Origin of the sequence: Acidovorax sp. NB1 (assembly GCF_005405905.1) — a bacterium.
GTDB lineage: Bacteria > Pseudomonadota > Gammaproteobacteria > Burkholderiales > Burkholderiaceae_C > Acidovorax.
Window position 1 is genome coordinate 339,218 of record NZ_BJHU01000021.1, and the last position, 56,853, is coordinate 396,070.

At 66.0% G+C, this 56,853-nt stretch carries 50 protein-coding genes and 1 riboswitch (2 of these 51 only partly in view); of the genes, 20 read left to right on the forward strand and 30 right to left on the reverse strand.

What is annotated here, in order from left to right; genetic code table 11:
• Both AvAM_RS09895 and pgi read right to left on the reverse strand, forming a co-directional pair.
• Positions 1–1,085, reverse strand: partial view of an AGE family epimerase/isomerase gene (locus tag AvAM_RS09895; protein ID WP_137746889.1) — the 5' portion only. It extends 190 nt beyond the left edge of the window; the window shows 1,085 of its 1,275 coding nt (coding positions 1–1,085); the start codon lies at positions 1,083–1,085; its stop codon lies off the left edge, out of view.
• A 110-nt stretch (positions 1,086–1,195) separates the two neighbouring features.
• Positions 1,196–2,758 carry a glucose-6-phosphate isomerase gene (gene pgi, locus AvAM_RS09900; RefSeq protein ID WP_137746890.1) on the reverse strand — a complete coding sequence of 521 codons (1,563 nt, stop codon included), beginning with the start codon at positions 2,756–2,758 and terminating at the stop codon, positions 1,196–1,198.
• A gap of 180 nt (positions 2,759–2,938) precedes the next feature.
• Between pgi and zwf the strand changes: the two genes are divergently transcribed.
• Positions 2,939–4,393, forward strand: coding sequence for a glucose-6-phosphate dehydrogenase (gene zwf / locus AvAM_RS09905; protein WP_137746891.1), 1,455 nt, complete (start codon positions 2,939–2,941; stop codon positions 4,391–4,393).
• Positions 4,394–4,451: 58 nt separating this feature from the next.
• Positions 4,452–4,907, forward strand: coding sequence for a hypothetical protein (locus tag AvAM_RS09910; protein ID WP_137746892.1), 456 nt, complete (start codon positions 4,452–4,454; stop codon positions 4,905–4,907).
• A gap of 14 nt (positions 4,908–4,921) precedes the next feature.
• On the opposite strand, the gene AvAM_RS09915 is transcribed toward AvAM_RS09910, so the two are convergent.
• The 7 genes from AvAM_RS09915 to AvAM_RS09945 all read right to left on the reverse strand — a co-directional run bounded on the left by AvAM_RS09915 (position 4,922) and on the right by AvAM_RS09945 (position 12,014).
• Positions 4,922–5,374, reverse strand: a complete 453-nt coding sequence (locus tag AvAM_RS09915) for a VOC family protein (RefSeq protein WP_137746893.1) — start codon at positions 5,372–5,374, stop codon at positions 4,922–4,924.
• The gene (glk, locus tag AvAM_RS09920) at positions 5,371–6,348 is read right to left on the reverse strand and encodes a glucokinase (protein ID WP_137746894.1); all 978 of its coding nucleotides are present in this window, start codon (positions 6,346–6,348) and stop codon (positions 5,371–5,373) included. Before glk ends, AvAM_RS09915 begins: the two co-directional genes overlap by 4 nt.
• A 229-nt stretch (positions 6,349–6,577) precedes the next feature.
• Positions 6,578–7,645: an ABC transporter ATP-binding protein gene (locus AvAM_RS09925; protein WP_137746895.1), complete on the reverse strand. Its 1,068-nt coding sequence runs from the start codon at positions 7,643–7,645 to the stop codon at positions 6,578–6,580.
• A gap of 12 nt (positions 7,646–7,657) precedes the next feature.
• A complete protein-coding gene (locus AvAM_RS09930; protein WP_137746896.1) occupies positions 7,658–8,527 on the reverse strand; it encodes a carbohydrate ABC transporter permease in 870 nt (289 codons plus the stop codon).
• Complete coding sequence (locus AvAM_RS09935; RefSeq protein ID WP_137746897.1) at positions 8,517–9,398, reverse strand: carbohydrate ABC transporter permease; 882 nt, start codon at positions 9,396–9,398, stop codon at positions 8,517–8,519. Before AvAM_RS09935 ends, AvAM_RS09930 begins: the two co-directional genes overlap by 11 nt.
• Positions 9,399–9,521: 123 nt before the next feature.
• A complete protein-coding gene (locus AvAM_RS09940; protein ID WP_137747093.1) occupies positions 9,522–10,640 on the reverse strand; it encodes a carbohydrate porin in 1,119 nt (372 codons plus the stop codon).
• Positions 10,641–10,763: 123 nt separating this feature from the next.
• Complete coding sequence (locus AvAM_RS09945) at positions 10,764–12,014, reverse strand: ABC transporter substrate-binding protein (RefSeq protein WP_137746898.1); 1,251 nt, start codon at positions 12,012–12,014, stop codon at positions 10,764–10,766.
• Between the two features lie 168 nt (positions 12,015–12,182).
• On the opposite strand from AvAM_RS09945, the gene AvAM_RS09950 reads away from it, so the two are divergent.
• Both AvAM_RS09950 and AvAM_RS09960 read left to right on the forward strand, forming a co-directional pair.
• Positions 12,183–12,899 carry a response regulator transcription factor gene (locus AvAM_RS09950; protein WP_137746899.1) on the forward strand — a complete coding sequence of 239 codons (717 nt, stop codon included), beginning with the start codon at positions 12,183–12,185 and terminating at the stop codon, positions 12,897–12,899.
• A gap of 178 nt (positions 12,900–13,077) precedes the next feature.
• On the forward strand, positions 13,078–14,472 hold the full coding sequence (locus AvAM_RS09960) for a sensor histidine kinase (RefSeq protein ID WP_137746900.1): 1,395 nt from the start codon (positions 13,078–13,080) through the stop codon (positions 14,470–14,472).
• Between the two features lie 224 nt (positions 14,473–14,696).
• Here AvAM_RS09960 and tal read toward each other — a convergent pair whose 3' ends face one another.
• From tal to AvAM_RS09980, 4 genes are all read right to left on the reverse strand, one after another.
• Positions 14,697–15,647: a transaldolase gene (gene tal / locus AvAM_RS09965; RefSeq protein WP_137746901.1), complete on the reverse strand. Its 951-nt coding sequence runs from the start codon at positions 15,645–15,647 to the stop codon at positions 14,697–14,699.
• A 7-nt stretch (positions 15,648–15,654) separates the two neighbouring features.
• Positions 15,655–16,737 (reverse strand): ABC transporter ATP-binding protein, encoded by a 1,083-nt coding sequence (locus tag AvAM_RS09970; protein ID WP_137746902.1) that lies wholly within the window; start codon positions 16,735–16,737, stop codon positions 15,655–15,657.
• 28 nt (positions 16,738–16,765) lie between these two features.
• Positions 16,766–18,961, reverse strand: a complete 2,196-nt coding sequence (locus AvAM_RS09975) for an iron ABC transporter permease (RefSeq protein ID WP_137746903.1) — start codon at positions 18,959–18,961, stop codon at positions 16,766–16,768.
• A 159-nt stretch (positions 18,962–19,120) separates the two neighbouring features.
• A complete protein-coding gene (locus AvAM_RS09980; protein WP_137747094.1) occupies positions 19,121–20,134 on the reverse strand; it encodes an ABC transporter substrate-binding protein in 1,014 nt (337 codons plus the stop codon).
• A 250-nt stretch (positions 20,135–20,384) separates the two neighbouring features.
• Here AvAM_RS09980 and AvAM_RS09985 point away from each other — a divergent pair, with 250 nt between their 5' ends.
• The gene (locus AvAM_RS09985; RefSeq protein WP_137746904.1) at positions 20,385–21,230 is read left to right on the forward strand and encodes a MurR/RpiR family transcriptional regulator; all 846 of its coding nucleotides are present in this window, start codon (positions 20,385–20,387) and stop codon (positions 21,228–21,230) included.
• A 115-nt stretch (positions 21,231–21,345) separates the two neighbouring features.
• Here the strand turns inward: AvAM_RS09985 and AvAM_RS09990 are convergent, their stop codons facing one another.
• From AvAM_RS09990 to AvAM_RS10030, 10 genes are all read right to left on the reverse strand, one after another.
• A complete protein-coding gene (locus AvAM_RS09990) occupies positions 21,346–23,262 on the reverse strand; it encodes a bifunctional metallophosphatase/5'-nucleotidase (RefSeq protein WP_375708145.1) in 1,917 nt (638 codons plus the stop codon).
• Between the two features lie 334 nt (positions 23,263–23,596).
• Positions 23,597–24,637: an ABC transporter ATP-binding protein gene (locus AvAM_RS09995; protein WP_137746905.1), complete on the reverse strand. Its 1,041-nt coding sequence runs from the start codon at positions 24,635–24,637 to the stop codon at positions 23,597–23,599.
• Positions 24,634–25,638, reverse strand: coding sequence for an ABC transporter ATP-binding protein (locus AvAM_RS10000; RefSeq protein ID WP_137746906.1), 1,005 nt, complete (start codon positions 25,636–25,638; stop codon positions 24,634–24,636). Before AvAM_RS10000 ends, AvAM_RS09995 begins: the two co-directional genes overlap by 4 nt.
• A gap of 29 nt (positions 25,639–25,667) precedes the next feature.
• Positions 25,668–26,579, reverse strand: a complete 912-nt coding sequence (locus tag AvAM_RS10005; protein WP_137746907.1) for an ABC transporter permease — start codon at positions 26,577–26,579, stop codon at positions 25,668–25,670.
• A 139-nt stretch (positions 26,580–26,718) separates the two neighbouring features.
• Complete coding sequence (locus AvAM_RS10010; protein ID WP_137746908.1) at positions 26,719–28,302, reverse strand: ABC transporter substrate-binding protein; 1,584 nt, start codon at positions 28,300–28,302, stop codon at positions 26,719–26,721.
• A gap of 84 nt (positions 28,303–28,386) precedes the next feature.
• Positions 28,387–29,604: a M20 aminoacylase family protein gene (locus tag AvAM_RS10015; RefSeq protein ID WP_137746909.1), complete on the reverse strand. Its 1,218-nt coding sequence runs from the start codon at positions 29,602–29,604 to the stop codon at positions 28,387–28,389.
• 149 nt (positions 29,605–29,753) lie between these two features.
• Entirely contained in the window at positions 29,754–30,734 is a 981-nt protein-coding gene (locus AvAM_RS10020; RefSeq protein WP_137746910.1) for an ABC transporter permease, read from the reverse strand.
• Between the two features lie 138 nt (positions 30,735–30,872).
• Positions 30,873–32,453, reverse strand: a complete 1,581-nt coding sequence (locus AvAM_RS10025; protein WP_137746911.1) for an ABC transporter substrate-binding protein — start codon at positions 32,451–32,453, stop codon at positions 30,873–30,875.
• A gap of 370 nt (positions 32,454–32,823) precedes the next feature.
• Positions 32,824–32,952, reverse strand: coding sequence for a hypothetical protein (locus tag AvAM_RS26025; protein WP_283202039.1), 129 nt, complete (start codon positions 32,950–32,952; stop codon positions 32,824–32,826).
• A 15-nt stretch (positions 32,953–32,967) separates the two neighbouring features.
• On the reverse strand, positions 32,968–34,014 hold the full coding sequence (locus tag AvAM_RS10030) for a porin (RefSeq protein WP_137746912.1): 1,047 nt from the start codon (positions 34,012–34,014) through the stop codon (positions 32,968–32,970).
• A 315-nt stretch (positions 34,015–34,329) separates the two neighbouring features.
• On the opposite strand from AvAM_RS10030, the gene coq7 reads away from it, so the two are divergent.
• Complete coding sequence (gene coq7, locus AvAM_RS10035) at positions 34,330–34,947, forward strand: 2-polyprenyl-3-methyl-6-methoxy-1,4-benzoquinone monooxygenase (protein WP_137746913.1); 618 nt, start codon at positions 34,330–34,332, stop codon at positions 34,945–34,947.
• Between the two features lie 40 nt (positions 34,948–34,987).
• Here coq7 and AvAM_RS10040 read toward each other — a convergent pair whose 3' ends face one another.
• On the reverse strand, positions 34,988–35,437 hold the full coding sequence (locus AvAM_RS10040) for an OsmC family protein (RefSeq protein ID WP_137746914.1): 450 nt from the start codon (positions 35,435–35,437) through the stop codon (positions 34,988–34,990).
• A gap of 362 nt (positions 35,438–35,799) precedes the next feature.
• Between AvAM_RS10040 and ilvA the strand changes: the two genes are divergently transcribed.
• The 3 genes from ilvA (at position 35,800) to AvAM_RS10055 (ending at position 38,837) form a co-directional block, all read left to right on the forward strand.
• Complete coding sequence (gene ilvA / locus AvAM_RS10045) at positions 35,800–37,359, forward strand: threonine ammonia-lyase, biosynthetic (RefSeq protein ID WP_137746915.1); 1,560 nt, start codon at positions 35,800–35,802, stop codon at positions 37,357–37,359.
• Between the two features lie 87 nt (positions 37,360–37,446).
• Complete coding sequence (locus tag AvAM_RS10050; protein ID WP_137746916.1) at positions 37,447–38,253, forward strand: adenosylcobinamide-GDP ribazoletransferase; 807 nt, start codon at positions 37,447–37,449, stop codon at positions 38,251–38,253.
• A complete protein-coding gene (locus AvAM_RS10055) occupies positions 38,250–38,837 on the forward strand; it encodes a histidine phosphatase family protein (protein WP_137746917.1) in 588 nt (195 codons plus the stop codon). The genes AvAM_RS10050 and AvAM_RS10055 overlap by 4 nt, the downstream gene beginning before the upstream one ends.
• Before the next feature lie 67 nt (positions 38,838–38,904).
• Here the strand turns inward: AvAM_RS10055 and AvAM_RS10060 are convergent, their stop codons facing one another.
• Positions 38,905–39,360, reverse strand: a complete 456-nt coding sequence (locus AvAM_RS10060) for a type II secretion system protein N (protein WP_137746918.1) — start codon at positions 39,358–39,360, stop codon at positions 38,905–38,907.
• A gap of 72 nt (positions 39,361–39,432) precedes the next feature.
• Between AvAM_RS10060 and gspG the strand changes: the two genes are divergently transcribed.
• The 10 genes from gspG to AvAM_RS10110 all read left to right on the forward strand — a co-directional run bounded on the left by gspG (position 39,433) and on the right by AvAM_RS10110 (position 49,028).
• Positions 39,433–39,873 carry a type II secretion system major pseudopilin GspG gene (gene gspG / locus AvAM_RS10065; RefSeq protein WP_094286345.1) on the forward strand — a complete coding sequence of 147 codons (441 nt, stop codon included), beginning with the start codon at positions 39,433–39,435 and terminating at the stop codon, positions 39,871–39,873.
• 137 nt (positions 39,874–40,010) lie between these two features.
• Complete coding sequence (locus AvAM_RS10070) at positions 40,011–40,442, forward strand: prepilin-type N-terminal cleavage/methylation domain-containing protein (protein WP_137746919.1); 432 nt, start codon at positions 40,011–40,013, stop codon at positions 40,440–40,442.
• Entirely contained in the window at positions 40,439–40,813 is a 375-nt protein-coding gene (gene gspI / locus AvAM_RS10075) for a type II secretion system minor pseudopilin GspI (RefSeq protein ID WP_137746920.1), read from the forward strand. Before AvAM_RS10070 ends, gspI begins: the two co-directional genes overlap by 4 nt.
• 77 nt (positions 40,814–40,890) lie before the next feature.
• Positions 40,891–41,571, forward strand: coding sequence for a type II secretion system protein J (locus AvAM_RS10080; protein WP_375708150.1), 681 nt, complete (start codon positions 40,891–40,893; stop codon positions 41,569–41,571).
• Positions 41,568–42,581 carry a type II secretion system minor pseudopilin GspK gene (gspK, locus tag AvAM_RS10085; RefSeq protein WP_171012184.1) on the forward strand — a complete coding sequence of 338 codons (1,014 nt, stop codon included), beginning with the start codon at positions 41,568–41,570 and terminating at the stop codon, positions 42,579–42,581. Before AvAM_RS10080 ends, gspK begins: the two co-directional genes overlap by 4 nt.
• Before the next feature lie 83 nt (positions 42,582–42,664).
• Positions 42,665–43,951, forward strand: coding sequence for a type II secretion system protein GspL (gene gspL, locus AvAM_RS10090; RefSeq protein WP_137746922.1), 1,287 nt, complete (start codon positions 42,665–42,667; stop codon positions 43,949–43,951).
• Positions 43,948–44,505: a type II secretion system protein GspM gene (gene gspM, locus AvAM_RS10095; protein WP_137746923.1), complete on the forward strand. Its 558-nt coding sequence runs from the start codon at positions 43,948–43,950 to the stop codon at positions 44,503–44,505. Before gspL ends, gspM begins: the two co-directional genes overlap by 4 nt.
• Before the next feature lie 32 nt (positions 44,506–44,537).
• Positions 44,538–45,365 carry a type II secretion system protein N gene (gene gspN, locus AvAM_RS10100; RefSeq protein ID WP_137746924.1) on the forward strand — a complete coding sequence of 276 codons (828 nt, stop codon included), beginning with the start codon at positions 44,538–44,540 and terminating at the stop codon, positions 45,363–45,365.
• A gap of 4 nt (positions 45,366–45,369) precedes the next feature.
• Positions 45,370–47,619, forward strand: coding sequence for a type II secretion system secretin GspD (gene gspD, locus AvAM_RS10105; RefSeq protein WP_137746925.1), 2,250 nt, complete (start codon positions 45,370–45,372; stop codon positions 47,617–47,619).
• Between the two features lie 20 nt (positions 47,620–47,639).
• Complete coding sequence (locus tag AvAM_RS10110; RefSeq protein ID WP_137746926.1) at positions 47,640–49,028, forward strand: GspE/PulE family protein; 1,389 nt, start codon at positions 47,640–47,642, stop codon at positions 49,026–49,028.
• An 86-nt stretch (positions 49,029–49,114) separates the two neighbouring features.
• Here AvAM_RS10110 and AvAM_RS10115 read toward each other — a convergent pair whose 3' ends face one another.
• From AvAM_RS10115 to lpxC, 4 genes are all read right to left on the reverse strand, one after another.
• Positions 49,115–50,770 (reverse strand): methyl-accepting chemotaxis protein, encoded by a 1,656-nt coding sequence (locus tag AvAM_RS10115; RefSeq protein ID WP_137746927.1) that lies wholly within the window; start codon positions 50,768–50,770, stop codon positions 49,115–49,117.
• A 206-nt stretch (positions 50,771–50,976) separates the two neighbouring features.
• Positions 50,977–52,881: a phosphomethylpyrimidine synthase ThiC gene (thiC, locus tag AvAM_RS10120; protein ID WP_137746928.1), complete on the reverse strand. Its 1,905-nt coding sequence runs from the start codon at positions 52,879–52,881 to the stop codon at positions 50,977–50,979.
• A gap of 120 nt (positions 52,882–53,001) precedes the next feature.
• A riboswitch (TPP riboswitch) is annotated at positions 53,002–53,125 on the reverse strand.
• A 51-nt stretch (positions 53,126–53,176) separates the two neighbouring features.
• Positions 53,177–53,353 carry a hypothetical protein gene (locus AvAM_RS25630; protein ID WP_171012186.1) on the reverse strand — a complete coding sequence of 59 codons (177 nt, stop codon included), beginning with the start codon at positions 53,351–53,353 and terminating at the stop codon, positions 53,177–53,179.
• 17 nt (positions 53,354–53,370) lie between these two features.
• Positions 53,371–54,294 (reverse strand): UDP-3-O-acyl-N-acetylglucosamine deacetylase, encoded by a 924-nt coding sequence (gene lpxC / locus AvAM_RS10125; protein ID WP_137746929.1) that lies wholly within the window; start codon positions 54,292–54,294, stop codon positions 53,371–53,373.
• A 223-nt stretch (positions 54,295–54,517) separates the two neighbouring features.
• On the opposite strand from lpxC, the gene AvAM_RS10130 reads away from it, so the two are divergent.
• On the forward strand, positions 54,518–56,299 hold the full coding sequence (locus tag AvAM_RS10130; protein ID WP_137746930.1) for a methyl-accepting chemotaxis protein: 1,782 nt from the start codon (positions 54,518–54,520) through the stop codon (positions 56,297–56,299).
• A gap of 148 nt (positions 56,300–56,447) precedes the next feature.
• Here AvAM_RS10130 and ftsZ read toward each other — a convergent pair whose 3' ends face one another.
• A protein-coding gene (gene ftsZ, locus AvAM_RS10135; protein WP_137746931.1) for a cell division protein FtsZ crosses the window boundary here: on the reverse strand, positions 56,448–56,853 show its final stretch. The gene runs 836 nt beyond the window's last position; only the last 406 of its 1,242 coding nucleotides appear in the window; the start codon falls outside the window, past its right edge; the stop codon is at positions 56,448–56,450.

Sequence of the window (56,853 nt, forward strand, 5' to 3'; positions counted from 1 at the left end):
AAATGCGCCCAGCAATAGGCCCAGATGCGGTCGTACCACTGCCAGTAGCGTTCATCGCCCGTGCGCTGGGCCAGCACGGCAGCGGCGGCCATGCTTTCGGCCTGCACCCAGTGGTATTTGCCGTCGTCGCAGATGCTGCCGTCGGGCGCCATGCCGTAGTACAGGCCACCGTGTTCGGCGTCCCAGCCCCGCTCCACCGCAGCATCGAACAGGCGCTGCGCACAGGGCAGGTGCCAGTCGGCGGGCAGCAAGGCGTCGAGCTGCAGCAGCAGCTTGGCCCACTCGGTCTGGTGGCCGACTTGGTAGCCCCAGGGGCGGAAGATGTTGCTGCGATCGTGGCGGTTGTAGTCCCAGTCCACGGACCAGTCGGCATGGAAGTGCTCCCACACCCAACCTTCGGCAGCAGGGGCATGCGCTGGGTCCGACAGCGCGGCTTGCCGCTGGCAAATGCCTTGCGCGAGTTGTTCCGCACGCTCGATGTAGCGGCGGTCGCCCGTGGCGCGGAAGGCCGAGATCATGGCCTCGCAGGCGTGCATGTTGGCGTTCTGGCCCCGGTAGCCCGTCAGTTGCCAGGCGGGGCTGGCCTCGTCGGCATACAGGCCAGCGGCGGGTTGCCAAAAGTGCTGTTCAGCGGTGTCAAACGCTTCTGCCAGCCACGCGCGGGCTTCAGGCACACCGGCCTCAAAAGCGCGGGCATAGGCCAGCATCACAAAGGCCATGCCGTAGCAGTGGCGCGTGGCGTCTTGCACGGTGGCGCGGCCATCCTGCCAGTCGATCAGCCACGCATAGCCGCCCGTGGCAGGGTCGAGAAACGCGGTGCGCAGAAACGTGAGCGCATGCCGCATGCCCGCCTGGTAACGCGCCTCACCCGTGGTGCGGTAGAGCATGGCGTGTGTGACCACAAAACGCGTGGCGCTGACGAGGTGGCGGGTGTGCGTGTTGTAGACCGTGCCATCGTCAAGAAAGAAGTGGTACTGCCCGCCGCCCGGGTCGGTGGCCACGGGGTCATAGAACGCCATGGTGTCCCGCAGATGCTGGCGCAAAAAGGCAACGGAGCGGAAGTCCGGAAGGGGCGGGATCGGCATGGTAGGTGTCTCCTGATGCATTGGCTATCGGCCGGAAACCGTGCGGTTTCTGCCGATGGGGCGCGTGGTCTGCCGCCAGCGCTGCCCCAAGACGTGTGGTGTTCCGGCGATCAGGTCGCGTCGCGCAAGAGGCCCAGCAGGCCTGCAGTGGAGCCATCCAGCCCCGCCACATCACCGCTCTCCAGCCGCGCCTCGATGTCCTTGGCCAGCACCTTGCCCAGCTCCACGCCCCACTGGTCAAAGCTGTTGATGCCCCACAGGCTGCCGCTCACAAACACGCGGTGCTCCTGCAGCGCAATCAGCGCACCCAGCGACGTGGGGGTGAGCGAATCGAGCAGCATCAGCGTGCTGGGGCGGTTGCCGGGGAAGTGCCGGTGGCCGTCGTCGCTGGCCTTGCCCACCATCAGCGCCTGGGTTTGCGCCAGCGCGTTGGCCAGCAGTTTTTGCTGGTGGCCCGGCAGCGGGTGCGAGGCCTTGCGCACGGCCACGATCTCCAGCGGCAGCACGTCGGCACCCTGGTGCAGCATCTGGAAGAACGCGTGCTGGCCGTTGGTGCCGGGCTCGCCCCACAGCACGGGCGACGTCACGCACGCCAGTGCACTGCCGTCTTGCGCCACGCGCTTGCCGTTGCTCTCCATCTCCAGCTGCTGCAGATAGGCCGAGTAGCGGCCCAGCGCCGCGTGGTACGGCGCGATGCAGCGGCTGGTAAAGCCGTGGAAATTGCGGTACCAGACATCGAGCAGGCCCAGGCGCACGGGCAGGTTCTGCGCGAGCGGCGCGGTGCGGAAATGCTCGTCCATGGCATGGGCACCCGCGAGGAAGTCGCGGAAGCCCTGCGCACCAATCGCAATGGCAATCGGCAACCCAATGGCCGACCACAGCGAATAGCGGCCGCCCACCCAGTCCCAGAAGCCGAACGTGGTGGTGATGCCGAGGGCCGCGGCAGCCTCGATGTTGGTGGTGAGCGCCGCGAAGTGGCGCGCCACATCGCGCCCGCCCTGGGCAGCAAACCACGCGAGGGCCGAGCGCGCATTGGTCATGGTCTCGGCGGTGGTGAAGGTCTTGGACGCGACCAGAAACAGCGTGCTCTCGGGCCGCAGGCCCTTGAGCACATGGTGCAGCTCGTGCCCGTCCACGTTGGAGACAAAGTGAAAGCGCTTGCCAGGAATGCGGAACTCTTCCAGCGCGCGCACCGCCATGTGCGGCCCCAGGTCCGACCCGCCGATGCCGATGTTCACCACATCGGTGATGGCGGCATCACTGCGCACCTGCTCGGCGTAGTGCAGCATCGCATCGAGCGTGTGGTGCACGTCGGCCAGGCGCTGCGCGGTTTCGGGCACATCGCCGGGCAGGGCCACGCCCGCAGGGCGGCGCAGCAGCGTGTGCAGCACGGCGCGGTTTTCGGTGGCGTTGATGGCCTCGCCTGCCAACATCGCATCCCGGTGCTGCGCCACCCCGCAGGCGCGGGCCAGGTCCAGCAGCAGGGCTTCGGTCTCGCGGCTCCAGAGGTTCTTGGAGAGGTCGGCAAACACGTGGGGCGCCTGCTGGCTGAAATGCGCAAAACGCTGGGCGTCCTGCGCAAAGGCCTGGCGCATGTCCAGGCTGCGGCCCTGGGCGTCAAAGTGGGCCGCCAGCAGGGGCCAAGAAGCAGTCTGGTCGCAACGGGTGGGCATGAAGGTCAGTCGTCTGGGGTTGGAAATGCGCCGGAATGGTAACTTGATTACAGAAATTCAATGAATTTCAAAGATTCTTTTGGGTTACAAGCAGCAGGAACATAGCAAAGAAGACTACAAATTTATGTAACGTGATTACAATTCCACGCAGCAAAACGAAACACCCACCACGGAGACACCATGAGTTTTGACCTCGTCCTGTTCGGCGGCACCGGCGACCTTGCCTGGCGCAAGCTCATGCCTGCATTGTTTCAGGCATTCCGGCATGGCACGCTGCCCGAGGGCGGACGCATCATCGCCGTGGCGCGCGACGACCTGAGCGACGAACAATACCGCAGCCTGATCCAGTCGCGGTTCGACAGCGTGGAGCTGGCCAAGCGCCCGACGCCGGACGAGTTTGCGCGGTTTGCAGCCCTGCTGAACTACCTGCGCATGGACCTGTCCAAAACCCAGGACTACGAGCGCCTGGCCGAAACGCTGAAGGCGCGCGGTGCAGATTCGGTGGTGATGTATGTGGCCACCGCGCCCAGCCTGTTCACCAACGTGTGCGAGCAGATCGCCGCCGTGGGCCTGAACGGCCCCACCACCCGCGTGGTGCTGGAAAAGCCCCTGGGCCACGACCTGCAGTCCAACCGCGCCATCAACGACACGCTGCGCCGCGTGCTGAAGGAAGAGCAGGTCTTCCGCATCGACCACTACCTGGGCAAGCCCTCGGTGCAGAACCTGTTTGCGCTGCGCTTTGGCAACGCGCTGTTCGAGCCCCTGTGGCGCCGCGAGACCATTGCCAACATCCAGATCACGATTGCCGAAGAGCTGGGTGTGGAGTCGCGCGGCGCGTTCTACGACCAGACCGGCGCGATGCGCGACATGGTGCAGAACCATGCGCTGCAGCTCCTGTGCGCGATTGGCATGGAGCCCCCCATCAACTCCAGCGCCAACGCCATCCGCGACGAAAAGCTCAAGGTGCTGCAGTCGCTCAAGCCCTGGACGCTGGAGACCATCGGCCAGCATGTGATCCGTGGGCAGTATGCGGCGGGCAACCACCAGGGCCAGCCCGTGCCCGGCTACGCGCAAGAAAAAGGCGTGGCCCCCGGCAGCACCACCGAAACCTTTGTGGCGCTGCGCACCGAAATCAGCAACTGGCGCTGGGCGGGTGTGCCGTTCTACATCCGCACGGGTAAGCGGCTGGCGGGGCGCGATGCGCACATCGTCATCAACTTCCGGCCCGTGCCCCACCCCATCTTCAAAACGCCTGCAGGTGCCGCCAACCGCCTGGTGATCAACCTGCAACCCAAGGACGGGCTGGAGCTGCACCTGATGGCGCAAGGCGCCGCCCAGCACCAAACCGAGCCAGCGCTCTCGCAAGTGCACCTGAACCTGGACTTTGACCAGCGCTTTGGCACCGAACGCGTGGGCGCCTACGAACGCCTGCTGCTCGACGTGATTGCCGGCCGCCTGAACCTGTTCGTGCGCAGCGACGAGCAGGAAGAAGCCTGGCGCTGGGTAGAGCCCATCTTGCAATACTGGAAGAACGACCCGACAGGCCCCCGCCCCTACCCCGCCGGCAGCTGGGGCCCGCGTGCAGCCAGCGCGATGATTGCGCGCGACGGGTATTGCTGGAGCGAGGAGATGTGATCGACAGGTGGTAGCCTTGAAAGCTCCGCCTGCCCCAGAATCAAACAGCGCCAATGGCATGCTCACGAAACGAAAGCTAATACCCTTCATCCTGAGCATTCCTTTGATCGGGGCGGTCGCCTTCTTCGGGCCATTGAGTCCTGAAGGTTGGAAGTCTGCGTGTGGATGCATGCCTGCAGACTGGGAGTTCGTGCGCATCCTGTCGATTGAAGCGGAAGGGTCATCTTTCCCGGCTTCTGTGGACCTCGACAAGCTGGACGCAGAAAGAGTTGCCTCTGGCTTCAGGCGCAAGATTCCCGTTGGCTCCAGCATGCAAGAAATCAAGGAAACCAGCAGATTCATGGAATCTACCTGCGAAGAGGTGAATGCCCGCCTCTATCGCTGCGACTACTGGCTTCAATTCAAACGCACCTCAGCACGAGGTTACTCAGTGTCGTTTCACCTCTCCGAGCGCCAGCAGCTAGTGTCGGTAGAAGCCAAGTCAACAACGAGAGAGAAAAAACAGGCGTTGTGATTCGCGCGGGAGGCTCAGTCGGTTCCAGCGGTCTTTCTATCGCGCCCCTCAACCAGCTCGATCGGCAACCCATCCGGATCGGCAAAAAACGTGAACAGAGCGCCAGTGAACGGGTCCACCCGCACCGGCTCCACAGCCACACCGTGCGCCACCAGGGCGGCCACGCTCGCCTCCATGTCGGCCACGCGCAGGGCCAGGTGGCGCAGGCCGCAGGCCTCAGGGTAGGACGGGCGTGCGGGCGGGCGGGGGAAGGAAAACAGCTCCACCTGCGTGCCATCGGGCAGTTGCAGGTCGAGCTTGTGCGACTGCCGCTCGGCGCGGTAGTGCTCGTGTACCACCTGCAGGCCCAGCACCTCGGTGTAGAAGCGGCGCGAGCGGGCGTAGTCGCTGGCGATGATGGCCACGTGGTGCACGCCGCTGGGCCGCAGCGCGGGCAGCGGCGCAGTGGCCGGGGTGCTGCCGCTCATGCGCCGGAGCCCGCAATGTCCAGCGCGCGCGAGGCACCGTGCAGCGCGGGCGTGGCGCCGGGGTCGATCACCCAGCAGGGGATGGAGGCCAGGTAGGACTGGAAGCGCCCCTTGGATTCAAACCGCGCGCGGAACGGCGACTGGTCGAACCAGGTGCCCAGGCGCGGCACCATGCCACCGCCGATGAAGACACCGCCGCGCGCGCCGAGCGTGAGCGCGAGGTTGCCCGCCACGCTGCCCAGAAAGCCGCAGAACAGCTCCAGCGCCTCCAGCGCCAGCGGGTCGTTGGCCTGCAATGCCAGCTCGGTCACCTGCGCGGCCGAGCTGACTTCCTTGCCGCCGCGCTGGGCCAGCCGGCGCAGCGCGTGGTACAGGTCCACCAGCCCGGCGCCACACACAGCGCGTTCGGCCGACACATGGCCGTAGCGCTCTTGCAGGATGGCGAGCACATCGAATTCGCGCTGTGTCTGCGCGGCCAGCGTGACGTGGCCGCCCTCGCCCGACAGCGGCACGCCCAGGCTGGAGCCGGGTGGAAACACCAGGCCCGACACGCCCAGGCCCGTGCCTGGGCCCAGCAGCGCAATCGCGGCGCCCGGCACGGCCGCGCCGCCGCCCACGGGGCGCAGCTGCTCGGGCGTGAGCAGGGGCAGCGCCAGTGCGAGCGCGGTGAAGTCGTTGATGACCACCAGCCGCTCAAAACCAAACGCCTCGCGCACGGCGCGCTGCGAAAAGCTCCAGCTGTGGTTGGTCATGCGGATGGCGTCGCCCGTGACCGGGTTGGCAATGCCAAAAGCGGCCTCGCGCGGGGTGGGCACGCCCACCTCTTGCAGGTAAGCGGCCAGCGCGGCGTCCACCGTGGGGAACTGCGCACAGGGCAAGACCCGCGTGTCGTTGAGCGGGCCCGTGGGCGATGCCTGCCAGGCCAGGCGGATGTTGGTGCCGCCAATGTCGGCAAGAAGGCGCTGCGGGTGCATAGATCGACGAAAAGAATCCCAAAGGGTCCGAAGAAGGGCCGGGCAGGCAGCATGCGCCACCCGCCCGGCAGCGGGAGAGCCAGCGGCTGCGGCCCTCAAATGCTACATAATTTATAGCTTAAAAGGCATACCAGTCGCGCGCAGAAGCCTGTTTTTACTTCAAATCTTTGCCGCGACAAAGACCAAAGTCGGGTGGCGGCGCCAGCGCCGCAAGATCACACCGTTTCTCTCAGGCCACCAGCCGCTCTTCCGATTTCACATCGAACCAGTGGGCATGCGCAGGCGCCAGCGCCAGGCCCACATGCTCGCCGGGCTGCACGCGGGTCTGGGCGTCGGTGCGCAGCGTGACGCTGCCCGCAGCGGTGTCCACCATCACATAGGTGTCCGGGCCCGTGGGCTCGACCACGCTGACCCGGCCGCGCCAGGGGGCGGTCTCCTGCATCACCAGGTGCTCGGGGCGCACGCCCAGCAGCACCTCGTTGGCACTGGAGGGCGGCGGCGCCAGGTTCAACGCTGCGCCCTGGATGCCAAACTGCCCCCCGGTGACCGCGCCGCGCAGCAGGTTCATGGTGGGCGAGCCGATGAAGGTGGCCACGTAGGTGTTGGCCGGGCGGTTGTAGATCTCGTCGGGCGTGCCCAATTGCTGCACCACGCCGCCCTTCATCACGGCGATGCGCGAGCCCAGCGTCATGGCCTCGACCTGGTCGTGCGTAACGTACACGCTGGTGATGCCGCTGGCCTGGTGCAGGCGCTTGATCTCGGCGCGCATCTCCACGCGCAGCTTCGCGTCGAGGTTGGACAGAGGTTCGTCAAACAAAAACAGCTGCGGCTGGCGCGCGAGCGCCCGGCCCATGGCCACGCGCTGGCGCTGGCCGCCGGAGAGCTGGCTGGGGCGGCGGTCCAGCAGGTGGCTGATCTGCAGCATGGCTGCGACTTCGTCGATGCGCTTTTGGCGCTCGGCCTTGGGCATCTTGCGCATCTCCAGCGCAAAGCCGATGTTGTCGGCCACGCTCAACGTGGGATACAGCGCATAGCTCTGGAACACCATGGCGATGTCGCGGTCGCGCGGAGGCATGCCCACCACGTTCTTGCCGCCGATGCAGATCTCGCCCTCGGTGGGCTCGTCCAGCCCCGCAATGATGTTGAGCAGCGTGGACTTGCCGCAACCGGAGGGGCCGACCAGGATCAAAAATTCGCCCGGTGCCACGTGGATGTCCACCTTGCGCAGCACCTCCACGCTTTTGTCGCCTTTGCCAAAGCGCTTGTTGATGCCTGCGATGTCGAGTGATGACGCCATGATTTCTAACCTTTAACCCTTGACCGCGCCCGCCGTGAGGCCGCGCACAAAAAACTTGCCTGCGAGAACGTAGATCACCATGGTCGGCAGGCCCGCGATGATGGCGGCCGCCATGTCCACGTTGTAGGCCTTCACGCTGGAGCTGGTGTTGGCCAGGTTGTTCAGCCCCACCGTCACCGGCTTCGAATCCGTGCCCGAGAACACCACGCCAAACAGGAAGTCGTTCCAGATGTTGGTGAACTGCCAGATCAGTGTGACCATGACGATGGGCGTGGATAGCGGCAGCACGATGCGCCAGAAAATCTGCCAGAAGCTCGCGCCATCCATGCGCGCCGCGTTCACCAGCTCCTTGGGGATGGCCGCGTAGTAGTTGCGGAAGAACAGCGTGGTGCCCGCCAGCCCCGCCAGGCAGTGCACCAGCACCAGGCCCGTGATCGAGCTCGACAGGCCGAGCCAGCCCAGCACCTGGCTCATGGGCAGCAGCACCACCTGGAAAGGCATGAACACGCCGAACAGCAGCAGGCCAAACAGAACATCGCTACCGCGAAACTTCCACAGGCTGAGCACATAGCCGTTGACGGCGCCCCACACGGTGGAGATCAGCACCGCAGGCACGGCCATGAACACGGAGTTCATGAAGAACGGGCGCAGGCCATTGCAGTCCACGCCCGTGCAGGCGCTCTGCCACGCCGTGCCCCAGGCCGACCAGTTCAGCGAGCCTGGCAGCGCCAGCAGCGAGGTGCTGCGGATCTCTTCGGCGTCCTTGAACGACGTGACCAGCATCGCGTACAGCGGCAGCAGGAAGAAGGCGGTGGCCAGGGCCAGCACCGCGTAGACCACAAAGCGGCCCACGGAAGGGAACAAAGAAGGCTTAGCGGTCATGGGGCTTGGTCCGCAGTTCGCTGTAAAGGTAAGGAATCACCAGGGCCGCCACGGTGGCCAGCATCATGGTGGCGCTGGCCGCGCCCAGGCCGATCTGGCCGCGCGAGAACGACATGGTGTACATGAAGGTGGCGGGCACGTCGGTGGCAAAACCGGGGCCACCTGCCGTGAGTGCCATCACCAGGTCAAAGCTCTTGATCGCCAGGTGCGACAGCACCATGAGCGTGGAGAAGAACACGGGCCTGAGCGCGGGCAGCACGATGCGCCAGTAGATGCGCGGCAGCGAGGCGCCATCGACCTGCGCGGCCTTGATGATGCTGTCGTCGATGCCACGCAGGCCCGCCAGGAACAGCGCCATCGCAAACCCGGCGCTTTGCCAGATGCCTGCGATGACCACGCAGTAGATGGCCATCTCGGTGTCCACCAGCCAGCCAAATTCGAAGTTGGGGAAGCCCCAGTCGCGCACCATTTTTTCCAGCCCCAGGCCGGGGTTGAGCAGCCACTTCCAGGCCGTGCCCGTGACCACAAACGACAGCGCCATGGGGTAGAGGTAGATGGTGCGCAATGCGCCTTCGGCGCGGATCTTCTGGTCCAGCAGTACGGCCAGCACCACGCCGATGGCGAGCGACCCGCCCACGTAGCCCACGCCGAAGATGCCCAGGTTCTTGAGGGCGACCCACCAGCGGTCCATCTCCCACAGGCGCTCGTACTGCGCCAGGCCCGCCCATTCGTAGTTGGGCAGCATGCGCGAGACGGTGAGGCTGAGCACGCCATTCCACACCATCAGGCCGTAAATGAAGGCGAAGCCCAGCACAAAGGCAGGCGCTACCACCAGCTTGGGCAGCCATGTTTCAAACGTGTTTTTGCTCATGGCCGCGGTATGTGTTTGTCATTGTCCTGCAGGGAAAAAAAGCGGGGGACACGCAGGAGTGCCCCCCAAAACTGAACAAAGTCACCTCGGAATAACTCGCTAACTCACGATCTCCTCAACGGATCACCACCACACCTCGTACTGCACGCCCACCAGCGTGCGCGAGGTCTTGCCATTGGCACCAAAGCTGCCCGCATTGGCTGCGGCGGCGGCCTGGTTCCAGTTGGCCTTGGTCACATACAGGCGCAGCTCGGGGCGCGACCAGAAGTCTTCCGACAGGGCCAGAGCGCCCGCCAGCGTGGCCTTGGACAGGCGCTGGTCCGGGCCGCTGCCCTTGCGGGTGGTAGTGGACAGTTCCACCAGGCCCTTGAAGTTCTTGGTGAACGCGTACGAGCCCCGGCCGCCCAGCGAGAAGTCCTTGGTTTCCACACCGGTCAGGTCGGCCTTGTTGGTCTGGTAGCCGATGAGTGCCTGGCCGCCAAACGGGCCGCTTTGCCAGTTGATCGAGTCGGCAATGCGCGTGGAGCGCCGGCCCGCCCGCGTGCCGTCGATGGCTTCGAACTCGCCGTCGATGCGGGCATGGCCGCGCGAGGTCTGCAGGTAGAAAGTGTTGCTGATGCTGGGCAGCAGGAATTCCTTCTGCGTGTGCATGAAGGAGATGCCCGAGCCCGAGCCCCCGTTGACCTGGCCCTTGCCGCCCACGGCCGTGAGCAACACCCGCAGCTTGCCGCCGGGGTTGGTGTTGATTTCAGACAGGTCGGCGTTGATGCGGTGCGCCTTCACGTTGTTGGGCAGGCCGCCGTCGAACTTGTCGCCGGTGAACAGGCCCACGCCCAGCTTCATGCCGCCCACAGGCACATCGGTCACACCGGCGCCGATGTTGTCGCCGTAGTTCAGCAGGAAGTAATCGACGATGTGCACGTCCTGGATGCGCAGGCGGCGCTGGCCAGCCCAGAACTTGGCTTCGGGGGCGAACGAGAAGCCGCTCATTTCCACAAATGCCTGTTCGGTGCTGATGTCGCCGCTGCCCCACTTGGCGGGCATGTAGTTCACCTTCCACTTCACGCCACCGGCTTCGAAGGTGCGCGCAAAGTTGACTTCGATGCCGTTGTCGCCTTCGTTGCCCAGGCGGAACTTCTGCAGTTCGCCACCGAGCGCCAGGTTGCCCTTGACGCCGTCCGAGTGGTTGAACACCGGGCCACCGCGTGAGTAGCCGTTGAACTCAAAGCCTGCTACGTCCATAGCAAAGGCGCCATTCGCGCATGCGGCGGCCAAAGCCACCGCCGTGAGGCGGTTTCTTGTCTTCATGATGGGATCCCTCTGGGGTTGGTTTTAGTGCGTGTGTGCGCGTGTATCTGGCACGGCTTACTTGGTTTTCGCGGCGGCCGCGATCTTCTTCATGGCATCGGCGACGCTGACCTTGTCGTCGTTCCAGAACTGGCTGACCACGTCCTTGATGGCGCCTTCGGTGGCCGGGGCAATCGCCATGCCGTGGGCCGCGCTGGGCACCAGGCCGCCGCTCTTGGCGGTGTCCACAAAGTCCTTGGCCGAGGCCTTGGCGCAGTCGTCGAACTTGTCCATGGGCTGGCCCGCACGCACGGGGATGGAGCCCTTGTTCAGGTTGAACACTTCCTGGAAGGCCGGGCTCATGATGGAGCTGGCCAGGTCGCTCTGGGCCTTCTGCGCGGCAGCGTCCTTGAGCTTGAACAGGATGAACGAATCCACGTTGAAGGTGAACGCGTTGGCCGAGCCCGGTGCAGCGGCGCACAGGAAGTCCTTGCCCGGTGCCTTGCCTGCGGCCAGGAACTCGCCCTTGGCCCAATCACCCATCAGCTGGAAGCCCGCCTTGCCCTGGATGAGCATGGCCGTGGCCAGGTTCCAGTCGCGGCCGGGTGCGCCGGGGTCGGTGTAGCCCTTGATGCGGCGGAAGGTCTCCAGCGACTTCTTCATGGTGTCGCTGGTGAGTGCGGTGTTGTCGAGCTTGACCAAGGCGTCCTGATAGAACTTGGCGCCGCCCACACCCAGCACGACGGATTCAAACGTGGTGAAGTCCTGCCAGTTCTGCCCGCCGTGGGCCACAGGCACCAGACCTGCAGCCTTGAGCTTGTCGGCGGCGGCAAAAAACTCGTCCCAGGTCTTGGGCATGGCGGCCACACCGGCCTTCTTCAGGGCTTCGGAGCTGCCCCACATCCAGTTCACGCGGTGCACATTGACCGGGGCGGCCACGTAGGCGCCCTTGTACTTCATCACGTCGGCGACGACCTTGGGCAGCAGCTCGTCCCACTTCTCGGCCTTGGCCAGGGTGTCCATGTTGGCCAGCACGCCTTCGGCAGCCCATTCCTGGATGGCCGGGCCCTTGGTCTGCGCGGCCGAGGGTGGGTTGCCCGAGATCACACGGCTTTTCAGCACCGTCATGGCACTGTCGCCACCGCCGCCCGCCACGGCAAAGTCGCGCCAGGTGTGGCCCTTGCCCTGCATGATCTTCTTGAGTTCGGCCACCGACTTGGCCTCGCCGCCCGATGTCCAGTAGTGCAGGACTTCGACCTCCCCCGCGCTGGCCGACATCGCTGCCGCCAGGCCCACCGCCACTGCGGCGATTTTTGTCATCTTCCACATACCCGTGTCTCCTCGATGTTTGAATCCGTTTGGTGCGCCGGAATCCGGTGCTGTTCAGCGCAGTCGGTACTTTAATTACAATAATTAATTTAATTCTCAGGGCTTTCCCTGAGAGTCGCGGAAGGCCCACAACAGGCCCGCCACGGGGCGCTTTGATATGCTCAATCCATGGCCACGCTACTCATTGTCGAAGACGACGCCCTCCTGCTCGACGCACTCACCGGCCAACTCAAGCAACTCGATTACAGCGTCTGCACCGCCAGCAGCGTGCCACAGGCCATGGCGCTTTTGCAGATGCAGGCCGTGGACGGAATCATCCTGGACCTGGGCCTGCCGGGCGCCGATGGCACCGAGCTGCTGACCTGGGCCCGCGCCCACATTGCGGGCCTGCCTGTGTTGATCCTCACCGCCCGCGACGGCGTGGAAGACCGCGTGCAGGGCCTCAACGCCGGGGCCGACGACTACCTCACCAAACCCTTCAACATGCAGGAGCTGCAGGCCCGCCTGCAGGCCATGCTGCGCCGTGCACGCCAGCCCGCATTTACCCAGGCCAGCAGCACCCAGGGCCCGCAGCTCACCACCCTGGGCCCGCTGGTGCTGGACCACGCGGGCCAGGCCGCCGCGCTGAACGGCGACCCGCTGGACCTGACCCAGCGCGAGTGGGAACTGCTGGTGCTGCTGGCCCACCGCGCAGGCGAGGTGGTCACGCGCGACGACGTGCTGGCCGCCTGGCGCGCCAGCCCCACCGACCCCGGCCAGGCCGCAGCCCCCTTGGCCTCGAACGCGCTGGAGGTGTATGTGCACCGCCTGCGCAAGAAGCTGGACGCCTCGCCCCTGAATATTCGCAATATCCGGGGGCTGGGGTACATGCTGAACAGGCCGTAGATGGAACACCCCCCTGAGTCGCTGCGCGCCTTCCCCCCGCTCTCGCTTCGCTGCGCTACGCGGGCAGGGGGACGATGCCCTCGCTGCGGGGCGGCCCTTGCTCGGCATCCCTCGCGGGGGCCGCGCCAGTGGCTGGCGTCGGGGGCCTCACTGATCGCTGTCGGCCCGGACCACTGACATGCGCCACGTACCCGGGGTTTCTCTTCAACGCAAGCTGCTGCTGTGGCTGCTGCTGCCGCAGCTGGTGCTGTGGCTGTCGGGCGGGTTTCTGGCCTGGCGCATTGCGCTGCAGAACGGCGAGAAGGGCATTGACCAGACGCTGACCCAGTCGGTGCGGGCGCTGGCGCGGCAGATCAAGCCGATTGGCGATGGGTTGCTGGTGGATTTTCCGAAGGCCGCGCAGGACATCCTGGAGCAGGACCCGGCCGACCGCATCACCTACATGGTGTCGTCCCCGCCCGGCCGTTTTTTGCTGGGCAACGCGCAGCTGCCGCCACCACCGCCCGTGGAGGTGCGTGTGGGCGACCCTTATCTGTACCACGCGCGCGTGGACGACCGCGCCGTGCGCGTGGCGCTGCTGGATGTGGACTACGGCACGCCCCAGACGCGCCAGACCCTGCGCGTGCAGGTGGCCCAGAGCCTCACGGTGCGCGAGCGCATCGCGCAGGAGCTGCTGGAGCAGATGGTGTTCCCCATGGGGCTGATGGGCCTGGCGCTGAGCGCTGTGGTGTATGCGGGCGTGCTGCGCGGCCTGCAGCCATTGAAGCGGCTGGAGGCCCAGATCGAACGCGCTGGCGCACTGCCCAAGGCGGGCTCCGCCCCCCTTCCCCCCATCGAGCTGACTGAGGCCCCGCAGGAGGTGCACTCACTGGCCAGCACCATCAACCGCTTGCTGGAGACCGTGGCGCGCGGTCAGCAAAAGGAAAAGCGTTTTCTCAACGATGCTGCACACCAACTGCGCACCCCGCTGGCGGGCTTGATCGGCCAGACCGAGCTGGCCCTGCACGAAAGCCACGAGCCCGCCGTGCAGGAGCGGCTGCAAAAAGTGCTCTCGGCCGCCCAGCGCAGCGCCCACCTGGTGCACCAGCTGCTGCAGCTGGCGCGCTCCGAATCGAACGTGGAAATGCAGCCCACCGACCTCGCCGCCTTGGCGCGCGAGGTGGCCCGCGAATGGGCGGCCCGCGCCCTGGCCCAGGGCATGGACCTGGGCTATGAGGGCGACGACAGCCTGCCCGTACAGGGCCATCCGCTGCTGCTGCGCGAGGCGCTCAACAACCTCATCGACAACGCACTGCACTACGCAGGCCCCGGCGCCACCGTGACGGTGCGCGTGGGCCACGAGGAGCCCGGCCGCTGGGCCTTGCTGGTGGTGGAGGACGACGGGCCGGGCGTACCGGCCGAGCACCTGGGCGATCTGTTTGCGCGCTTCTGGCGCGGGTCGGACAAGGCGGGGGGGTGTGGGCTCGGGCTGTCGATCGTGGAGGAGATCGCGTTGCGGCATGGCGGCCGGACGGTGGCGGAGGGGGTGGTGCCGAGGGGGTTGCGGGTGGGGATGCGGGTGCCCGCGGGGTGATTTTTAAGCCCCTTTTCGGGCTTCTCCGCGCATTGGCTATGCCCTTATAGCTCTTTTTTTGATAGCAAAATGCAACAAGGAGCTGAACTTTCGCAGCCTGGGCGCACGCCCAAGCGCCAAAAAACCCAGCCCACCGGGACATCAAAACGACAGAGCCACAAAAACAAAAAACGGCTGGCGCTCCCCCAACAAGCACCAGCCGCCCAACAAAACCAGAAACAGACTCAAGCAGCCAGGATCAACTTCTCCAGCTTCACCGCATCCACGGCAAACGCACGGATGCCCTCGGCCAGCTTCTCGGTGGCCATGGCGTCTTCGTTCAGGGCGTAGCGGAAACCGGCTTCATCGTAGTTCACGGCGGGCAGGTCCATGGCTTTGGCGGCATCGGCGTTCAGGGCACGCTGCAGCGGGGCCTCGCTGGCGGCCAGTTGGGCCAGCAGCTCGGGGGCAATGGTCAGCAGGTCGCAGCCTGCCAGAGCCGTGATTTGCCCCACATTGCGGAAGCTCGCGCCCATCACCTCAGTGGCGATGCCAAAGCGCTTGTAGTGGTTGTAGATCTGCGTGACGGACTGCACGCCGGGGTCGTTGGCGCCGGCACGCGCGGCCTCGTCCCAGCTGGCACCCGCCTGCTTCTTGTACCAGTCGTAGATGCGGCCCACAAAGGGCGAGATCAGCTGGACCTTGGCATCGCCGCAGGCCACGGCCTGGGCGAACGAGAACAGCAGCGTGAGGTTGGTGTGGATGCCCTTGCGCTCCAGCTGCTCGGCGGCCTTGATGCCTTCCCAGGTGGCAGCGATCTTGATGAGCACGCGGTCGATGTGGATGCCCTCGGCCTGGTACAGCTCGATGATGCGCTCGGCGCGCGTGACGGTGGCGCTGGTGTCAAAGCTCAGGCGGGCGTCCACTTCGGTGGAGACACGGCCCGGAATGGTGGCGAGGATTTCGCGGCCAAAACGCACCAGCAGGCGGTCGATGATCTCGTCCATGGGGCGGCCCCGAAACTGGGCCACGGTGTCCTGCAGCAGCGGTGCGTACTCGGGCTTTTGCACAGCCTTGAGGATCAGCGACGGATTGGTGGTGGCATCCTGGGGCTGGAACTGCGCCAGTTGCTTGAAGTCGCCAGTGTCGGCAACCACGGTGGTGAACTGTTTGAGGGCGTCGAGTTGGTTGGTCATGGCGCCATTATTCCGCATCACGCTCGCGGCCTTCGGTACTACCAACCACCGATACGCCGTGCACACCCAGGCCAAGCAGCACCTCGTCGCCCACGGCCAGCACATCGTCCAGATCGGACGACACCACAAAGATGGAGCCCAGCGAGGTGTCGAACGTGTACTCGTACACCGCGCCCAGGTAGGCCGACTTGGCCAGCCGCGCGGGCAGCAGTCCGTCGCCCTGCCGGGTGATGCGCCAGGCCTCCGGCCGCACCGCCACCTTCACCGGGCCGCTCTGCACCGCCATGCGAGGGCGCAGCACCAACGGGCCCAGCGCCACCGTGCCGTCGGGGCCCGCCACAGCCGGGAACAGCATGGCCTCGCCCATGAAGCCTGCGACAAATTCGCTGTGTGGGGTTTCGTACAGCGCGCGGGGCGAGCCCTTCTGCGCAATCAGGCCCTGGTTCATCACGATGATCTGGTCGCTCACGGCCATGGCCTCGGCCTGGTCGTGCGTCACATAGGCTACCGTGAGCGACAGGCGCTGCTGCAGCGCACGAATCTCCTCGCGCATCTCGCGGCGCAGGCGGGCGTCGAGGTTGGACAAGGGCTCGTCGAACAGCAGCACCTCGGGCTCCAGCACCAGCGCGCGGGCCAGGGCCACACGCTGCTGCTGCCCCCCCGAGAGTTCGCTGGGCAAGCGGTCGTCATAGCCCACCAGACCCACGCCGCGCAGCGCCTCCACGGCCTTGGCGCGCGCCTGCTCCTTGGGCTGGCCCGACATGCGCAGGCCGTACATCACGTTCTCCACCACGTTCATGTGCGGGAACAGCGCGTAGCTCTGGAACATCATGCTCACGTTGCGCTGCGCGGGGCCGAGCGTGGTCACGTCCTTGCCGCCGATGAAGATCTCGCCCGAGGTGGGCGACTCCAGCCCCGCGATCATGCGCAAGGTGGTGGTCTTGCCGCAGCCCGAGGGGCCGAGGATGGTGGTGAGCGTGCCGCGCGGCACCTCAAAGCTGATGCCCTTGACGGCTAGGGCTGCGCTGCTGTCGCTGCCGTAGCGTTTGGTGATGTTGCGGAACACAATGCCCGCGTCGTTGTGGTTCATGGCGTTTCTTCGTTTCCTGCGAGGGTGTTCAGTGCGCGGCGGGAGCGGCTGCGCGCCGCCCGAGCTTGCGGTCGCCGACAAGCAGCTGGATCAGGCCGATGGAGGCCGACATGAGAATGATGAGCACCGTGCAGTACGCCAGCGCCACGCCATAGTCGCCATTGCCCACGCGGCCAATGATGTAGGTGGTGGCCAGCTCGTTCTCGGCCGTGACCAGAAAGATCACTGCGCTCACCGTGGTGATGGCGCGCACAAAGCTATAGACCAGCGCAGCCACCAGCGCGGGCTTGAGCAGCGGGAGCACGACATGGCGCAACGTCTGCACGCTGCCTGCGCGCAGCATGACGGAGGCTTCGTCCAGCGATCGGTCCAGCTGCTTGAACGCCGCCGTGCCCGCGCGTACACCCACGGGCAAATTGCGGAACATGAAGCACAACACGATGATGAGCGCGGTGCCCGTCAGCTCGAACGGCGGCACGTTGAAGGCCAGGATGTAGCTCACGCCCAGCACCGTGCCGGGGATGGCAAAGGCCAGCAGCGCCGCAAACTCGAACGCGCCCTGCCCCCGGAACTCGGTGCGCGCCAGCAGCCACGCAATGCCAATGCCCAACGTGGCCGTGAGCGGCGCCGAAATGGCGGCGAGCTTGAGCGTGGTGAAGAACGAGTTCCACGCCGTGCCTGCCCACACCACACCAAAGTCACCCCACTCCACGCTGAACGCGGTGCGGAAATGCGCCAGGGTGATGGTGTAGTCACGCCCCCAGGTCTGCACAAAGCCACCGGCCAGTGCGAACAGGTACACGATGAGCGTGAACGCCATCCAGGGCAGCGCAATCGAATGCACCACGCGGCGCACGCCGGTGGGCAGCGGCATGGCAATGCCCGCATCGCCCTTGCCCGACACGGTGGTGAAGTTCTGCCTGCCCAGCAGCCCACGCTGGATGGCAAACACCGTGAGCGCGAAGAACGTGAGGATCCAGGCCAGGGATGCCGCACGGCCCTGGTCGTACTGCGCGCCCACGATGGCGAAGAAAATTTCGGTGGACAGCACTGAGAACTGCCCGCCCACCACGATGGGGTTGCCGAAGTCCGCCATGCTCTCAATGAAGCCCACCAGGAACGCATTGGCCAGGCCGGGCTTGAGCAGCGGCAGGGTCACGGTCATGAAGGTGCGATGCGGGCTGGCGCGCAGGGTTTGCGCGGCCTCTTCCAGGCTGGGGGCCACGCCCTGCACCACGCCGCGCATGATCATGAAGGCAATCGGCGTGAAGGCGAAGGTCTGCGCCACCCACACGCCAAACCAGCCGTAGAACCAGCGGCTGGGCGTGATGCCGAACGCGTACTCGAGAAACTGGTTGAACACCCCCGCGCGGCCGAACAGCAGGATGAGCCCCAGGCCCACCACAAACGGCGGCGTGATGATGGGCAACAGCGCCACGATGTTCAGCGGCCGCGCATAGCGGCGCGAGGCGCGCTCGGCCATCAGCGCCATGAAGGTGCCCAGGAGCGTGGTGCTGGTGGCGGTCATGAGGCCGAGGAACAGCGTGTTCCAGGCCACACCGCAGCGCTGCCCACCACTGAGGCATGCCAGGCCAAAGTTGCGCTCGTGCGCGATGCGCTCCCACACCACGGCCAGCGAGAACGGGCCGTCTTCCAGAAAAAACGCTGCCGACAGCGCCTTGAGCACCGGGAACACGATGAACAGCGCCAGCAGGCTGCCGCAGCCCAGCACGGCCGCTGCCACAAACAAATCGCCTTTGAAGAAGCCGCGCCGCGCAATGCCGAACGACATCAGCACCAGCAGCGCCGACAGCACAACGAAGCCGCCCCAGCCCATGCCCGGCTGGCGCGCGCCCAGTTCGCCCAGGCTGGTGTTCATCCATTCAAACGCCCAGCCGCGCGCACCAATCGCAAAGCCGCTGAGCAGCAGGGCCACCAGCCCCATTGCACCACCGGCGATCAACGCGGCGCCTTGCCTGCGCCCTGCAGGCAGGGCCGCGCCTGCGCCCGCCACGGCCAGGCCCAGCAGGCCCAGCCACAGCCAGGGTCGCCCATGCTGGGCGGCCTGCAGCAGGCCATTGGCCGCCTGTGCATCGCCCCACACCTGCCCCATGGCCAGCAGGCCGTTGGCGTCCTGCTGCGCATACCAGGGCAGCAGCAGGTAACCCAGCACACCCATCACTACCCAGGCCCACAAGGGCCGGTTCGGTGTAGATACCATCATCGGATCCGTTGTTCATGATGCGCCGCACGATCCATGTCGTGTGAAACCGGCGTGACCAAGGCCAGTGCCACCGTGGAGCTGGCTTTGCCAGGCCACCGGGGGCGTCCCCCTCCCGTAGGAGAGGGGGAAGCGGCGCAGCCGCTCAGGGGGTGCAGCACTTCAGCGCGCCGCGTTCTGGACTTCTTTTTCCCAACGCGCAATCAGGCGGCGGCGCTCGGCGCTGGCGCCGTACTTGGCGTAGTCGTAGTTGATGAGCTTGATCTTGGCGGGATCGGTCATGCGCGGGTCCTTGGGCACCTGCGTGTTGCTGGGCAGCTGGAACTGCTTGGCCGCCAGGCCAAACTGCTGGCCGCCGGGCGTGAGCGCCCATTCATAGAACTTCTTGGCGACCTCGGTGTTGGGGCCGTTCTTGACAATGCTCATGGAGCCCACCTCGGCCCCAGTGCCTTCGGACGGCGTGACCGAGCCCACAGGGAAGCCGTTGACCGCCTCGGTAGTCACATCGTGCACAAAGCTTACCGAGATGGTTGTCTCACCGCGCGCCGCGGCCTTGACGGGTGCGGTGCCCGAGCGGGTGTAGGTGCTGACGTTGGGGTGCAGCGCCTTGAGGTACTCAAACGCCTTTTCCTCGCCCATGATCTGCACCAGCGTGGCGATCATGGTGTAGGCGGTGCCGCTCGATGCCGGGTTGGCCATCTGCACCTCGCCCTTGAATTCGGGCTTGAGCAGGTCGGCCCACGACTGCGGGGCTTTCAGCTTGCGCTTGGCCAGCAGCTCCGTGTTGTAGCCAAAGCCCAGCGGGCCCAGATACACGCCCACGGTGCGGTACTTGGAGTCCACCGCCTGCTTCTGCGCCCAGGGGTGCAGTTGCGCGAGCTGGGGCGATTTGTATTCGAGCGTCAGGCCCTGCTCTGCCGCCTGCAGGTGCGGGTCGCCGGTGCCGCCGAACCAGATGTCGGTCTTGGGGTTGGCCTTCTCGGCGTTGAGCTGGGCCAGCGCCTCGCCCGATCCCTTGGCGGTCATGTTGACCTTGGTACCGGTGGTCTTGGCATACACGGTGGACATCAGGTTGCACCACTCGGCCTGCACGGAACAGATGATGTTGACCTGGCCTTGGGCGTGGGCGCCGGTGACCAGCAGGGCCAGGGCGGCAGCGGCAAAGGTGTGGAGCATGGGCTTGCGCATCGGGGGTGTCCGTTCCATTCAAATATGACAACAAAGTTTCAGATCATCCTAGGGCCAGGCCACGCCCCCGGCCACCGGGATAACACGCAGGGGGCGCACGCGGAGGCAAACGCAGAGGCACACCCAGACGGCACCGGCCAAGTTGAGTCGGCCTCGTGGTAACTCATGACCCACTTTTCGTGAAACGCAGTTACCATTTCTTTCTCTGTTGCCGCACCCTCCCAGGAAACCCGCTCCCATGCTCGACCGCATCACCGCCTCGCTCTCGTCCCTGGCCCCTGCCGAACAACGTGTGGCCAAGCTGGTGCTGGCCGACCCGCGCAGCTTTGCCCGCCTGCCGGTGCGCGAACTGGCCGAGCGTGCCCATGTGAGCAAACCCACCGTGGTGCGCTTTTGCCGCAGCATGGGGTACGACGGCCTGGCAGATTTCAAGCTCAAGCTCGCGGGCAGCGTGAGCGAGGGGGTGCCCTTCATCCACCGCAGCGTGGACGTGGACGACAAGACGGGCGATGTGCTGGTAAAGGTGGTGGACAACGCTGTGGCCGCGTTTCTGCAGTACCGCAACGCGGCCAGCACCGTGGCGCTGGAGCGTGCGGCCGAGGCCATCGCCGCCACCTGGAAAACCGGCAAGCGCATCGAGTTCTACGGCGTGGGCAACTCCGGCATCGTGGCGCAGGACGCGCAGCACAAGTTCTTCCGCCTGGGCGTGACGTCGATTGCCACCAGCGACGGCCACATGCAGGTGATGAGCGCCACCCTGCTGGGCCCGGGCGACTGTGCGGTGATCATCTCCAACTCGGGCCGCACGCGCGACCTGATGGACGCGGCCGACATTGCGCGCAAGAACGGCGCCACCACCATCGCCATCACCGCCAGCGGCTCGCCCCTGGCCAGCACCTGCCAGATCCACCTGGCGGCCGACCACCCCGAGGGCTACGACCGCTACAGCCCCATGGTGTCGCGCCTCATGCACCTGCTCATCATCGATGTGCTGGCCACCTGCGTGGCGCTGCGCATCGGGGGGTCGCTGCAGCCCATCCTGCAGCAGATGAAGGAGAACCTGCGCGCCAAGCGGTATGCCTGACGGCGGGTTCGTGCCGCGCCGGGGGCGCGCGGCACAAACACTACAAAAAGCATAGCTGCCAGCGCTTGTCCATCAGGCGCAGGCAGCCATTTTTGCTTCAGAAAACCGGCAGCACTCAGTTCACAAAGTTCCTGGTGCTGTACAGCTCCACCGGCAGGCGCTGGAGCACCGGCAGCCCGGTGGCCGTGTCCTTGGCCTGCTTGTCGATGTAGCTGAAGAACACATCGGCATCCAGCACACCAATGTCCAGGCGGCGCGCAGCGGGCACGGCGGCCAGGGTCTTGTAGCCGTCACCGCCGGTGGCGTTGAAGCTCAGCACAAACAGCTTGTAGGTCTTGGCGGAGTCCAGCGCGCCCCAGGCGCCGGTGGCCGGGTTGCGCACCTCGATGTTGGCCACGCGGCTGCCGAAGGCGGCCTTGGGGTTCACGTCGTAGCGCAGGCCGCCGGTGTACGGGTACGGGCCGGTGGATCCACCCGTGCCGTACACAGCTTCCAGGCCGTCTTCGAGCATGCCCTTGACCTCCTGGCCCGTGATGTCGAGGCGGAACAGCATGTTGCCGAACGGCAGCACCTGGATCACCTGCGCGGCCGTCACCGTGCCCTGCAGCGGGATGCGCACGCCACCGCCGCTTTGCAGCGAGATGTCGGCACCGCCGTATTTCGCGTTGGCCACGTCCAGGTAGGCCTGGGCCACCAGCTGCTGGATGTCGCCACCGCGCAGGCTCACGCTGCCTTCGGCATTGCAGGCCGCGCTGGAGCGACTGTAGTCCACCGACCCGACACCGCCCGGCACGCGGCGTGAGCACAGTTCCTGCGGCACCACGGCGACCTGCGTCTTGTTGAACACGGCCACGCGGTCCTTGAACGGTTGCAGGGCGGTGGTCGCCGGGGCAGACGGGGCGGTGATGCGCAGCACGCCGGTGGCGGCTGCGCTGGCCTTGATCGCCGCCTTTTCCGCGTCGGTGGCGGCCTTGCCGCCGAGGGTGAAGCTGTCGCCCATCAGCACATGGGGCGTGCCCGCGCACTGCGTGACCTCGCCCTGCGCGTTGAAGCTGACCTTGAGTTCCCCCACCACCTGCGCGTACTCCCAGGCCTGCACCACACACACGGGCTTGCCGTCCTTGTCGGTGATGCGGGTGGGGTAGGCGCCTGCGGGCGAGCCCACGCCGGTGCTGGTGAGCGCAGCGGGGCCCAGCAGGGTGTGCGAGTCGCCCCCCACCACCACATCCACCCCCGACAGGCGCGCGGCCACCTGCTTGTCGTAGTCGTAGCCAATGTGGCTGAGCAGGATGATCTTGTTGATGTTCTTGGCGCGCAAGGCATCGATCTCGCGCTGGGCGGCGGCGGTTTCGTCCTGGAAGGTGGTGTCGGCGTCGGGGCTGGACGAGGCCTTGGTCTTCTGTGCAATGGTCAGGCCCACGATGCCGATCTTTTGCCCGTCACGCTCGACCACGGGGGAGGGGCTGACGTAGCCCGGCGCGCGCGTGGGGTTGAGGGCAGAGCCTGCGCCGAACTGCACATTGGCGCTGAGCACGGGGGTCTTGCACGCGCCTTTGCGCAGCAGGTCCAGAAATGCCTTGAGGCCCGAATCGCCCTTGTCGAACTCGTGGTTGCCCAAGGTGAAGGCGTCGAAGCACACGGTGTTCATCAGCGCGGCGTCGGCCTCGCCATCGGCCCCGGCGCGGTTGAAGTACAGCGTGCCGGTGAGGGCATCGCCCGCATGCAGCTTGAGCACATGGGGGGACTGGGCGGCCAGTTCGTTGATGGCTGCCGTGACACGCGGGAAGCCACCGGCATCCACCACCACATCCACGGCCGCCGCGCCGCCCGCTGAGAGCTTGAGCGTCTTGGACCGGGACTCCAGCGTGGAGTGGTGGTCGTTGATGTGCAGGATGGTCAGCTCCAACGGCTTGGCCTGATCGCCGCCATCGGAGCCGCCACAAGCGGCCAGCGCGCTGGCGGCGGCCAGCGCCAGCATGCCCACGCGCACGCGGCGCACCTGCTTTTGCATTGCCCACAAACCCATCGTCATGTTCCAGCCCCTGTGTTGAGAGCGGCTAACAAAACTCAGCGAAGCGGTTCTGGCCAGACGCTGCGTCGCAGGCAGTACGGGTACAACGACGCCAGAAGAGTTTTGTTAGCCGCTGTTAGAGCCTGCATGGTGGGCAGGCCGCGTGACAGGGGCGTGAAACCGCACCAGGCTTCGCCCAAGGCAAAAACGCCACAGGCCCCCGAAGGAGCCTGTGGCGTTGTCTTGCGTGGAGCCCACCGCGCAGGATGGGCGGGACAGGTCAATTCTTTAAAGAAAAAAGGCCTTTACCGCGCGTCCATCATGTGCTGATAGCTACATATTTAATAGCAAGCTATCAAATACGGCCCTCTTCCACCGCATGGCAGGCGATGCGGATACCGCCAATGCTCAGCAGCTTGGGGCGCTCGGTGCGGCAGCGGTCGTTCACATGGGGGCAGCGCGGGTTGAAGGCGCAGCCGGGCGGCGGGTTCAGCGGGTTGGGCACTTCGCCTTGCACAGGGGTGCGCGCCTTGCCGGTGTCGTGCATCTTGGGGATGGCATCGAGCAGCATGCGGGTGTAGGGGTGGCGCGGGCTGTTGAACAGCTGGTGCTTGTCGGCCAGTTCGACCAGGCGGCCCAGGTACATCACGCCCACCTGGTCGCTCACGTGGCGCACCACGGCCAGGTTGTGGCTGATGAACAGGTAGGTGAGCTGCCGCTCGCGCTGCAGGTCCTTCATGATGTTGAGAACCTGGGCCTGCACCGACACGTCGAGGGCCGAGGTGGGCTCGTCGCACACCAGGAACTCGGGCTCGGTGGCCAGGGCGCGTGCGATGGAGATGCGCTGGCGCTGGCCGCCGGAGAACTGGTGCGGGTACTTCACCATGTCGAGCGGCGACAGGCCCACGGACTTGAGCAGCTCGCCCACGCGGGCCTTGAGTTCGGCCTTGTCGGTGATGAGGCCATGCTCGCGCAGCGGCTCGCCGATGATGTCTTCGACCAGCCAGCGCGGGTTCAAACTCGCGTACGGGTCCTGGAAGATCATCTGGATGCGGCGGCGCATGGCCTGCGCGTCCTTGCCCTTGAAGGCGGCGTGGGCATCCTGGTTGTCGAACGTGAGGCCGCCGCGTGTGGGTTCGTACAGGCCCACCAGCAGGCGCGCCACGGTGCTCTTGCCACAGCCGGATTCGCCCACCAAGGCCAGGGTCTTGCCCTTTTCGATCTCGAAGCTCACGCCGTCTACCGCATGCAGCAGCGTGCGCGGCTTGCGCTCGAGCACGCGGTTGAGCCAAGGGGCAGAGACGTCGAAGGTCTTGGCCAGGTCATGGGCCTGGACCAGGGCCTTGCTCTTCACGGCGGCGGGGGCCGCCGTAGAGGTGGTGGCTGCGGCGCTCATGCGGTCACCCCGGCTTTCGTGGCGGTGTTGGCGGTCGTGGACGCACCGGCGTGCAGCCAGCAAGCGGCACGGGTGGAGCCTGCAGACATCAGTTCAGGGCGTTCGGTCATGCAACGGTCAATGGTGTTGGGGCAGCGGGGGTTGTAGGCACAGCCCTTGGGGATGGCATTGAGGCGCGGCATGGCGCCATCGATCTGGTTGAGGCGCTCGCGGTCCTGCTCCATGTCGGGGATGGAGGCCATGAGGCCGCTGGTGTAGGGGTGCGAGGGCTTGTTGATCACGTCGTGCACCGGGCCGATTTCGGCCACGCGACCGGCGTAGAGCACGGCCACGCGGTCGCAGGTCTCGGCGATCACGCCCATGTCGTGGGTGATCAGCATCACGGCCGCGCCGCGCGATTTGCAGATGTTTTTCAGCAGCGTGATGATCTGCGCCTGGATGGACACATCGAGCGCCGTCGTGGGCTCGTCGGCCACGATGAGCTTGGGCTCGGCGGCCAGGGCCAGGGCGATCACCACGCGCTGGCGCATGCCGCCGGAGAACTGGTGCGGGTAGTGGTCAATGCGCTCTTCGGCGGCCGGAATGCCGGTGTCCTTGAGCAGCTGGATGGCGCGCTGGCGGGCTTCTGCCGCATTCACAGGCAGGTGGGCCAGGATGGTCTCGGTGAGCTGGCGGCCCACGGTGTACAGCGGGTTCAGCGAGGTCAGCGGATCCTGGAAGATCGCACCGATGCGGCGGCCACGGATGTGGCGCATTTCCTCGTTGCCGAGGTTGTCGATGCGCTGGCCTTCCAGCAGGATCTGGCCCGAGGCCACGCGGCCTGGTGGCTCCAGCAGGCCGATGATGGCCGCGCCGGTGAGGGATTTTCCAGCGCCGGACTCTCCCACCACGCCCAGGATCTCACCGGGTGCAATGGAAAAGGAAATGTCGTCCAGGGCGCGCAGGGTACCGCGGCGGCCGGGAAATTCGACAACGAGGTTTTTGACTTCGAGAAGGCTCATGGGAATGTCGCTTTTCTTGTTGTTCTTGTTCAACGCAGGCGTGGGTTGAGCGCATCACGCAGCCAGTCGCCCAGCAGGTTCACCGACAGGGCAATCAGCACCAGCATGGCGCCGGGGAACACGGTGATCCACCATTCGCCGGAGAACAGGTAGTCGTTGCCGATGCGGATCAGCGTGCCCAGCGAGGGCGAGGTGGGCGGTGCGCCCACGCCCAGGAAGGACAGCGTGGCCTCGGTGATGATGGCCGTGGCCACCTGGATGGTGGCCAGCACCAGCACCGGGCCCATCACGTTGGGCAGCACATGCTTGCGCATGATGCGCAGCGGCGACACCCCGGTGACGCGGGCGGCCTGCACGTATTCCTTGTTGCGCTCCACCAGCGTGGAGCCACGCACCGTGCGCGCATATTGCACCCAGCCGGTGAGCGAGATGGAGATGATCAGCACGCCAAAGGCCAAGGATTCGTGTGCGTTGGGAAACAGCGCACGGCCCACACCCGCGATCAGCAGGGCCACCAGGATGGCGGGGAAGGAAAGCATCACGTCGCACAGGCGCATGAGCAGGCCGTCGATCCAGCCGCCCTTAAAGCCAGCCAGCAGACCAAAAGCCACACCCACCAGCACCGACAGCACCACGGAGGCCAGGCCCACGACGAGCGAGATGCGGGCGCCATAGATCAGCGCGGAGAGGATGTCACGCCCCTGATCGTCGGTGCCCAGGGGGTATTTCATGGAGCCTTCGGCGCTCCAGGCGGGCGGCAGGCGGGCGTCGCTCAGCTCCAGCGTGGCCAGGTCAAAGGGGTTGTGGGGCGCGACCCATCCGGCAAACACCGAACAGAACACACAGATCAGCGCGATCGCGGCGGCGACCATCGCCATGGGCGATGTGCGAAAGCTGTAGCCGACATCGCTGTCGAGCCAGCGGGCAAGGGTTGTTTTCATTGTGGGAACCAGTAAACAGGCACCACCGCAGGGCGCGGATAGCAGCCTCGCGGTGGTGTGGATTGTCAAAAGAAACGGTTGTCGTTCTCTCGATTTCTTTCGCTCTACGTGCGGATCTTCTTGTTGCGTTGCCAGCCGATCACTTGTTAATGCTCATCCACTTGAAGTACATGAAGTTGTCGGCCATCTGCACGAGCTTCACGTTCTTGTTCACACCCCAGGCCAGCGCCTGCTGATGCAGCGGCAGGTGGCCGATGTCGGCGCTGTGCAGATCGAAGGCCTCCTTGATCATGGCGTCGCGCTTGGCCTTGTCGGTCTCAACCAGCACCTTCTTGGTCAGCTCATCAAGCTTGGGGTTGCAGTAAGCACCCAGGTTGAACTGGCCCGCACCGCCTTTTTCGTCCGGACAGATCATGAGCGCATTGAGCGCGTTGTGCGAGTCGTACGTCGTAGGCGTCCAGCCCAGCATGTAGAAGCTGGTGTCGCGGCGCAGCACCTTGGGGAAATAGGTGCCCTTGGTCTCGGCCTGCAGGTTGATCTTGACGTTGATGCGCGACAGGTTGGCAGCCACGGTCTGGCAGATGCGGCCGTCATTCACATAGCGGTCGTTCGGGCAGTTCATGGCTACTTCAAAACCGTTGGGGTAGCCCGCTTCCACCATCAGCTTCTTGGCGGCTTCGACGTCATAGGGCAGGCGCTTGGTCTCGGGCTGGAAACCGTTGATGCCCGGGCCGACCATCAGCGCAGAGGGGTTCGATGCGCCGCGCATCACGGTCTTCTTGATGCCTTCGATGTCGATGGCCTGGTAGAAGGCCTGGCGCACGCGCTTGTCCTTGAAGGGGTTCTTGCCTTTGACGTTGGAGTACAGCAGCTCATCACGCTTCTGGTCCATGCCCAGGAAGATGGTGCGCAGCTCAGGGCCAGTCACTGCGCGCGTGTTGGCGCTGCTGTTGACGCGGTCGATGTCCTGCACCGGCACGGGCTCCATCACGTCCACTTCGCCCGACAGCAGGGCCGCCACGCGCGTGGCATCGTTGGCGATGGGGGTGAAGACCACCTCGCTCACGTTGCCTTCGATCTTGCCCCAGTAGGAGCCGTTGCGCACGAACACGGAGCGCACGTTGGGCTGGCGCTCGCGCAGGCGGAAGGGGCCGGTGCCGTTGGCGCGGAACGAGGCTGCGTTCTCGATGCCCTTGCGGCGGTCCACCGGCATCACGGCCTGGTTGGTCTCGCACCACTTCTTGCTCATGATGAACGAGGTCGTGATCACGTCGGGCAGGATGGGCTGCGGCGCAACGGTTTCGATCTCCACAGTGTGGTCGTCGATCTTGCGCACCTGCTTGATGTCGCTGTTGGTGGCCTTCATGTCGGAGCCTTCGCCCTTCATACGGCCGAAGCTGAACACCACGTCGTCGGCGGTGAAAGGCGTGCCGTCATGGAATTGCACGCCCTTGCGCAGCTCGAAACGCCACACGGTGGGCGCCGTCTGCTTCCAGGCCGTCGCCAGCGCGGGCGCAACGCTCAGATCCTTGTTGCGGCCAACCAGCGGCTCGTACACGTTGCTGGTCACGCTCAGTTGCAGCGACTCGTTGAGCGAGTGCGGGTCCATGGACAGCGCGTCACCCTGGTTCGCAATCCGGATGGTCTGCGCGCCGGCAACCATGCTGCCTGCGGCCATCGCAACAAACAATGCAGCCAAGGTGGCTTTCTTCTGGAATTTCATGGAAATCTCCTCGTAGTGGAAAAGGATGCGGAAGGGATGTACATCCAGGGGTACAGGTTCTGGCATGGCACGAAGCGGGTTGCTTCAGGGCGTTGCCAAGGGCATCGACTGCTCGATCAGGCTCGCGTGCAATGCGGAGCCCAGGGGCAGGATGTCGTCGTTGAAGTCATAGCGGCTGTTGTGCAATGCACTGCCGCTGGCACCCGTGCCCTGGCCCAGGCGCAGGTAAGCGCCAGGGCGGGTCTGGAGCATGAAGGCGAAATCCTCGGCGCCCATGCTGGGCTCCAGGTCGCGCACCACATGGTCAGCGCCCAGCAGCGATTCGGCGACGTCACCGGCAAAGATGGCTTCGCTTTCACTGTTGATGGTGGCCGGGTAGATGCGTTCGTAGTGCACGGTGGCGGTGGCCCCGAAGCCGAGCGCAATGGCGTTGCACAACTCCTTGAGGCGCTTTTCCACCAGCTCTTGCACCACCGGATCGAAGGTGCGCACGGTGCCCACCAGCGTGGCAGAGCCCGGCAGCACACTGAATGCCCCCAGGTCGCCCGCCTGCGCAGCGCAGATGCTGACTACAGCACTTTCAATGGGGCGCACGTTACGCGACACGATGGTCTGCGCCGCAGTGATGATGTGGGCCGCAACGACCATCACGTCCACGGTCTGGTAGGCGTGGGCGCCATGGCCACCACGGCCAGTGATCTCGATGGTGAAGCGGTCTGCCGCCGCCATCATCGGGCCCGAGTTGATGCCCACAGTACCGGGCTTCATGGCGGGCCAGTTGTGCATGGCATAGATGGACTGCACCGGAAAGCGGTCAAACAGGCCGTCTTCCATCATCACGCGGGCACCCGCAAAGCCCTCTTCGCCGGGCTGGAACACCAGCACGGCCGTGCCGTCGAAGTTGCGGGTTTCGGCCAGATAACGGGCTGCACCCACCAGCATGGCGGTGTGGCCATCGTGGCCGCAGCCGTGCATCAGGCCGGGCTTGCACGACTTCCAGGAGAAGTCGTTGTGCTCGGCCAGCGGCAACGCATCCATGTCGGCCCGCAGGCCCACCATGCTGCCGCTGGAGGTGCTGCGCCCCCGGATCACACCCACTACGCCGGTTCGCCCGATGCCGTCATGGATTTCGTCCACACCGCAGAGCTTCAAGGCTTCCTTGACGCGCTTGCTGGTGTAGACCTCCTCGAACCCCAGTTCGGGGTGGGCGTGCAAGTCACGGCGCAACGCCGTCAGCTCGGGATGGAACTGGGCGATATGTGCAAACGCCCGCCCACCTGCTTTGTATCGAAGCGACTGCATTTCAGTTGTCCGAAAAGTTCGGGAAGCACCCAAAGCCCGCGAAACCGGCGCGGCGCAAGCGAGCGCTCCCGTGCAAGGGCCGCCCCGCCGCGCCGGGAGCGTCCCCCCTCCGGGGGGATGGCGCGAAGCGACTCAGGGGGTACTTCATTTCAGTGGCCTCCTGCCTTGCCAACGCGCAGGCGCGGGTCCACCGCAAAGTACAACAGGTCCACCACCAGGTTGATCACCACAAAAATCAGGGCGATCAGGCAGAGATAGGCCGCCATCACAGGGATGTCCGCAAAAGTCACTGCCTGGATGAACAGCAGGCCCATGCCCGGCCACTGGAACACGGTCTCGGTGATGATGGCAAACGCAATCAGGCCACCCAGCTGCAGGCCGGTGATGGTCATCACGGGCACCAGCGTATTCTTGAGTGCATGGCCAAAGTGGATCGCCCGGTTGGACAGGCCCCGTGCACGCGCGAACTTGATGTAGTCGGTGCGCAGCACCTCCAGCATTTCAGCGCGCACCAGCCGCATGATCAGCGTGAGCTGGAAGATGGCCAGCGTCACGGCCGGCAGGATGATGTGGTGCCAGCCCTTGGCCTTGAGCAGACCCGTACTCCACCAACCCATCTGAACCACTTCGCCACGCCCAAAGCTCGGGAACCAGCCCAGGGTGACCGCGAACACCAGGATCAGCAGAATGCCAATGAGGAAGGTGGGCAGCGACACACCCAGCAGCGACAAGGTCATGAACAGCTGGCTGGTGAAGGTGCCGCGCTTGAGCGCTGCATACACGCCCATAGGCACACCGATGACCAGCGCCAGAAACGCAGCCACAAGGGCCAGTTCCAGCGTGGCAGGGAAACGCTCAGCAATCAGCCGCGAGACCTTGGCGCCCTGGCGCAGGCTCAGGCCGAATTCGCCCTGGGCCGCGTTCACCAGAAAGTGGCCGAACTGCACGAAAAAGGGTTTGTCCAGACCGAGTGAGGCGCGCAGCTCACGGATCTGTTCAGGGGTGGCATCCTGGCCCAGCAGGAACACCACGGGATCGCCCACATACTGGAACAGCATGAAGGAGATGAAGGCCACCGTGATCATGACAATCACAGCCTGGATCAGGCGGCGCAATATAAAGGCAAGCATCGGAGAGTCGAGTGAGTGTTCGATGGAGGCGCCGCAGCCACTTTTGATGGCCAGGGCGCCGGTTGGCGAGATGTCGTCAATCTAAGCCAAAAAAGAGCAAGGACCTGCAGGCCCTTGCTCTCTTCAGGCTGAGCGAGATCAGTTCACCTTGACCGTACGCATGTCCACGCGGTTGTCGGCGCGGTGCACCAGTTCCACATTCTTCTTCATGGCCCATGGAATCACCTGGTCATGCAGTGGGATGTGGGACACCGTGTCGTTGGACAGCTGCAGCGCTTCGGTCAACATGCGCGAGCGCACCGGCGCATCGGTTTCTGCCTTGATGCGGTCCACCAGGTAGTCCATGCGCTGGTTGCTGTAGCGGCCCACGTTGTAGTTGCCGTCACCGCCCTGGCCGACGCTGCGCACCAGCGACTGCAGGCTGTACAGCGCATCGAAGGTGGGCACGCCCCAGCCCAGCATGTAGATGCTGGCTTCATAGCGCTGAATCATCGGGAAGTAGTTCACCAGCGGCAGCGTACGCAGCTTGGCTTTCACCCCCACGCGCGACCACATGGCGGTCACGGCCTGGCAAATGGCCTCGTCGTTGATATAGCGGTTGTTGGGGCAGGCGAAGTCCACTTCAAAGCCATCGGGGTAGCCCGCTTCGGCCAGCAGCTTCTTGGAAGCCTCAACGCTGTAGGGGAAGCGCTTGCCCACGGCTTCGGTATAGCCCGCCACCTGGGGCGCCACGATGGTGCCGGTGGGCTTACCCAGGCCACGCATGATGTTGCGCGAGATGGTGTCGACGTCGATGGCCTGGTACAGGGCCTTGCGCACGCGCACGTCCTTGAGCGGGTTCTTGCCCTTGATGTTGGAGCCCGGCAGTTCTTCGCGGAACTGGTCCATGCCCAGGAAGATGGTGCGGTTCTCGACACCGTCAATCACCTTCAGGTCAGGGCTCGCGCGCAGGCGACCCAGATCCTGGGGCGTGGGGTCCAGCACCATATCGACTTCACCCGAAATCAGCGCTGCAATACGCGTCGCATTGGACTTGATCGGCGTGTAGGTGATCTCGGTCACGTTGCCGTCCATCTTGCCCCACCAGTTGGGGTTGCGCTTGAACACCATTTTCACGTCGGGCTGCCACGAATCCAGCGTATAAGGGCCGGTGCCCATGGCATTGCGGTGCGCAAAGTTCTCGTCCGAACCCTTGATGTCCTTGGGCTCGACCGACTTGTTCTTTTCGGCCCATGCCTTGCTCATGATGCGCAGCTCGGTCATCTGGCGCAGCAGCACGGGGTTGGGCGCTGACAGGATCACGTCGAAGGTCTGGGCATCGACTTTGACAACCTTGCTGATGCCCTGCACGTAGGGCGTAAAGTTCGAAGTCTTGGCCATGGCGCGCTGGATCGAGTACACAGCGTCATCCGTGGTCAGCATCGAACCGTCATGGAACTTGACCCCTTGGCGCAGAGTGAAACGCACCTGCGTGGGGCTGACTTCCCTCCAGGCGGTTGCCAGGACCGGCTCCACCTCAAATGTCTTGCTGTTGTAGTAAACCAGGCTCTCATACACATTGGCATGGATGCCGTTTTGCAGAGCATTGTTTTGGGAGTGGATATCCCACGTAGCAATTTCTCCCTGGCTCGCCCACTTGAAGGGCTTGGCGTGCACCACAGGTGCACACAACAGCGCGGCGACCGCAGCCACCGACAAAAGACTGTATTTGAGTTTCATGGAACCCTCTTGAATAAAAGTTTTACTATGCAGTAATGATTGCTCTATAGCCAACGGGAAATCCCTGAATCCCGGGCGCATCGAAGGGCCAATGCATACTGCTTTAGGCAGCATTTCTCATGCAAGGATGGTGCCAATCATTCGACACCCGTCACCCTGATTCGATTGCGCCTGAAATAGGGTTACAACACGCGATCCCAGCCTCTGCACAGAGGTGATCCGCCACTCACCCCAAGTAAAGCCTTTTATCCACCAGCTTCATTCGCTGCGCGTTGCGCCACAAAACTCCAAAGCGACAGACTGACCGACGGATGATCGCCGCTCGGCCATCAGAATTCATCAAGCAGCATTAGCGCAGCCACACTTGGACTCAATCCACAAAATCGGCCGCCAAAACCACCAATAACCCAAACGCAGCTCCACCAACCTCACGGCCAAAACAAGCAAAAAAAAGCCGCCCGAAGGCGGCTTTTTTGCTTTTCATATCGACCACTGGCATAAGCCAGCGTTGATATTAGAAGCTGTGACGGATACCGAAGTCGTAACCGGTCGAGTTGCGGTTTGCAGCAGTCACTGCACCGTTCAGGGACTGAGCGGCGCCGTTCTTGTTGCTCACGCGAGCGAACGTGGTGTACAGAGCGGTACGCTTGGACAGATTGTGCACGTAGCCCAGAGCGATCTTGTTGGAACGGGGATCAGCACCCACGGTGTCGATCTTGTAGGTGGAGTAAGCCAGACGAACTTCGCCAGCGCCCACGGGGATCAGACCACCGATCAGGAAACCAGTGCCTTCGTTGCCGTTCTTGATGTCGTCGTTGCTGTAGTGAGCCATGATCTTGGCGACGCCCAGATCGTATTGACCACCCAGGTTCCAAGCTTGGATGTTGCCGGTGACAAACTTGGTTTCGGAGAAGGCGATAGCGACGTTGACGGGGCCGTTAGCGTAACCAGCGCGCAGAGCCAGGCCGTTGCCGTCCTTCTTGTTAGGCGTGCCGCTGTTGTTTTCACCCATGTAGTACTGGGCTTGGCCGTAGAAACCGCCCAGGTTGCCAGGCAGGAAGTAGCCGATGGCGTTCGAAGCGCGCACGGTGGTGGGGCCACCCAGGCTGGAGTTCAGGGTTTGGGTCGTGCCCACGCCGTTCGTGCCGAACGGATCGAACACGGTCAGGTTCCAGAATTGGGGAGTGTAGTCACGGCCCAGACGCACTTCACCGAAGCCGCCGTTCAGGCTAACCGTCGAACGACGGTTGAAAGTCAGGCCGCCGCCAGTGCTGGTAGCTGCTTGGTTGTTGGTGTTGGTAACGCCGCCGGTGCCGTTGTCGTTGTTCACGCCAGCTTCGAGCCAGAAGGAAGCAGACAGACCGCCACCCAGATCTTCAACGCCACGGAAACCCAGACGGCTGCTGTTGTAGCCGGAGTTCGTCAGTTGCGACTTGTTAGAGACGCTGCCGGAACCGTAGGCATAGGTTGCGTCAACCACGCCGAACAGGGTCACGGAAGATTGAGCCATTGCAGCGCCGGAAGCAGCCAGCACAGCCAGGGCAATCAGGGATTTTTTCATTGCGAGTTACTCCAAGGTTAAACATCGGGCTCCGGTACGGGGGGTCTATGGTGAAAGCACCTGCACAGTCCCGCCGGTTTCCCGGGCCAACCTCCTGGTGGGGAAGTTGCTCTTATTGCACCAGACCCGGCCGGGTTTCGCAAAGGAATTCACCCACAATTGCCCCGAAAGGGAAATTTCGTTGCAGTGTTGCAACATTCCAGTGCATGGGGGCAGAATCGCTTTTGGACCTCGCAACTCCCGTGCCGCGCGCCTTGATTTTTGTATCAGAGTGCAATTTTTGTTTCGGCGCACCCTTTGCGCCGCAAGGTTTCCATGGACGCTTTTTTCACTGCAGCAGACAGCGCGTTGCGCACCCTTTTTGCATCTCCCCGTGCCGCCGAGAGGACGCCGGCCCACGGCGTGGCTGAAGCCGCGCTGGAGCCCGCAGAGAAGCGGCTCGCAGGAGCGCTGATGCGCGTGAACCATGTGGGCGAGGTGTGCGCGCAGGCGCTCTACACCGCCCAGGCCGCTGTGACCCGCGACCCTGAATTGCGCGCACATCTACTAGAGGCGGCGCGGGAAGAAACAGACCACCTCGCTTGGACCCGGCAGCGGCTGGACGCACTGGGTGCCCGGCCCAGCCTGCTCAACCCCCTGTGGTTCGCCGGTGCGTTCGCCTTGGGCCTGGCGGCGGCCAAAGTCAGTGACCAGGCCAGCCTGGGGTTTGTGGTGGAAACCGAAAACCAGGTCGCAGCCCACCTGCAAAGCCACCTCGCACGGCTTCCGGAGCAGGACCTCGCCTCGCGGGCCGTGGTGGCGCGCATGAAAGAAGATGAGGAGCGGCACGCCGCACAAGCCCGCGCCTCCGGGGCACTGGAGCTGCCCGCACCGGTGCGCCTGGCCATGAAGGCGGCGGCCAAGGTGATGACGACCACCGCCCACTACCTCTGAGCGGCAGGCACGCCCCGGGGCCTAGTAGCCCCGGTCGCCCTCAAGCTTCCAGCACCTCGAATCCGGTGGTGATTTCCGCCGTTTTCCCCAGCATGATGCTGGCCGAGCAGTATTTGTCGTGGCTCATGGCAATGGCGCGCTCCACGGCAGCCGCCGGAATACTTTTGCCGGTCACCGTGAAGTGCATGTGGATTTTGGTGAACACCTTGGGATCGGTGGTGGCGCGCTCGGTGGTCAGCTTGACGCTGCAGCCACGCACATCGTGGCGACCACGCTTGAGGATCAGTACCACGTCATAGGCCGTGCAGCCGCCCGTGCCCGCCAGCACGGTCTCCATGGGCCGGGGCGCCAGGTTCTGGCCGCCGTTGGCCGGATTGGCAGCATCGGGTGCGCCATCCATGGCCAGAACATGGCCGCTACCGGTCTCGGCCACAAAACCCATGCCTGAGCGGGTTCCCGCAGCGCCGGTCCAGCTGACTGTGCATTCCATTGATATTTCTCCTAAATGACGTGGTTTTTTCGCACGGATGGGCCCGGCGAGGTGAATTTGATGCAGATTTTGCTGCATCGCAACAAGACTCGCGGTAAACTTTCCACATGCGCTGCTTTTTCAGTGATCACTGAAGAACCAGACGGCAGGCGTCTGAACAACCCCGGATCTCTGCCCCGCACCGATTGTCTCCTCCATCTCCTCAAAGGATGGATTAGCCCCAGGCCTCACGGCCCGGGGCTTTTTTTTGCCCAGGCCCTGCAGGGTGCCCACACGGCCCGCCCCCAGGGAGCGCCAGAGACGACCCCCTATGATGTGGCCCCCGCCTTCAGCACCTGAGCGGGCACTCCCCAGCTTCTGCCATGACCCAGCACCTCACCCCCGCCGACTACCTCAAGAAGATCCTGACCGCCCGCGTCTATGACGTGGCCGTCGAGTCGGCCCTGGAACCCGCCAAGAGCCTCAGCCGCCGCCTACACAACAAGGTGCTCCTCAAGCGCGAGGACCAGCAGCCCGTGTTCAGCTTCAAGCTGCGGGGTGCCTATAACAAGATGGCGCACCTCACGCCCGAGCAACTGCAGCGTGGCGTAATCTGCGCTTCGGCCGGCAACCACGCCCAGGGCGTGGCCATGAGCGCCCACAAGCTGGGCACGCGCGCCGTGGTCGTCATGCCAACCACCACACCCCAGCTCAAAGTGGATGCCGTCAAGACCCTGGGGGGCGATGTGGTGCTGCACGGCGAGAGCTATTCCGACGCCTATGACCACGCCGCCCGCCTGCAGAAGGACCAGGGCCTGACCTTCGTCCACCCCTTTGACGACCCCTTGGTCATCGCGGGCCAGGGCACCATCGCCATGGAAATCCTGCGCCAGCTGCAAAGCCTGGGCAGCAGCCAGCTGGATGCGGTGTTCGTGGCGATTGGCGGCGGCGGACTGGTGTCGGGCGTGGCCAACTACATCAAGGCCGTCCGGCCCGAGATCAAGGTGATTGGCGTGCAGATGAACGACTCGGACGCCATGATCCAGTCCGTCAACGCACACCAGCGCGTCACGCTGCCCGATGTAGGCCTCTTTTCTGACGGCACGGCCGTCAAGCTGGTGGGCGAAGAAACCTTCCGCGTGGCCCAGGGCCTGGTGGATGAATTCGTGACGGTGGACACCGACGCCGTCTGCGCCGCCATCAAGGACATCTTTGTGGACACGCGCAGCATCGTCGAACCCGCAGGCGCTCTGGCAGTGGCGGCCATCAAACAATATGTAGCCACCCACAAGACCAAGGGCGAGACCTACGCCGCCATCCTCTGCGGCGCCAACATGAACTTCGACCGGCTGCGCTTTGTGGCCGAGCGCGCCGAGGTGGGCGAGGAGCGCGAGGCCCTGTTCGCCGTCACCATCCCTGAAGAGCGCGGCAGCTTCCGCCGCTTCTGCGAGGTGGTGGGTGGCCTGCCGGGCGGTGCGCGCAATGTGACCGAGTTCAACTACCGCATCAGCGACGCCGCCCAGGCGCATGTGTTTGTGGGCCTGACGACCAATGGCAAGGGCGAGTCGGAAAAAATCGCCAAGAACTTTGGCCGCCACGGCTTCGAGGCGCTGGACCTGACGCACGACGAACTGGCCAAGGAACATCTGCGCCACCTGGTGGGCGGCCACTCCGCACTGGCGCAGGACGAACGCCTGATGCGCTTCACCTTCCCCGAGCGGCCGGGCGCGCTGCTCAAGTTCCTGAGCCTGATGCAGCCCACCTGGAACATCTCCCTGTTCCACTACCGCAACCAGGGCGCGGACTATGGCCGCATCCTCGTGGGCATGCAGGTGCCGCCCGAAGACACGATCACCTTCGACGCCTTCCTGGCCACGCTGGGCTACCCCTACGTGGAAGAGACGCTGAACCCGGCCTACCGGCTGTTCCTGCGTTCGAAATAATGGCAAAAATGGCCGCTACCGCCTGATACAAGGGCGGTGATAGCTATCAAAACAGAAGCAAACCCCAAACCCGCCCCGCCGCACGCCATGCAAGCCCTGCGCCACTACCTGCTGGCCGTGCAGTTCTTCACCCGCATTCCCGTCACCGGGCGGCTGGCGGACTGGGTGGGCTACAGCCCCGCCATGCTGCGCGCCAGTGCTGCGCACTTCCCGGGCATTGGCTGGCTCGCGGCCCTGATGGCGGCGGGCGTGTATGGCGGCCTGCACTGGGCGCTGGCCCCCAACCCCTTTGCCCCGGCCGTGGCCGCCGTGCTGAGCACCGTGGCCACCGTGCTCATGACGGGCGGCTTTCACGAAGATGGTCTGGCTGACGTGGCCGACGGCCTGGGTGGCAGCGCCCAGCGCGAACGTGCGCTCGACATCATGAAGGACTCGCGCATCGGCGCCTTCGGCGCCATGGCGCTGGTGCTGGCCCTGCTGTCCAAGCTCAGCCTGCTCGCACTGCTGGGTGCGCACAGCCTGGCGGCGGCCTTGTCGGCCCTGGTGGGGGGGCATGTGCTGTCGCGCCTGTGGCCGCTGTTCATCGTGCGCAGCCTGCCGCATGTGGGCGACACGGCGCGCTCCAAAAGCAAACCGCTGGCCGACCAGATCTCGGGCGCCGCCCTGGCCACAGCCATTGCGTGGTGTTTTGTGCCGCTGGCGTTTGTCTGGCAAGCCCAATCAGCTATCTTTTTGGCAGCATCCGTCGCTGTGAGCGCGGCGGCTGCCGCGTGGATGTGGCGCTGGTTCGCGCGGCGCCTGCAAGGCTTTACCGGCGACTGCCTGGGCGCCACCCAGCAGATCGGCGAGATCGGCTTCTACCTGGGCGCGGCCCTCGCCCTGCGCTGGGCATGAACCGCCCCCACCCCGGCGCCCGCCTGTGGCTGGTGCGCCATGCCGCTCCCCAGGTGGCACCAGGCACCTGCTATGGCGCGCTGGATATGCCCGCCGACCCGGCCGCCACCCAGGCCGCCGCCCGGCGCCTGGCCGCTGCACTGCCGCCAGCACCGGGTGTGTTTTGCTCTACGCTACAAAGATGTGAGCAGCTAGGGCAAGCGCTGTGCGCGGAAAGGCCCGATTTGATGCTGATTCCGGACGCCCGGCTGCGTGAAATGGACTTTGGCGCGTGGGAGGGCCGCGCCTGGAACGCCCTCGCCAAAAGCGACATCGACGCCTGGACGGCAGATTTCGCCCACCACGCGCCCGGCGGCGGCGAGCCCCTGTCCCACATGCTCGGCCGCGTGGCGCTGGCGCTGCAGGCAGCCCGCGAGTGGAGCGCCCACCATGCCGGGGCCGATGTGGTGTGGATCACCCACGCAGGTGTGGTGCGTTGTGTGGCCTGGCTGCAGCAGCATGGCGAAGGCGTGATGCCCCGCTCGGAAGACTGGCCCATGGCCGCACCGGGCTGGGGCGAATGGGAAACCCGGGATCTGGCCTGACACCCGGCCCCAACTCGGCTTCACGACCAGGCCTGGAGCTCTGGCCTCCAGGGCAAGCCCGTTCTCGTCAGTTCTTCAACGGCATGTCCAGCGTCAGCGTGGCGGGCCCACCCACCTGCCCGCCCAGTTGTGCCTGCCGGGGCCCCAGCGCCTGCACCACCAGCCCCTCGTCCACCGCAGCCCCCACACGGAAGGGCTTGGCGGGTTTGCCATCCACCGCGATCAGCGCCGCACCGCCGCCACTGCTGCGCCCCGACAGCACCCCCACCAGCGTGAAACGGCTGGCCGGTGAAGCCACGGGCGCCGCGGGTGCGGCGCCAGCAACCGACGGCTGGGCCCCCAGCAAACGCGCCAATGCCTGGGCATCCGGCACCACGGGGGCCGGGGCCACCGCCGGGCCCACACCAGAGGCCGACGGCGCCGACAGGCGCAGCCCCCAGAACACCACACTGGCACCGGCCACGGCCCAGAGCGCCAGTGTGCCCAGACGGACGCCCCATTTGCTGTACGAATTGGTCACCATGCGGCGATTATGATTCACGCGATTCGACCCACCGAGAGATCGCCTGCAGTGAACACTTCCCTTCCCCTCCTCGTGCGCTCCGCCCCCCGCCGCCTGGCCCGTACCGTGGCCCGGGGCTTCACCCTCATCGAGCTGATGGTGGTGCTGGTAATCATCGGCGTGCTGGCCGCCCTCATCGTGCCCAACGTGCTCGAACGCGCCGACGACGCCCGCGTGACGGCCGCCCGCACCGACATCACCAACATCATGCAGGCGCTCAAGCTCTACCGCCTGGACAACCAGCGCTACCCCACGGCAGAGCAGGGCCTGCAATCGCTGGTCATCAAGCCCAGCGCCGCGCCGGTGCCCGGCAACTGGAAGCTGTACCTGGAAAAGCTGCCCAACGACCCCTGGGGCCGCCCCTACCAGTACCTGAACCCCGGCATCAAGGGAGAGATCGACGTGATGTCGTTCGGCGCCGACGGCCAATCGGGCGGCGAAGGCAAGGACGCCGACATCGGCAGCTGGCAATAAATGGCCCCCACGGTCGCGCACTGCGTGTCGCTCCCTGCCCCCCGAGGGGGCCGGGCCTTGCTTGGGGCGGCCCGGCGCTGCGGCCGCACGCCTTCTGGAAACGCCGTGACCGTTGCAACCAAGCGCAGCACCGGCCCATGAACCATTCACGCGGCTTCACCCTGTTAGAGCTGCTGGTGGTCCTCAGCATCGTTGCGCTGGCCACCGCCGGTGCGGGCCTGGCCATGCGCGACAGCGGGCAGACGCAGCTGGAGCGCGAGGCCGCACGGCTGGCGGCGCTGCTCGAATCTGCGCGTGCCCAATCGCGCGCCGGGGGCCTGCCCGTGCGCTGGCGGGCCTTGCCCCAGGGGTTCCGCTTCGAGGGGCTGCCGCCGAGCGCGCAGGCGGCGCTGCCCAACCAATGGCTGGACAATGGCACTACCGTGCGCGGCCCGGCCGTGCTGCAGCTGGGGCCCGAGCCCCTCATTGGCCCGCAGCAGGTGCTGATCACCCACCAGGCCCACCCCGAGCGTGTCTTGCGCATCGCCACCGATGGCGTGCGCCCGTTTTCTGTGGACGCGGTGCAGTGACACCCCACCACCTTCACATCAGGCATCGCGGCTTCACGCTGGTCGAGGTGCTGGTGGCGCTGGCCATTGTGGCGATCGCGCTCATGGCGGGGCTGCAGGCCACCTCGGCGCTCACGCGCAACGCGCTGCGGCAATCCGACATCGTGCTGGCACAGCTCTGTGCCGAGAATGAACTCGTCAAGGCCCGGCTCTCGCGCCAGATGCCCAGCGTGGGCGACAGCACCCAGCCCTGCGAGCAGGCCGGGCGCCAGCTGCAGGTGCTGACCATCGTGCGGCCCACGCCCAACCCGAGCTTCCGGCGCATCGACGCCCAGGTGCTGGATGGCGACAACTCCATCCTGCGCATCTCCACCATCATTGGAAGGTATTGATGCCCCCCCTGAGTCGCTTCGCGCCTTCCCCCCGTGGGGGGGACGCACCCGGTGGCCTGGCAGCACCAGCTCCACGGGTGCGCTGGCCTCGCGCCGCGCCAGTTTTGAAAATTGTGCGCGGCTTCACGCTGGTCGAGCTGCTGCTGGCGATTGCGGTGATGAGCCTGCTGGCCATCCTGAGCTGGCGCGGGCTTGATGGCATGGTGCGGGCGCAGGAGATCACGCGCCAGCGGGCCGATGAAATGCTGGTGCTGCAAGCCGCCCTGGGCCAGTGGGGCACCGACCTCGATGCGCTGATGCCCATCGCCAACACCACGCCGCTGGACTGGGATGGCCAAGTACTGCGCCTCACACGCCGCAGCAGCGCCGTGCCCGATGAAGGCGCACTGGTGGTGGCCTGGACACGCCGCAATGCCAACGGCGGCGGCCAGTGGCTGCGCTGGCAATCGCCGCCGGTGCGCACCCGCGCCGACTGGCAGCAGGCCTGGCAGCAGGCAGCCCAGTGGGCGCGCACGCCGGGCGATGCCGAGCGGCGCTACGAAGTGACGCTGCTGCCGCTCGACAGCTGGCAGATCTTCTATTACCGGGGCGGTGCCTGGTCCAACCCGTTGTCCAGCACCGGCACTACACCGGGCGACAGCTCGGCCGCCGTCCCCGATGGCGTGCGCTTGCAGATCACGCTGCCCCCCGGCCAGGCGCTGGCGGGCCAGCTCACGCGCGACTGGGTCAATCCCGTGCTGGGCGGAGGCAGGACATGAGCCCCCGCCTGAACACACGGCTGCAGCACCCACTGCGCAGGCACAGGACGCAAGGCGCCGCCCTGCTCGCTGCCATGCTCACCGTCACACTGGTCGCCACCTTTGCCGCTGCCGCCATGTGGCAGCAGTGGCGCGCGGTGGAGGTCGAGACGGCTGAGCGGGGCCGGGTACAGTCCACCTGGATCCTGATCGGCGCACTCGACTGGTCGCGCCTGATCCTGCGCGAAGACGGGCGTTCGGGCGGCGCCGACCACCTGGCCGAGCCCTGGGCCGTGCCGCTGGAAGAAGCGCGGCTGTCCACCTTCCTGGCGGCCGAAAACAATGTGAGCCAGGTCGATGACGCAAGCACCGACACCACCGAAGCCTTTCTGTCGGGCCAGATCACCGACATGCAGGGCCGCCTGAACATCACCAACCTGGCCGAGGGCGGGCAGGTGCAGGCCGTGGCGCTGCGGCAGTTCACCCGCCTGTTCGAACGCCTGGGCCTGCCGCCGCAGCAGCTCACGCGGCTGGTGGACGGCCTGCGCCGGGCGCAGGCGGGCGCAGGCAGCGATGGCAATACGGCGCCGCTGCTCCCGCCCACCATCAGCCAGCTGGGGTGGCTGGGCCTGAACCCGGCCACGGTGGCCACCCTCGCCCCCCACGTGACCCTGCTGCCGGTGCGCACGCCGGTCAACGTGAACACCGCCGACATCGACGTGCTCATGGCCGCCATCGACGGACTGGACAGCGCCACCGCCCAGAAGATGGTGCAGGCGCGCGAGGCCCGGCATTTCCGCACCCTCAGCGAGGTGCGCGACCTGGTGGGCGCCACCATCGACATCAACGAAGGCGCCCACGCCGTGGCCTCGTCCTACTTCGAAGTGCGGGGCCGCCTGCGCCTGGGCGATGCGATGGTGGACGAGCGTTCGCTGGTGCGCAAACAGGGCATCGACGTGACCACGCTGTGGCGCGAGCGGGGCGCATTCGACCGCGAAAACACCCTGGCCACGGCGCCGCTGCCGCGATGAGCTGCAGCACATTGGCGACACCCGCACAACGACTGGCCGCCAGTGTCAAGTCCGCCCCCTAAAATGGCCCGCAAAACCTGTCCATGAGCACCCTCATCCTTTTCCTGCCGCCGGTCCGCCCGGGCCCCGCCACCGAGTACAGCTACACGCTGACGGCAGACGGCCACACCGCCCTTCGCCACGCCACCGCGCCCGCCGCGCTGCTGCCCGAGCCCACCCGCCCCGGGGGCGAGGTGGTGGCGGTGGTGCCCGCCCGCGCGCTGTCGTGGCAGCGGGTGCAGATGCCCGCCGGTGTGCCCCTGGGGGCGGGCCAGCAGACACCCCGGCTGCGCTCGGTGCTCGAAGGCCTGCTCGAAGACCGCGTGCTGGACGACGCCACCCAGCTGCACTTTGCACTGCAGCCCGGCGCGCAAAGCACGGCCCAGGGCGGCGAACCTGTATGGGTGGCCGTGTGCGACCGCGCCTGGCTGCGCGAGAACCTGCAGGCGCTGGAGGCCGCAGGCCGCCGCGTGTCCCGCGTGGTACCCGAATTTGCCCCCGGCCCCACCGCCAGCGGTGGCCCCGAACTCTGCGCACTGGGCACCCCGGAAGAAGCCTTTGTGGTGCTCACCGGCCAGGGCGCCGACCAGGGTGTGGCGGTGCTGCCCCTGACCCCCATGGCCCTGACACTGGCCCGTGCGGGGGCGCCCATCGCCAGCACCACGGCCGAACAAGATGGCAACACCCTCCCCGTGCGCGCCGAACCCGCCGTCGCGGCCTTGGCCGAGCGCACGCTGGGCCAGCGCGTTGCACTGCACACCGCCAGCCAGCGCGCCCTCGATGCCGCCCGGGGTGACTGGGACCTGGCCCAGTTCGACCTGGCCAGCACCGGCCGCACCCGCGCCCTGCGCAAGGCGGGCAGCCTGGCCAGCGCACTGCTCAATGCCCCCCAATGGCGCGCCGCGCGCTGGGGCGCCGGGCTGCTGGTGGTGGCCCACCTGGTGGGCCTCAATGCCTGGGCCTGGCAGGAGCGCCAGGCACTGGCCGCTAAGCAGACCGCCGTGCGCACTGCGCTCACCCAGACCTTCCCCAAGGTGCAGGTGGTGGTCGATGCCCCCGTGCAGATGGAACGCGAACTGGCCCAGCTGCGGCAGGCAGCAGGCAGCGTGTCGGCCCGCGACCTGGAGCCCCTGCTCGCCGCCGCCGGGGCCGCACTGCCCGACGGCCGCCTGCCCACCAGCATCGAATACACCCCTGGCGAGCTGCGCCTGCGCGGCGTGGCGCTGGCCCCCGACGAAGAAACCGCGCTTTTTGGCCGCGTGCAGGCCGCCGGCTACCGTGCGCGGATGGACGACGGCAGCCTGCTGCTGCGCACCGAGGTGAGCCCATGACCCCCCCCATCCCTGCGTCGGCACTGCAAGCCCGCTGGCAAGCGCTGGCCCCCCGTGAGCAAAACCTGGTGCTGGCCGCTGCCGCCCTGGTGGGCCTGGCCCTGCTGTGGTGGGTGGCCGTGGCCCCCGCGCTGGCCACCCTGCGCGCAGCCCCTGCGCGCCACACGGCGCTCGACGCCCAGCTGCAGCGCATGCACAGCCTGCAGGCCGAAGCCCAGCAACTGCAGGCCGCCCCCGCCACCAGCACCGGCGATGCCGTCGGCGCCTTGCGCGCAGCCCTCACGCAGCGCCTGGGCACGACGGCCCAGCTCAATGTGGCAGGCGACCGCGCCACCATCACCCTCAAAGGCGCGTCGGCCGATGCGCTAGCCCAGTGGCTGGCCCAGGCACGCAGCAATGCCCGCGCCACCCCCGTCGAGGCCCGTCTGACCCGCAGCGCCACCGCCGCCGCACCCGCCAGCCAAACCCCGGTCACGCTGGGCCGCCCCGGGGTGGCCATGCCCCGCTGGGATGGCACCCTGGTTCTGGCCCTGCCCACGGCATCCAGCCGGTGAGCCCGTTGAGCCCCTTGAACCGCCCCGCCACCGTGAACCGATCCCCCCGCACGCACCGCAACCCCCGAGGCCGCACGGCCACGGCCGCCGCCCCCCGCCCCGCCTGGGGCTGGGCGCTGGTGGGTGCCGTGGCGGGCGTGCTACCCGCCGTGGTCGCGTTTGCGCCGGCGCACTGGCTCGCCGATGGCGTGGCGCGCGCTACCCAGGGGCAGGTGCAGCTGCTGCAGGCGCGCGGCACGGTCTGGACGGGATCGGCACAGCTGGTGCTTACCGGTGGCGCCGCCAGCCGCGACAGCGCCGCCCTGCCCGGCCGCGTGGACTGGCAGCTGCGCCCCACCTTCGATGGCCTGCGCGTGCAGTTGCAGGCCGCCTGCTGCACCCCGGCCCCCCTGGAGGCCCGGGTGCAAGCGCGCTGGGCGGGCATGGCCCTGACCGTGGCCGATGGCCAGAGCCAATGGCCTGCCGCGCTGCTGTCGGGCCTGGGCACGCCCTGGAACACGCTGCAGCCCCAAGGCCAGCTGGCCCTGCAGACCCAGGCGCTCACCCTGCGCTGGGCGGCGGGCCGCATGGTGCTGTCCGGCCAGGCGCAGCTGGATGCGCGGGCCATGTCGTCGCGCCTGTCCACGCTGCGCCCCATGGGCAGCTACCGGCTGGCCCTGCAAGGTGGCGAAGCCCCCACCCTCACGCTCAGCACCCTGGACGGCGCGCTGCAGCTCAGCGGCACCGGCCAATGGGTGGGCCAGCGCCTGCGTTTTGCCGGGGAGGCCAGTGCCGCCCCGGAACGCGAGGCCGCCCTGTCGAATCTTCTGAACATCATCGGACGGCGCAACGGCGCGCGCTCCATCATCACGGTGGGTTGAACCTATGAACTCCTTGTTGTCACCACGCCTGCGATTCGCTCTCAAAACAATAGCTGCAAGCGCTTTACTAGCGGGCGGAATCGGCCAAATTTTTGCCCAAACTGCGATCGATACCCGGACTGGCAGCGTGCGCGCCAGCGAACCCGTCACGCTCAACTTTGCCAACGCCGAAATCGAGGCCGTGGCCCGCACCATGGCCACCATCACCGGCCGCAACGTGGTGGTGGACCCGCGCGTGAAAGGCCAGCTCAACCTGGTGACCGAACGCGCAGTGACACCCGCCGCCGCGTTCCAGCAGTTTTTGGCAGCCCTGCGGCTGCAAGGCTTCACGGTGGTCGAAACCGCGGGCCTCTACAAGGTGGTGCCCGAGGCCGATGCCAAGCTGCAGGGCGGCAGCGTGAGCGTGGTGCAGGGCAACGCGGGCAGCGCCCCGAGCGGCGGGCAGATCGTCACGCAGATCTTCAAGCTCAACTTCGAAAACGCGGCCAACCTGGTGCCGGTGCTGCGCCCGCTCATCAGCCCCAACAACACCATCAACGTGAACCCCGGCAACAACTCGCTGGTGATCACCGACTACGCTGACAACCTGCAGCGCCTGGCGCGCATCGTGGCAGCCATGGATGTCTCCAACGCAAGCGACGTGGAGGTGATCCCGCTGCGCAACGCCGTGGCCGCCGACCTGGCGCCGCTGGTGGCCCGCCTGATCGACGGCGGCAGTGCACCCGCCGCCACGCCCGGCCAGGCCGACACCTCGTTCAAGACCACGCTGATCGCCGAGCCGCGCAGCAACTCGCTCATCCTGCGAGCGGCCAACCCGGCCCGCGTGGCCCAGGTGCGCGCCCTGGTGGACCGGCTGGACCAACCACCCGCCCCCGGCAGCAGCGCCGCCAGCGGCAACATCCATGTGGTCTACCTCAAGAACGCCGACGCCACCAAGCTGGCCACCACGCTGCGCGCGGCCATGGCCGCCATGGGCGCAGGCGGCGGCACCAGCACGGGTGGTGGCGCCAGCCCGGCAGCAGCCCCCAGCACCGGCCTGAGCGGCGGCAGCAACAACAGCGGCAGCATGTTGTCCACGGGCAGCGGCCTGTCGGGCAACAGCAGCGGCCTGGGCGCTGGCAGCAACACCATGGGCACCGCCAGCACCAACAACAACCAGCCCTCCACCGGCGGCCAGATCCAGGCCGACCCGACCACCAACTCGCTCATCATCACCGCGCCCGAACCGCTGTACCGCCAGCTGCGCACCGTGATCGACAAGCTCGACGGCCGCCGCGCGCAGGTGCTGGTGGAAAGCCTGATCGTCGAGGTCGCGGCCAACAAGGTGGCGCAGTTCGGCATCCAGTGGCAGGGCATCCTGGGCAAGCAGGGCGACGGCACCATTGGCGTGATTGGCACCAACTCCGGTGCGGCGGGCTCCAACATCATCGGGCTGACCGCCGCGCTGGCCTCGGGCAGCACCACCAGCATCGCCACCGCTGCGACAGGCCTGGGCGCTGGCATGAACCTGGCGCTGGCGCCACGCATCAACGGCCAGTACTACCTGGGCGCGCTGGCCAACTTCCTGCAGAACAGCGGCGACGCCAACGTGCTGTCCACCCCAAACCTCATGACGCTGGACAACGAAGAGGCACGCATCCTCATCGGCGACAACGTGCCCTTCGTCACGGGCTCGTATGCGAACACCGGCAACAACGGCACCGTGAACCCGTTCAACACCGTGGAGCGCAAGGACGTGGGCCTGATGCTCAAGGTGCGCCCGCAGATCGGTGAAAACGGCATGGTGAAGATGGCGATCTACCAGGAGATCTCCAAAATCGACCGCTCCACCCTGTCCAACGCCACGGGCCCCACCACCAGCAAGCGTGCGGTCGAATCGAACGTGGTGGTGGACGACGGCAGCATCATCGTCATTGGCGGCCTGCTGGAAGACACCTACTCGCAGGGCGAGGACAAGGTGCCCCTGATGGGCGACCTGCCCGTGGTGGGCAACCTGTTCAAGAGCGAGAACCGCTCGCGCCGCAAGACCAACCTGATGATCTTCCTGCGCCCCATCGTGGTGCGCGACACCGCCACCAGCGACGCACTGGTGGTGGACCGCTACGAAGCCATCCGTGCGCTGCAGCAGACCACCCAGCCTGCGCCCAGCCTGATGATGGGCACCGTGTCGGGCGCCCCCGTGCTGCCTGCGTTGCCAGCGCCTGCCGCCAACAAGCCCGCCGCCACCCCGGCGGTGCCTCAGCCGCAGCAATAAGCAGGCAGGCAGACCAAACCATGCGCCACCCCCTGCCCTACGCCTTTGCCCGCACGGCCCAGCTGCTGCTGGAGGATGACGGCCACCAGCTCGTGCTGTGGCATGGCCCCAGCCCCGACGCGGGTGCGCTGTCCGAAGTGCTGCGCAAGCACCCCGTGCAGCAGTTGCTGCCGCTCGATGCACCGGGCCTGGCCCAGCGCATCAGCGCCGCCTACTCGCACAGCGAATCGAGCGCCGCCACCGTGGTGAGCGAGGTCGAGAGCGATGCCGACCTCTCGCGCATGATGCAGGAGCTGCCGGCGGTCGAGGATTTGCTGGAGTCGGCCGGCGATGCGCCCATCATCCGCATGCTCAACGCCCTGCTCACGCAGGCCGCACGCGACGGCGCAAGCGACATCCACATCGAGCCCTACGAGCGCCACAGCAGCGTGCGTTTCCGTGTGGACGGCACGCTGCGCGAAGTGGTGCAGCCCAACCGCGCGCTGCACGCGGCCCTGATCTCGCGCCTGAAGATCATGGCCGACCTGGACATCAGCGAAAAACGCCTGCCGCAGGACGGCCGCATCAGCCTGCGCCTGGGCACGCGCGCCATCGACGTGCGCGTTTCGACCCTGCCCAGCGCCCATGGCGAACGCGCCGTGCTGCGCCTGCTGGACAAGAGCGAAAGCAAGCTCAGCCTGGAATCCGTGGGCATGCAGGGCGACACGCTGCAGCGCTTTGAGGGCCTGATCAGCCAGCCGCACGGCATCATCCTCGTGACCGGGCCCACGGGCTCGGGCAAGACGACCACGCTGTACGCGGGCCTGGGGCGGCTGGACGCCACGCGCAACAACATCATGACGGTGGAAGACCCCATCGAATACGAGCTGCCCGGCGTGGGGCAGACGCAGGTCAACAGCAAGATCGATCTGACCTTTGCCAAGGCCCTGCGCGCCATCCTGCGCCAGGACCCGGACATCATCATGATTGGCGAAATCCGCGACTTCGAGACCGCGCAGATTGCCATCCAGGCCTCGCTGACCGGCCACCTGGTGCTGGCCACGCTGCACACCAACGACGCGGCCAGCGCCGTGACGCGCCTGACCGACATGGGCGTGGAGCCGTTCCTGCTGTCGTCGTCCCTGCTGGGGGTGCTGGCCCAGCGGCTGGTGCGCAAATACTGCAGCCACTGCCACGGTGCGGGCTGCGATGCCTGCGGCCACACGGGCTACGCGGGCCGCACGGGCGTGTTCGAGTTGCTGGTGACCACGGACGCGATCCGTGCGCAGATCCACAACCAGGCCTCCGAGGCCGACATCCGCGCCGCCGCCATGGCCGATGGCATGGCCCTGATGCGCGAGGATGGCGAGCGCCTGATCGCGGCGGGCATCACCAGCCGCGAAGAAGTGCTGCGGGTCACGCGGGATTGATGCCGGATTGATTTGCTACATATTCAATAGCAATCAAGACATACTGGCCGCGCGCAAGCGGCCTAAAAAGCCTGAAAAATCTGCGGCTACCGGATCTGCAACGCTGATCGGCGCGCCACCTGGGCCACTGCCGGGGGGTGCGCGGCCGCCGGTGCGGACATGGCAAGCCCCGACGAGGCGCCGCCGTCCTGCAGCTTGAACTGGCTGACCGCATTGGTCAGGTGGTGCGCCTGCTCCCTGAGGGACTCAGACGCTGCCGTGGATTCCTCCACCAGCGCCGCGTTCTGCTGCGTCATCTGGTCAAGCTGGGTGACCGACTGGCTGATCTGGCCGATGTTGTCGCTTTGCTCGGCCGACGAGGCGGTGATCTCGGCAATGATGTCCGACACACGGCGCACGCTGCTCACGATCTCGGTCATGGTCTGGCCGGCCTGGCTCACCAGGCGCGATCCGTCTTCCACCCGCTCCACCGACGAGCCGATCAGGCCCTTGATCTCCTTGGCCGCCTCGGCGCTGCGCTGCGCGAGGTTACGCACCTCACTGGCCACCACGGCAAAACCCCGGCCCTGCTCGCCGGCGCGTGCGGCTTCCACGGCGGCATTGAGCGCGAGGATGTTGGTCTGAAAAGCGATGGAATCGATCACGCCCGTGATGTCGGCAATCTTGCGCGAGCTGGTGGTGATCTGGTCCATGGTGGTCACCACCTGTGACACCACGGCACCACCGCGCGCAGCCACTTCGGCGGCCGACGAGGCGAAGTCGCTGGCCTGGCGCGATGACTGCGCACTTTGCTGCACCGTGCTGGTCAGCACTTCCATCGACGAAGCGGTTTCTTCCAGGTTGGCCGCCGTCTGCTCGGTACGGTGGCTCAGGTCGTGGTTGCCGCTGGCGATCTCGGAGCTGGCAGTGGAGATGTTGCCCGCTGCATCCTGCACCTGGCGCACCAGGCCGCGCAGCGCATCCTGCATGCGGCCCATGGCCGACACCAGCTGGCCCACCTCATCCTGGTTCATGGCCGCCACATCGCGCGACAGGTCGCCGCTGGCAATGCGCTCGGCCAGCTCCTGCGCCTGGCCCAGGGATTTGGTGATGGAGCGGACACTGAAGAAGGTCAGCGGGATCAGCACCGCCAGCCCCAGCACCAGCCCGATGCCGATCAGCGCCGACATGGTGGAGGTGCGCGACTCGACCCCCGCGCGGGCTTCGTCCATCTGTGTGCGGGCCGAACTGGCCAGGCTGGAGAACAGCTTGTCGGTGGCCTCCATGTGCACCTTGAGGCGGTCGGCATAGGCGCCGCCGCCCGCGCCGTCGAGCTGGGCACCCTCGATCTTCTCGAAGATGGGCGAGATGCCTGTTTCGTACTGCTTGATCTCATCGAGCGATTTGTCGATGGAGGCAACAAACTCGGTATCGCCCGACTGCACCTGGCGCACATCGGCCAAGCGCTTGCGCAGCGACGCTAGGGTCTTGGCCCAGGATTCGCGCAGCGCGGACACCTCGACCGAGTTGTTGAAGTTGATGATGATGTCTTTTTCGGTCCGGCGCAGGTCACCCAGGGTGGTGCGCAGCTCGGACATGTCGGTCAGCGTCTGCACCCGCTCGGAAAACAGCACCTGCAGCGTGCCGCGCGTGCGGTCCAGGGCCACGTAACCCATGGCACCGATGACGACCAGAAGAATCAGGGAAAAGACGGTTCCGAAATAGAGACGCGTGCGGATGGAGAAGCGGCCGAGAGCATTCATGGCTCTTCCTTACAATTTTTAACAGATTACCCAGCATAGCAAATTTGGTGCCACACCCACCAACCGGCCTTCTGGGCCGGACGTTGGAGGAAATATAGGCCCAGCCGCTGCCTTCGCCGCACAGGGTAAGCACGGCCCCGTGGCCCTTGTGTAGGGAAACCACGGGGCCAGTAGCCGCTCTTATCCAGAGGATCGCGCCGTGCCGATCAGACGGGCTTGAGCGGGATGTACAGCTCGCCGCCGCCGCGCTGGAACTCCACCGCCTTGGTCTCCATGCCCCGGGCCAGCGCATCGGCCTCGGCCAGGCCCTTTTGCGCGGCAAAGTCGCGCACTTCCTGGGTGATCTTCATGGAGCAGAACTTGGGCCCACACATCGAGCAGAAGTGCGCCACCTTGGCCGAGTCCTTGGGCAGGGTCTCGTCGTGGTATTCCTTGGCGGTTTCGGGGTCCAGACCCAGGTTGAACTGGTCCTGCCAGCGGAAATCGAAACGCGCCTGGCTGAGTGCATCGTCGCGCGCACGGGCGCCGGGGTGCCCCTTGGCCACATCGGCCGCGTGCGCGGCGATCTTGTAGGCAATGATCCCCTGCTTCACGTCGTCACGGTCGGGCAGACCCAGGTGCTCCTTGGGCGTCACGTAGCACAGCATGGCCGTGCCCATCCAGCCGATCATGGCCGCACCGATGGCCGATGCGATGTGGTCATAGCCCGGTGCGATGTCGATGGTCAGCGGGCCCAGGGTGTAGAACGGAGCCTCGTGGCAGGTCTTGAGCTGCTCGGTCATGTTGGCCTGGATCATGTGCATGGGCACATGGCCGGGGCCTTCGATCATGGTCTGCACGTCGTGCTTCCAGGCCACCTGGGTCAGCTCGCCCAGCGTGTGCAGCTCGGCAAACTGCGCTTCGTCATTGGCGTCCGATGCGCAGCCGGGCCGCAGGCCATCGCCCAGGCTGAACGACACGTCGTACGCCTTCATGATGTCGCAGATGTCCTCGAAGTGCTCGTACAGGAAGCTCTCGCGGTGGTGCGCCATGCACCACTTGGCCATGATGGAGCCACCGCGCGACACAATGCCCGTGCGCCGCTGCGCCGTGAGGTGGATGTAGGCCAGGCGCACGCCCGCATGGATGGTGAAGTAGTCCACGCCCTGCTCGGCCTGCTCGATCAGCGTGTCGCGGAAGATTTCCCAGGTCAGGTCTTCGGCCACGCCGCCCACTTTTTCCAGCGCCTGGTAGATCGGCACCGTGCCAATCGGCACGGGCGAGTTGCGCACGATCCAGTCGCGGGTGGTGTGGATGTTCTTGCCGGTCGAGAGATCCATCACGTTGTCGGCGCCCCAGCGGATCGCCCACACGAGCTTTTCCACTTCTTCTTCAATGCTGGACGTGACGGCCGAGTTGCCGATGTTGGCGTTGATCTTGACCAGGAAGTTGCGGCCAATCGCCATCGGCTCCACCTCGGGGTGGTTGATGTTGGCGGGGATGATGGCGCGGCCCCGGGCGACTTCGTCGCGCACGAATTCGGGCGTGATGATGCGCGGAATGCTGGCGCCCATCGGGTTGCCCATCAGGCGCTTCTCGCGGCCTGCGTCGGCCATGTACTGCTCCATCCACTCGCGCTTGCCGTTTTCGCGGATGGCCACGTATTCCATCTCGGGCGTGATGATGCCCTTCTTGGCGTAGTGCATCTGCGTGACGTTGGCACCGGCTTTGGCGCGCAGCGGCTTGCGCTGCAAGGCCGCGGCCTCAGCACGCAGCTGGGCCAGGCGGGTGGCGTCTTCGCTCTTTTGTCCGTCGTCCAGCGCCACGGGCGCGCGGCCTTCGTAGTGCTCCACGTCACCACGGCCGGTGATCCAGCCACCACGCACACTGGCCAGGCCTTGGCGCACGTCGATCACGGCGTTCGGGTCGGTGTAGGGGCCGGAGGTGTCGTACACGCTGACTTGCTCGCCATTGGTGAGCGCGATGTCGCGCACGGGCACGCGCAGGTCGGTGTGCAGGTGGCCGGGGATGTAGGCCTTGCGCGATGCGGGAAAGGGTTCGCGTGTGCGGGCCAGCAGCTCGGCAAACTTTTCGGGGGCGGCGAGCTGGGCGTGGGGATCGGGGGCGTTCATGGGCAGGTCTCCTGGTTCCGGGGCGGTGGGTTGTGCTCCGGAATGGACCTGTGCGCCCCTCGGGCACTGCGCGCAGCAGCACCTGAGGCATGGCGTGCCCACAGGGACTGCGGGCACGGGGACAAGGAGGTCGGCTCTTCTTCCGCCGGTATGAACCGGATCAAGTTCGTCGGGTTCGCAAGCTCGCCTGAATTTCTTCAGGACTCTTGCATCTCAGCGCATCAGCACACCCCGGAGCAGGCGCGAGTATAGGGCAGAGGAAAAACGGGGGCGTGGGTGCCAGTGCGATAGAAGCTCAGGCCAGCCGGCCGATGAGAATCACCGCAAAGAAGAAGACGGTTGCAATCACCGTCCATTTGAGGATGACAAGCCCCAGGCGCTTGTAGCGCACCTGCCCCGTGCCGGCATAAAACGCAAACGACACGGCCGCCGCAAGAAGCAGCAGCATGGCCAGCCAGCGGAAGATCAGCATGGTGGCGATGCCCCGGGCTACCAGGCGCGCACGGGTTGCGCAAAACCGGTGGGGGCCTGGCGCTCGTCCTCGAAGGTGACCACCTCCCAGGCATCGCGCTGGGCCAACAGCTCGCGCAGCAGCAGATTGTTCATCGCATGGCCCGACCGGAACGCGCTGTAGGCCGCGAGCAAGGGTTTGCCGATGAGGTACAGGTCGCCCATGGCATCCAGGATCTTGTGCTTCACGAACTCGTCGTCGTAGCGCAAGCCGTCGCTGTTGAGCACCTTGTAGTCGTCCATGACGATGGCGTTGTCCAGCCCACCGCCCAGCGCCAGGCCGTTGGAGCGCATCATTTCCACGTCGCGCGTGAAGCCAAAGGTGCGCGCGCGGGCAATGTCGCGGCTGTAGTTGCCCGCCCCCAGGTCGAACTCCACACGCTGGCCCGTGGAGTCCACGGCCGGGTGGTCAAAGTCGATCTCGAAGCTGAGCTTGTAGCCATGGTAGGGCGTGAGGCGCGCCCACTTGGCATTGGCGCCCTCGCCCTCGCGCACCTCCACGGGGCGGGTGACGCGGATGAAGCGTTTGGGGGCGTTCTGCAGTTCCACCCCGGCGCTTTGCAGCAGGAACACAAAGGAGGCCGAAGACCCGTCGAGGATGGGCACCTCTTCGGCGGTGATGTCCACATACAGGTTGTCGAGCCCCAGGCCCGCACAGGCTGACATCAGGTGCTCCACCGTGTGCACCTTGGCATTGCCCACGGCGATGGTGGACGCCAGCCGTGTGTCCGTCACGGCCTCGGCACGGATCGGAATGTCCACGGGCTGGGGCAGGTCCACCCGACGAAAGACGATGCCAGTGTCGGGCTGGGCAGGCCGGAGCGTCAGTTCGACCCGCTGGCCGCTGTGCAGTCCGACGCCCACGGCGCGGGTCAATGTCTTGAGGGTGCGTTGCTGGAGCATCCGCGCATTTTAGTTTCTGGGCCCCCGCCCCGCACACACTGAGGTTTTGCAGGCCCGGCATGCCGGGTAGGTAGAGCTACCGCAGCGTTTTCACCTACTGCGCCCGGCCCGGCCTTCGCCGCACAATCCTTTGGCGGCAGCGCCCCGGCGCCCCAGCAAGAACAAAGACAAAGTGACAGCCCACAGAGACCGACAGAAGCCGCCCCACCGGAGAAAGCACACCATGAGCAAGCTCAGCTTCAAAATGAAAATCATGCTCATGATCGGCACCGCACTTGCTGCGCTGCTGATCATGGCCATCATGTCCCTGCTGCAGGAGCGCCGACTCATCAGCGAATCGCGCAAAGACCTGCTGACCACCGCCGTCCAGTCCGCCCACAGCATCGTGGCGGCCTACCAGGCCAAGGCCGCCAGCGGCGCCATGCCGCAGGAGGAAGCCCAGAAAGCCGCCAAGGAGGCCCTGCGCCTGGCGCGCTACGGCGGCCCCGAAGGCAAGACCGAATACTTCTACATCTGGACCACCGAAGGCGTGGGGGTGATGCACCCCTTCAAGCCCGAATGGGATGGGCAAGACATGCTGGGCAAGGTCAAGGACGGCTCGGGCGTGGACATCATCGGCCTGCTCGTGAACGGCATGCGCAGCAGCAAGGATGGCAAGGCGTTTGTGCCCACCATGTTTGCCCGCCCCGGCCAAACCACCGCCGTGCCCAAGCTGCAGTACATCGTGCGGGTGGATGGCTGGAACTGGATGGTGGGCTCGGGCCTGTACACCGATGATGTGGATGCGCTGCTGCAAAAGGCCCTGTGGTCGAGCCTGGCGCTGGTGGTGGTGGTGTTCCTGGTGGTGGGAGCCATTGGCATGGTGGTCTCGCGCTCGGTGCTGCGCCAGATCGGCGGTGAGCCTACCGAGGCCATCGCCATCATGCAGGAGGTGGCCGAGGGCAACCTGGACGCGCAGATCCCGACCGCCCACCCGGGCTCGATGCTGGACGGCCTGGCCCACATGGTGGGATCGCTGCGCAAGCTGGTGACCGAGGTGCGCTCGGCCACCGACAGCATTGCCACTGCCTCGGGCGAAATTGCCCAGGGCAACAACGATCTGGCCCACCGCACCGAAGACACGGCCAGCAATCTGCAGACCACAGCCAGCAGCATGGAAGAGCTGACCAGCACCGTCAAGCAGACTTCGGACTCGGCCCAGACCGCCAACCAGATGGCGACATCGGCCGCTGCGGTGGCGGCACGGGGGGGCGAGGTGGTGTCGCGCGTGGTGTCCACCATGCAGGACATCAATGCCAGCAGCAGCAAGATCAGCGACATCATCGGCGTGATCGACGGCATCGCCTTCCAGACCAACATCCTGGCGCTCAACGCCGCCGTCGAGGCCGCCCGAGCAGGCGAGCAAGGGCGCGGTTTTGCCGTGGTGGCCAGCGAAGTGCGCAACCTGGCCCAGCGCAGCGCTGCTGCCGCCAAGGAAATCAAGGCGCTGATCGACGCATCCGTGGAAAAAGTCGCATCGGGCACCCAGCTGGTGGGCAATGCCGGCGCCACCATGACCGAGATCGTGGACAGCGTTCAGCGCGTGACGGACATCATCGGAGAGATCCGCTCGGCCACCTCCGAGCAGAGCCAGGGCATTGCCCAGGTCAACACGGCCGTGAACCAGCTGGACCAGATGACGCAGCAGAACTCGGCGCTGGTGGAACAATCCGCCGCCGCCGCCGACAGTCTGCGCGAACAGGCCATGAAGCTCACCCAGGTGGTGGCGTTGTTCCGAGTGAACGGCAGCACCTCCACACCTGCCCCGGCCAGCCGGCCCGCAGCCGCCCCACGCTCCGCCGTGGCTCCTGTGGCGCGTGCAGCAGCGCCCCGCCCGGCCCTCGCCAAGGCTCCGGCGCCCCCTCGCCCTTCCACCCCTTCACCAGCCCCAGCGGCGGCTTTGCCACCCAAAGCGAGCAGCCCCAAGCCGGCGGCAGACAACAACGATGATTGGGAGTCTTTCTGATCGCTGAGATGCCTGGGGCGACCCAGGCCTGAGTGCGCGCTGAATCGCGCCACACCCCACCAGTAAAAAAAGCCCTGCCAGCTTGCGCTGGCAGGGCTTTTTGTCTTGCGGCTCCGGGAGGGGCCAGCACTGTGCGATCAGCGGGATGTCAGTCGGCTTGCTTGCGCAGGAAGGCCGGGATCTCCAGGTCATCCATGCCGCCGGACGACAGGGCATCCACGCGGGCTGCCGCCTGCGTGCGGTTGGTACGCCACACGCTGGGCACCGACATGCTGCCGTAGTCGGCCTGCGCACTGCCTGCATGGCCACCTTGCACGCCCACGGCGCCGCCCATCGTGCCCACGCCCGCCACGGGCATCTGATAGGCCATGTTGTCCGTGCCCGTGCGCAGGCCACCCTGCACCACCGAGATAGGCTGGCGGCGTGCGTTGGCACGCGACAGGCCCGTGGCCACCACGGTCACGCGGATCTCGTCGCCCAGGGTTTCGTCGTAGGCCGCGCCGAAGATCACATGCGCGTCGGTCGAAGCGTAGGCATTGATGGTGTTCATGGCC

Bases quoted from the DNA above. Each gene is read 5' to 3' on its own strand.
- pgi (WP_137746890.1), bottom strand. From the start codon at position 2,758: ATGCCCACCCGTTGCGACCAGACTGCTTCTTGGCCCCTGCTGGCGGCC.
- zwf (WP_137746891.1), top strand. From the start codon at position 2,939: ATGAGTTTTGACCTCGTCCTGTTCGGCGGCACCGGCGACCTTGCCTGG.
- AvAM_RS09910 (WP_137746892.1), top strand. From the start codon at position 4,452: ATGCTCACGAAACGAAAGCTAATACCCTTCATCCTGAGCATTCCTTTG.
- AvAM_RS09915 (WP_137746893.1), bottom strand. From the start codon at position 5,374: ATGAGCGGCAGCACCCCGGCCACTGCGCCGCTGCCCGCGCTGCGGCCC.
- glk (WP_137746894.1), bottom strand. From the start codon at position 6,348: ATGCACCCGCAGCGCCTTCTTGCCGACATTGGCGGCACCAACATCCGC.
- AvAM_RS09925 (WP_137746895.1), bottom strand. From the start codon at position 7,645: ATGGCGTCATCACTCGACATCGCAGGCATCAACAAGCGCTTTGGCAAA.
- AvAM_RS09930 (WP_137746896.1), bottom strand. From the start codon at position 8,527: ATGACCGCTAAGCCTTCTTTGTTCCCTTCCGTGGGCCGCTTTGTGGTC.
- AvAM_RS09935 (WP_137746897.1), bottom strand. From the start codon at position 9,398: ATGAGCAAAAACACGTTTGAAACATGGCTGCCCAAGCTGGTGGTAGCG.
- AvAM_RS09940 (WP_137747093.1), bottom strand. From the start codon at position 10,640: ATGGACGTAGCAGGCTTTGAGTTCAACGGCTACTCACGCGGTGGCCCG.
- AvAM_RS09945 (WP_137746898.1), bottom strand. From the start codon at position 12,014: ATGTGGAAGATGACAAAAATCGCCGCAGTGGCGGTGGGCCTGGCGGCA.
- AvAM_RS09950 (WP_137746899.1), top strand. From the start codon at position 12,183: ATGGCCACGCTACTCATTGTCGAAGACGACGCCCTCCTGCTCGACGCA.
- AvAM_RS09960 (WP_137746900.1), top strand. From the start codon at position 13,078: ATGCGCCACGTACCCGGGGTTTCTCTTCAACGCAAGCTGCTGCTGTGG.
- tal (WP_137746901.1), bottom strand. From the start codon at position 15,647: ATGACCAACCAACTCGACGCCCTCAAACAGTTCACCACCGTGGTTGCC.
- AvAM_RS09970 (WP_137746902.1), bottom strand. From the start codon at position 16,737: ATGAACCACAACGACGCGGGCATTGTGTTCCGCAACATCACCAAACGC.
- AvAM_RS09975 (WP_137746903.1), bottom strand. From the start codon at position 18,961: ATGATGGTATCTACACCGAACCGGCCCTTGTGGGCCTGGGTAGTGATG.
- AvAM_RS09980 (WP_137747094.1), bottom strand. From the start codon at position 20,134: ATGCTCCACACCTTTGCCGCTGCCGCCCTGGCCCTGCTGGTCACCGGC.
- AvAM_RS09985 (WP_137746904.1), top strand. From the start codon at position 20,385: ATGCTCGACCGCATCACCGCCTCGCTCTCGTCCCTGGCCCCTGCCGAA.
- AvAM_RS09990 (WP_375708145.1), bottom strand. From the start codon at position 23,262: ATGACGATGGGTTTGTGGGCAATGCAAAAGCAGGTGCGCCGCGTGCGC.
- AvAM_RS09995 (WP_137746905.1), bottom strand. From the start codon at position 24,637: ATGAGCGCCGCAGCCACCACCTCTACGGCGGCCCCCGCCGCCGTGAAG.
- AvAM_RS10000 (WP_137746906.1), bottom strand. From the start codon at position 25,638: ATGAGCCTTCTCGAAGTCAAAAACCTCGTTGTCGAATTTCCCGGCCGC.
- AvAM_RS10005 (WP_137746907.1), bottom strand. From the start codon at position 26,579: ATGAAAACAACCCTTGCCCGCTGGCTCGACAGCGATGTCGGCTACAGC.
- AvAM_RS10010 (WP_137746908.1), bottom strand. From the start codon at position 28,302: ATGAAATTCCAGAAGAAAGCCACCTTGGCTGCATTGTTTGTTGCGATG.
- AvAM_RS10015 (WP_137746909.1), bottom strand. From the start codon at position 29,604: ATGCAGTCGCTTCGATACAAAGCAGGTGGGCGGGCGTTTGCACATATC.
- AvAM_RS10020 (WP_137746910.1), bottom strand. From the start codon at position 30,734: ATGCTTGCCTTTATATTGCGCCGCCTGATCCAGGCTGTGATTGTCATG.
- AvAM_RS10025 (WP_137746911.1), bottom strand. From the start codon at position 32,453: ATGAAACTCAAATACAGTCTTTTGTCGGTGGCTGCGGTCGCCGCGCTG.
- AvAM_RS26025 (WP_283202039.1), bottom strand. From the start codon at position 32,952: ATGCCAGTGGTCGATATGAAAAGCAAAAAAGCCGCCTTCGGGCGGCTT.
- AvAM_RS10030 (WP_137746912.1), bottom strand. From the start codon at position 34,014: ATGAAAAAATCCCTGATTGCCCTGGCTGTGCTGGCTGCTTCCGGCGCT.
- coq7 (WP_137746913.1), top strand. From the start codon at position 34,330: ATGGACGCTTTTTTCACTGCAGCAGACAGCGCGTTGCGCACCCTTTTT.
- AvAM_RS10040 (WP_137746914.1), bottom strand. From the start codon at position 35,437: ATGGAATGCACAGTCAGCTGGACCGGCGCTGCGGGAACCCGCTCAGGC.
- ilvA (WP_137746915.1), top strand. From the start codon at position 35,800: ATGACCCAGCACCTCACCCCCGCCGACTACCTCAAGAAGATCCTGACC.
- AvAM_RS10050 (WP_137746916.1), top strand. From the start codon at position 37,447: ATGCAAGCCCTGCGCCACTACCTGCTGGCCGTGCAGTTCTTCACCCGC.
- AvAM_RS10055 (WP_137746917.1), top strand. From the start codon at position 38,250: ATGAACCGCCCCCACCCCGGCGCCCGCCTGTGGCTGGTGCGCCATGCC.
- AvAM_RS10060 (WP_137746918.1), bottom strand. From the start codon at position 39,360: ATGGTGACCAATTCGTACAGCAAATGGGGCGTCCGTCTGGGCACACTG.
- AvAM_RS10070 (WP_137746919.1), top strand. From the start codon at position 40,011: ATGAACCATTCACGCGGCTTCACCCTGTTAGAGCTGCTGGTGGTCCTC.
- gspK (WP_171012184.1), top strand. From the start codon at position 41,568: ATGAGCCCCCGCCTGAACACACGGCTGCAGCACCCACTGCGCAGGCAC.
- gspL (WP_137746922.1), top strand. From the start codon at position 42,665: ATGAGCACCCTCATCCTTTTCCTGCCGCCGGTCCGCCCGGGCCCCGCC.
- gspM (WP_137746923.1), top strand. From the start codon at position 43,948: ATGACCCCCCCCATCCCTGCGTCGGCACTGCAAGCCCGCTGGCAAGCG.
- gspD (WP_137746925.1), top strand. From the start codon at position 45,370: ATGAACTCCTTGTTGTCACCACGCCTGCGATTCGCTCTCAAAACAATA.
- AvAM_RS10110 (WP_137746926.1), top strand. From the start codon at position 47,640: ATGCGCCACCCCCTGCCCTACGCCTTTGCCCGCACGGCCCAGCTGCTG.
- AvAM_RS10115 (WP_137746927.1), bottom strand. From the start codon at position 50,770: ATGAATGCTCTCGGCCGCTTCTCCATCCGCACGCGTCTCTATTTCGGA.
- thiC (WP_137746928.1), bottom strand. From the start codon at position 52,881: ATGAACGCCCCCGATCCCCACGCCCAGCTCGCCGCCCCCGAAAAGTTT.
- AvAM_RS25630 (WP_171012186.1), bottom strand. From the start codon at position 53,353: ATGCTGATCTTCCGCTGGCTGGCCATGCTGCTGCTTCTTGCGGCGGCC.
- lpxC (WP_137746929.1), bottom strand. From the start codon at position 54,294: ATGCTCCAGCAACGCACCCTCAAGACATTGACCCGCGCCGTGGGCGTC.
- AvAM_RS10130 (WP_137746930.1), top strand. From the start codon at position 54,518: ATGAGCAAGCTCAGCTTCAAAATGAAAATCATGCTCATGATCGGCACC.